The organism is Ruegeria sp. AJ12, assembly GCF_056536245.1.
Map to the genome: position 1 here is coordinate 3,913,337 of NZ_JBQFJJ010000001.1, position 55,364 is coordinate 3,968,700.

The window sequence follows — 55,364 nt, forward strand, 5'->3', positions numbered from 1 at the left end:
GTTCAACGTCGACCGCGCTGCGGTCGCGATTGCGTTCCTGTTGGCCCATCCTGCCGGGATTTTGCCCGTTCTGGGCACCAACAATCTCGACCGTATCAAGCGGATTTCCGACGCCCTGAAAGTCAATCTGGATCGCGAAACCTGGTTCCGTCTCTACGAGGCGGCACTGGGACATGAGGTGCCATGATGAACGCAATCTCAAAGGACTTGGCCAGAACCTTCATTCCCCACAAGGACGACACCCGCACGTTACGGGATGCTTTTGGCCGCTTTGCCACCGGAGTGACAATTGTCACCTGCGACAGCAACGACGGACCGATTTGCATAACCGCCAACAGTTTTTCGTCGCTGTCGCTCGACCCCCCACTGGTGATGTGGGCTGGCGACCGGAACTCGCGCCGGTTCCCCTATTTCCACAAGGCCCGCCACTTCAGCGTTCATGTGCTGTCGGCGGAACAGGCCGAGTTGTGTTTCGGCTGTTCAAGGAACGCGCATGCCCTGCGGGACATCGAACACGAGCGCTGCGTCAACGGCACACCGCTGCTGCCGGACTGTCTGGCGCGGTTCGAGTGCGAACAACATGCGTATCACGATGCGGGCGATCACGTTATTGTGGTAGGTAAGGTACTACGGGTCAGCATGGCGGAGGGAGACGCCCTGACCTTTTACGCCGGGAAACTCGGCCAATTCGCGCACCAATAAGCGTGGGAAAACCGCTGCGGGGAAAACCCGCGGTCGAAATGGGAGGATCCGCATGGGCGGACTGGCATCGGTGCTTGCGCCGATTGCACTCGTGAACGAAACCGTGCTGCGATTGGGCCGCGCGGTTGGCGTCGTTGCAATCGCGTTGATGGTTGTGGCCATCCTGATTCAGGTGTTTTTTCGATACATATTGGACAACGCGCTGCCTTGGCCAGACGAAGCTGCCCGCTTCTGCATGTTGTGGATGACTGGCCTGATGGCACCCACCGCTTTCCGACGCGGCGGTTTTGTGGCCATCGACATGTTGCAGAGGTTCCTGCCACGCGGCGTCGGACAGACGCTGAATATCTTTCTGCTTTTGATTTCGCTGGCGGTTTTGCTGGTGGCTGTCACAATCGGCTGGTCCGAAGTCACCGGCTTTGGCGGCAAATTCGCAACCGCGGCGCTGTACCTGCCGACATCGTTCAGCTTTGATGAATGGTTCCGCATTCCGCGCAGCTGGATGATGGCCTCTTTGCTGGTGGGGATCGTGCTGTTGATTGCGGTCAACGTCGAGCTGATCCTGCGCTCGTTCATAACCATGCTGGGCGGCGGTCACTTGCTGCCGGAAATCCCCGACGCAGCGGTGGGGGCTGAATAAATGCTGATTTGGTTCCTTCCGACATTCCTGATCTTCCTGCTGATCGGCCTGCCTGTGTTCTTCGCGCTGCTTGCGGCACCCGGTATCCTGTTATGGCTGAATGGTCAGACCAACGACATCACGCTGCTGTATCGCAATGTCTATAACGGCATGGACAGCTTCCCGCTGATGGCCATACCGTTCTTCATGCTTGCGGGGGAACTGATGAACCGCGGCGGCATCACGATCCGCCTCGTCGAGTTCAGTCAGGCGCTGATGGGCCACCTGCGCGGTGGCCTTGCACATGTGAACGTGCTGAGTTCCATCCTCTTCGCCGGCCTGTCCGGATCGGCAGTTGCGGACACGTCCGCACTGGGGTCGATGCTGATCCCGGCGATGGAGAAGCAGGGCTACACACGCAAATTCGCCGCCGCAATCACGGCGGCCAGTTCGGTGATTGGACCGATCATTCCACCCTCGGGCATCATGATCATCTATGCTTACGTTATGGGTGAAAGCGTCGCCGCCCTCTTCCTTGCAGGCATTGTTCCGGGGGTCATGGTTGGCGTTGGCCTGATGCTGATGATCAAGCTGATGGCAGATCGGTACGACTTTCCCGTGGCCAGCCGCAAATACACATGGGGCGAACGCAGACAGGCCAGTCTCAAGGCCTTCTTTCCGCTGATGACCCCTGTCATCATTCTGGGCGGTATTCTGGGCGGTATCTTCACACCAACCGAAGCCGCAGCGGTCGCCGTTGGTTACGCGTTCATCATCGGGTTCTTCGTCTTGCGGACGCTGTCCTGGAAAGAAGTCCCAGACGTTCTGAGCAATGCCGGAATGACATCCGCCGTGGTGCTGCTGCTGGTTGGTGCCGCGATGGCGTTCAAGACCGTGGTCAGCCTGAGCCATGCACCCGAACAACTGGCCTCGCTGATCCTCAGCCTGTCGGAAAACCCGCTGATCCTGCTGTTCCTGATCAACCTGCTGCTGTTCATCGTTGGCATGTTTCTGGATGCTGGTCCGGCGATCATCATCCTCGGGCCCATCCTCGGCCCCATTTTCACCAGCCTTGGCGTCGACCCGATCCACTTTGCCATCATCATGAGCGTCAACCTGACAGTCGGCCTTGCCACGCCCCCGATGGGACTGGTGCTGTTTGTGGCTGCGGCGGTCTCACGTGAACGGGTCGAAACCATCGCCAAGGCGATCCTGCCGTTCCTGGCCGTCGAGATCATAGTGATCTTTCTGATCACCTATATTCCCGCACTATCCATGACGATCCCGAGGATAACGGGATTTGCAAACTAACTGAGTATCACAGGGAGGAAACGCATGCTCAGAGACTTCATCAAAACCGCAGCGGTGGCGACATCGCTGGTGGCCGCGTCCGCCATGGCCGCCACAGCCGCCGATTTCACACTGCGCGCGACAGCAAATTCCAACGAAAATGACGAGGACTATGATGGTCTCGTCGTTTTCAAGAACTACGTCGAAGCGGCGTCGAACGGTGCCATCGAAGTCGAGCTTTTCATCGGCACACAGCTCTGCTCGAACGGCGCCGAGTGCCTGCAGGGCGTGGCGGATGGCACCATCGATATCTACATCTCTACCTCGGGTGGGGCCTCCGGCATCTTCCCCTACGTGCAGGTTCTGGATCTGCCCTATCTGATGGCCGATGACCGGATTGCCGAACATGTGCTGTCCGGCGATTTCACCCGTCAGATGCGCGACATGGCGCTGGAGGATTCCGGCGGCGCCATCCGTTTGATGACCATCGGCAACACTGGCGGCTGGCGCAACTTCGCCAACACACAACGCCGGATTGCCGAGCCTGCTGATATGGAAGGTCTGAAAATCCGTACCGTGGTTGCCGACCTGCCGCAGGAGTTGGTCAAGGCTCTGGGTGCATCGCCCACTCCGATCCCGTGGCCGGAACTGTTCACCAGCTTCCAGACCGGCGTTGTTGAAGGCTCCAAGAACGGCATAACCGACATCATGGGTATGAAATTCCCGGATGCGGGCCTGCAATATGTTACGCTGGACGGACATGCCTACATGGGCGCGTTGTGGTGGATGAACAACGCAAAGTTCCAGGAAATGCCCGAGGACCTGCGCCGCGTCGTGGTCGACGGATTCTATGCACTGCAGCAGGCCACCTTTGCCTCGCCCAAGCGCAAATCCATTCAGGCTTATGAGGATTTCGTTGCCGGTGGTGGTGACCTGTATGTCCTGACGCCCGATCAGAAGGCCGCATTCAAGGAAGCTGCGACGCCGGTCTACGACTGGTTCCAGTCGAATGTCGCCCGCGGCGACGAAATCTTTGTCGCGCTGACCGAAGCGGTTGCTGCGGCCGAGGCCGATGTAAACGCCTCACGCGATGCAGACCTGAATTAAAACATTGGGTCGGGTCTCATGGCCCGGCCCTTATCGAAACGGGTACATCCACCCTTTGTAGTCGTTGACCAGAACATGCGCCCTTTCGATCTGCTCCGGCGTCATTTTCTTGACCACTTCCTCAAGGCTGATCGCCGCGTCGGGGTCGCCTCCGATGGCGCTGAGCGTGTACCACATGTAGGCCCGCACCAGATCAGGCGCTGGCATCCCGAGACCCAGTTCGTAGTACCAGCCGACACCCGACTGCGCCCCCGGATGCCCCTTCATCGACGCGCGCAGATACCATTCGAATGCGCGCTCATAATCCTGTTCGACGCCCAGACCCAACCCGTACATCACGCCAATCAATTCCTCGGCCTCGGCATTGCCCGACCGGGCGGCTGGCAGAAGTTCCTGTCGCGCAGCCTCGAATTCTCCGGCTTCCATCAGATCGCGCGCTTGTTCCAATTCGGCAAGAGCGGGGGTCGCAAGAAAGCAAAGGGCAAGAACAAACTGGCGCATGGTGTGGCTGCATTCCTCTGGGCCGGGACCGCGGTGGCACAGGATTTGCCGCGCCCGCTGACAGATGCTGATTTCATCCCCTTTGATATGGAACAGGCCGCCATCGGTCATCAACTGTTTTACGATCCAATCCTGTCGGGCAATCAGAACATCGCTTGTGCCCATTGCCACCATCCGGATTTCGGCACATCGGATGGGCTATCATTAGGCATCGGCGAGGGCGGACAGGGTCTCGGGCCAGACCGCACACCGGGGCGTGGCGCGGACAGGATACGCAAGCGCATTCCGCGCAATTCGCCCGGGCTGTGGAACCTTGGGGCGAAAGACATCCACACCGTGTTCCACGATGGCCGGCTGAGCATCTCGGATGTCTACGGCAACGGGTTCAATTCACCGGCGCAGGAATGGCTGCCGGGTGGGTTGAACTCTTTGCTCGCCGCGCAAGCGCTTTTCCCCCTGACCTCGCAGTTCGAAATGGCAGGCAACGTTGCCGAAAACCAAGTCACAGGGGCCGTGCACGACCGGATCGACAAAGGCTGGCCGATCCTTGCCAAACGCGTGCGCACCGATCCGATTTATGGCCCTGCCGTCGTCGCCGCATTCGATGACATCAAGCAGACCGAGGATATCACGATCACCCAGATCGCCAACGCACTGGCGGCGTTCATGGCCATCGAATGGCGCAGCACCGACAGCCCGTTCGATCAGTATCTCGCAGGAAACGGCGAGGCGCTGTCGTTTGCGGAGAAAGACGGCATGCGGCTGTTTTACGGAAAGGCACAGTGTTCCACTTGCCATTCCGGGCCATTGATGTCGGATCAGAAGTTTCATGCGCTGGCCCTGCCCCCGTTTGGACCGGGACGTACACGGCAATGGGACCCCTACGCCCGCGACGTCGGTCGCATGGGGGAAAGCAACCGGATCGACGACGCCTATCGCTTTCGCACTCCCATGCTGCGCAATGTCGCCCTGACTGCGCCTTACGGTCACAATGGCGCGTTTCCCGATCTCGAAAGCATGATCCGGCATCATCTGAACCCCACATACAGCCTGTCGCAATGGACCCGCGATATGGCCGCGCTGCCCGAAGTTCCATGGCTGCAAAAAGCGGATTTCGTGGTTTGGGATGACCGCTTTGAAATGGAACGTCAGCGCACCAGGATAGACATAACTCCGGTCGCGTTGACCGATGCTGAGATCGACACCCTGGTCGACTTTCTGAACGCACTGACAGGCACGAGTGTGGATACGCCACCATTTGGTGTACCCGAGGGGTTCGTTCCATGATGAAACCCCCGCCCTTTGGCGGGGGTTGATTGAATGCTTACTCGGCCGCTTCCTCATATTCTGACATGGGCGGGCAGGTGCAGATGAGGTTCCGGTCTCCGTAGGCGTTGTCGACGCGGTTGACGGGGGACCAGTATTTGTCGACGCCCATGGAGCCCGGCGGGAAGCAGGCCTGTTCGCGGGTATAAGGGCGGTCCCATTGACCGACCAGATCGCGCACGGTGTGGGGGGCGTTTTTCAGCGGGTTGTTTTCCGCATCGATTGTGCCGTCGATGATGTCCTGCGCCTCCGAGCGGATCGACAGCATGGCGTCGCAGAAGCGGTCGAGCTCGGCCATCGGTTCCGATTCCGTGGGTTCGACCATCAGGGTGCCGGCCACTGGCCAGCTCATCGTGGGCGCGTGGAAGCCTGAATCGACAAGGCGCTTGGCGACATCGTCGACGGTGACATGCGCTGCCTCATCCAGCGGGCGGGTGTCGAGGATGCATTCATGCGCTACACGGCCGGTCTCGGAAGTGTAGAGGATCGGGTAGGCATCCTTCAGGCGCGCGGCGATATAGTTGGCGTTCAGGATCGCCACTTTGGTGGCCTGCGTCAGACCCGCGCCGCCCATCAGCAGCACATAGGCCCATGAGACCGGCAGAATGGACGGAGACCCAAAGGGCGCGGCCGAGACCGGGCCCACAGCGGTGCCGTATTCCGGATGGCCGGGCAGATGTTCCTCCAGATGCGCCTTTACGCCGATCGGACCCATGCCGGGGCCGCCACCACCATGCGGGATGCAGAAGGTCTTGTGCAGGTTCAGGTGGCTGACGTCACCACCAATGTCACCGGGGCGTGACAGGCCGACCATGGCGTTCATGTTGGCCCCGTCGATATAGACCTGACCGCCGTGATCATGGGTGATCTGGCAGACCTCCTGCACGGTGGTCTCGAACACGCCATGGGTGGACGGATAGGTGATCATGCAGCCGGCCAGATGATCCGAGTGCTTCTCGGCCTTGGCGCGGAAATCGACCAGATCAATGTTGCCGTTCTCATCCGCCTGCACCGGCACGACCTGCCAGCCCACCATCTGCGCCGAGGCCGGGTTGGTGCCATGGGCCGAGGTCGGGATCAGGCAGACATTGCGCTGCCCTTCGCCGCGGGCAAAGTGATAATTGCGGATGGTCAGCAGGCCCGCGTACTCGCCCTGCGCGCCTGAGTTGGGCTGCTGCGAGATCGCGTCATAGCCGGTGATCTGGCACAACTTGTCGTTCAGATCGGCAATCATCTCGTGATAACCCTGCGCCTGATCTTCGGGGCAGAACGGGTGCAGATTGCCGAACTCGGGCCAGGTGACCGGGATCATCTCGATCGTGGCGTTCAGCTTCATGGTGCAGGAGCCCAGCGGGATCATCGCCCGGTCCAGCGCCAGATCACGGTCGGCCAGACGGCGCATATAGCGGGTGATCTCGGCCTCGGCCCGGTTCTTGTGGAAAATCGGGTGGGTCAGGTAGGCGCTTTCGCGCAGGGCATAGTCGGGCAGGCGGTATTGCTTGTTCGAGCTGTCATCCTTGCGGTCAATACCGAAGGCCCCCCAGACCGCCTCAATAGTTTCGGCGCGGGTTTGCTCGTCCAGGCTGATGCCTACTCTCGTGTCTCCCACCTTGCGCAGGTTCACACCACGCGCCACCGCGGCTTCCATGACGGTTTTCTGCAGGTGGCCGACCTCGACCGTGATCGTGTCGAAGAACACTTCCGGTTCAACGGTAAAACCTGCTTCCTCCAGACCAACAGCAAGGCGCGAGGTCTTGCGGTGCACCGATTGCGCGATCGCCTTGATCCCATCGGGACCATGATACACGGCATACATCGAGGCAATGACGGCCAGCAGCGCCTGCGCGGTGCAGACGTTCGAGTTGGCTTTCTCGCGGCGGATATGCTGTTCGCGGGTTTGCAGGGCGAGGCGGTAGGCCTTGTTGCCACGGCTGTCTATGCTGACGCCGATGATCCGGCCCGGCATCGCGCGTTTCAGCTTGTCAGTGGTCGCCATGTAAGCGGCATGCGGGCCACCATAGCCCATCGGCACGCCAAAGCGCTGGGTCGAGCCGATGGCGATATCCGCGCCCATCTCGCCCGGGGATTTCAGCAGCGCCAGCGACAGGATGTCGGCAGCGACGATGGCGATGGCTTTATGTTCATGCAGCGCCGCGATCTCGTTGGTGAAGTCGCGCACATGACCATGGGTGCCGGGGTACTGGAAGATCGCGCCAAAAACGGCGCCGGCATCAAGGCTGTCGGGGTCAGCGACCTGCACCTCGATGCCCAGAGGCTCGGCCCGCGTTTTGATCACCGCGATGGTCTGCGGGTGGCAGTTCTTGTCCACGAAGAAGGCTGCGTTGTTGGCCTTGGACCGACCGCCGCGCTTGGCCATCGCCATGGCCTCGGCGGCGGCGGTGGCTTCGTCCAGCAAGGACGCATTGGCCACGTCCAGCCCGGTCAAGTCGCTGACCATGGTCTGGAAGTTCAGCAGCGCCTCAAGTCGGCCCTGGCTGATCTCGGGCTGATACGGCGTGTAGGCCGTGTACCAGGCCGGGTTTTCCAGGATGTTGCGCAGGATCGGCGCCGGCGTGGTGGTGCCGTAATAGCCCTGACCGATCAGCGAGGTCAGAACCTTGTTCTTGCTCGCCACCTCTTTCATGTAGAACAGCGCATCGCGCTCGGTCATCGCCGGACCCCAGTCCAGCGGCTCTTTCTGACGGATCGCAGGCGGGACGGTGGCGTCGATCAACTGGTCCAGCGTCTTGAAGCCGATCACTTTGAGCATGTCACGCATCTCGGTCGGGCTGGGACCGATGTGGCGGCGATTGGCGAAGTCATAGGCTTCGTAGTCAGTGAGTTTGAAAGCCATTGGTAACGCTCCTCAAGGAATGTCTCACCCAGCCGCTCCATCAGGAGCCTCCGGCGGTAGTATTAGTAGTAAGATGAAGAGGCGGAGCCTTGTGCAAGCCCCGCAGCACGGTCAGCCTATGAAGGCCTTGTAACCAGCCTCATCCATCAGATCTTCCAGTTGCGAGGCGTCGCTGATCTTGATCTTGTAAATCCAGGCCTCGCCCTCGGGGTCTTCGTTCAGCGCGCCGGGATTGTCGGCCAACGCCTCATTCACCTCGGTGATCTCGCCGTCAACCGGCGCATAAAGCTCGGACGCCGCCTTGACGGATTCGATCACGCCGATCTCGCCGTCTTTTGCGAATTCGTTACCAACTTCCTGTTGTTCCACAAAAACCACGTCACCCAGTTGCTCGGCCGCGTGCGCCGTGATGCCCAGCGTGGCCGTGTCCCCTTCAACATTCAGCCATTCATGCTCTTCGGAATAATAGGTTGCCATATTGTCTCTCTCCTGGCTTCAACGCTTGTAATTCTGGGTGACAAAGGGCAGCGCCACAATCTCGGCGGGTTGCGGCTTGCCCCGGATGATCAGGTTGACGGTTTCGCCCGGTTCACCATGCCCTGCGGAGACATAGCCCATCGCAACCGGTGCACCGACAGTCGGGCCAAATCCGCCCGAAGTGATCTGACCAATCGAATTGCCTTCGGCGCACTGGATCTCGACACCCTGACGGGCAGGTGCACGACCCTCAGGCCTTATGCCGACCAGCTTGCGGGATGCGCCCTCAGCCAGTTCTTTTTGCACGCGGTCTGCACCCGGGAAGCCGCCTTCTTCCTTGCGGCGTTTTTGAATGGCCCAACCCAAGGACGCCTCAATCGGCGAAGTGCTCTGGTCGATGTCATTGCCATACAGGCAAAGCCCGGCCTCCAGCCGCAGGCTGTCACGGGCCCCCAGTCCCGCCGGTTCGCAATCCTCATGCGCCAGAAACGCCCTTGTGATCTCGACGGCCTTGTCCTCAGGGATCGAGATTTCGTAACCGTCCTCGCCTGTGTACCCCAACCGCGAGATACGGCATTCGACACCGTTGATGTCACCCACCATGGTTTCCATGAACTTCAACTCACGCACTGCGGGGCAGAGCTCACCCACCACATCCTCGGCCTTCGGGCCCTGCACCGCCACCAGCGCACGATCGAAGATTTCGGTCACTTCGACGCCGTCCAGATGGGCTTGCATATGCGGGATGTCCTGATGCCGCAGCGCCGCGTTCACCACAACGAAGTAGTGATCGCCCGCGTTCGACACGATCAGGTCATCCATAATCCCGCCTTCCGCGTTCGTGAAAAACCCGTACCGCGCCTTGCCTTCCTTCAGCGTCGCATAAGCCTGCGGGCACAGCGCCTCGAGCTTTTCTCCGACATTTTCGCCCCGCAGGATCACCTGACCCATATGGCTCACATCAAACACCGCCGCCTTTTCGCGGCACTGCTTATGCTCACCCATGATCCCCAAAGGGTACTGAACCGGCATCTCCCAACCCGCGAAATCGACCATCTTGCCGCCGAGTTCAACGTGCAAGTCGTACAAAGGTGTGCGTTTTGGAGCGTCTGTCATGGCGTGTACCTTTTCGTTCCAAGTCATCAGCACGAATGCTCGTTAGTCTGAATCAAGCCGAGCAATTTGCAACGACCGATTGCGCCACTTTAGATGGGATATGAGCACATGCATCACTGTTTAAGATTTCCTATAGGAAACTTTTTTCCGTTACGCAACACACAAGATTTTGCTTTCAGCCCCCATATACGTCTACCGCATGTTCCAAAACACGAAGGCCGGTAACAAGATCGCCCTCCGCCGTGTCCTCTGCAAAGTCATGACTGATTCCATCGATCGACGGCACAAACAGCATGGCGACCGGCATCAGCCGCGCGACGTTTGTCGCGTCGTGCAAGGCGCCGGACGGCATGTGACGCCACAGGTCCGGGGCAGCTTGCTGGGCGCCCTTTTCAAGCGACGCCTGCAGAGCCTTATCCATTGCAACCGGCTCCAGCCCCAGCAGTGGACCAAAGCTCAACGACATTCCTTTACGGTCCGCGATATCCTGCGCGGTCATGCGAATGATTTCTTCCATTCGCAAAAGACGATCAGGGTAACGATCCCGCCACTGCATTGAAAACCGGACGCGCCCCGGAACAATCGAGGATGCGTTGGGGTGAAGATCAACATGCCCGATTGTCCAAACGGTCTGCGGGGTCACAACGTTCCGAAACCGCGCGGTGATTTCGGAGTTGAAAATAGACAGAGCCTGAAACGCATCGCGGCGCAAATGCATCGGTGTCGTGCCGGCGTGGTTCTGCTGCCCCTCGAAACAGATCACCATGTCACGGATGCCCACAATATCGGTCACAACGCCGATTTTTTTACCTTCCTGATCCAGTGATGGGCCCTGCTCGATATGCATCTCGATAAAACCTGTGAACTGAGCCGGATCGACAAAACCCTGTGCCAAGTCCCGCATGGACGCCCGCGCGTCAGCAAAGGTTGTACCGGAGTGATCCGTCAGACTGTCTGCCTCAGCCAACGACAAACCCCCGGACCAGATCGCGGAACCGGTCGTGACACCGAAACGGCCCTCTTCATCCTGGAAACTGACGACCGATATGGGGTGGTCGCTGGCGCGCGCGACTTCAAGCGCCGCGATAACACCCAAGGCACCGTCCAGCCAGCCGCCTTCGGGCTGGCTGTCCGAATGGGAGCCCATCAACAGCGAGGGCGAGTCCGCCAGGCCGAACAGGTTTCCGACCGGATCGAAATGTGGCTTCAGACCCGCGTCTTGCATGCGTGACGCCAGCCAGCGGCGTGCGGCAATGTCCGCCTCGGAATACGCAGGACGCACAACACCTTTGCCGACACCCGACGCTCCGAACTCGCGCAGCTTGTGCAGATCGGCCAGAAACCGTTTTTCATCAATGGCCATAGTCCGCCCCCTCCAGAAATGCCGCAACAATACGCGGCGCGGATCGTCGCGCAAGCCGAGGGCGTCTATCAGCCAAAAATTTTGGAACCGGCCCGAGAAACCCCTCTGGTCCCGGCCCGGAACCTGTCCTAAGAGTTCGTCCAAGAGGGACCGTCATGTCACACATCACATTGGTTCGTCACGGTCAGGCGAACACCGCTGCGCGCGACGAAGAGAACTATGACAAACTGAGTGCACTTGGCCATCAGCAGGCGCATTGGTTGGGCGCACATCTGCGCGAGACACGCGCGCATCATCCGCGGGTGTATTGCGGCACGCTGGTGCGACATGTTGAAACCGCCGCCAGCATGGGCCTGTCGGACCCCATACAAGATCCGCGCTTGAACGAGATCGAGTATTTCAACATCGCCAAACTGTTCGAGCAACAACACGGTGAGGTCATTCCAACCGACCGCGAAGGGTTTGTTCAACACCTGCCCAAGACATTTGCCGCATGGGCCAACGGGGAAATCAGCGATACGCCCGAGACTTTTTCGGAATTCGAACAACGCGTATCCGATGCGCTGCACGACATCGGAACCGAGGGCGGCCCTGCAATTGTTGTGACATCCGGCGGGCTGATTTCGATGGTTGTACGGCAAGCGATGGGTCTGGACATTTCGTCAATGGCGCGCGTGGCTCTTGCCATCATGAACACGTCGATGCATCGTCTGCACCCGATCGGGACCCAACTCAGCCCGGTCCTGTTCAACGCGGTCCCGCATCTGGAAGCGCCGGACCGACAGTTTGCCCAGACGCATCTTTGACATGCTTTAACGGAGAAGCCTCGATGCAGCTATATTACGCCCCCCGCACCATTTCGGTTGCCGTCGCCATAGCGTTGGAGGAATCCGGACTGGAGTACGAACTGATCCGGCTGGATTTCGCCAGCGGCGAGCAAACGAAACCAGCCTATCACCAGATCAACCCCAAGGGGCGTGTTCCGGCGCTGGCGGTAGAGGGCGGCATCCTGACCGAGACGGGTGCCCTGCTGGAATACATCGCTGCAAAAGCGCCGCAAGCAAATCTGATCCCGACCGACCCGCTGCTGGCCGCCCGGATGCGCGAGGTGATGTACTACCTCGCTTCCACCATGCATGTGAACCACGCGCATAGGAAACGCGGCCATCGCTGGGCCGACGCACAATCCAGCTGGGACGATATGGCGGCCAAGGTGGCCGAGACCATGACGGCGTCCTGCGACTACATTGTGTCCAGTGGGTTGCGGGGCCCGTTAGTGCTGGGCGACCAGTTCAGCCTCGCCGATGCCTATCTGTATGTCGTGTGCAGTTGGCTGGAAGGGGACGGCGTGGACGTTGCTGCCTTTCCAAAGATCGTGGCGTTTCGCGACGCCATGGAAGCCCGCGCTTCGGTTCAGGCCATCAGGGCCGCCGGAATGCTCTGACCAAAGGAACTTCAATGACACATCTCTGGGTCAGGGCCGAACAGCGCCAAAATGAAGAACGGGCGGGCCTGACGCCCAAAGGCGCGGCAGCGCTAATCGCCGCTGGTCTGCGCGTGACGGTCGAGGAAAGCTCGGTTCGGGCGATACCGATTGATGGCTACAAAAACGTCGGATGTGAGATCGCAGCGGAGAATTCCTGGCCCCAGGCCCCACGTGACGCAATCATTTTTGGCCTCAAGGAACTGCCAGAGGACGGCACATCTCTGCCTCATCGCCACATCATGTTCGGCCACGCCTACAAGGGTCAGCATTCCGGCCGGACGCTGCTGGAGCGGTTCAAGGCCGGGGGCGGCACGCTTTATGATCTGGAATATCTCGTGGATGAAGATGGCCGCCGCGTCGCCGCCTTTGGCTATTGGGCCGGTTACGCCGGGGCTGCTGTCACACTAAAGACATGGGCCGCTCAGCAACGGGGTGAAGAATGCCCGCCCGTTGGAGTCTATTCAGACAAGGACGCCCTGAACGCCGAGTTGTTAACCGAGTTGGACGCGACCGGGCACCCGCGCCCCCGCGCCATTGTCATAGGGGCTCTGGGCCGGGTCGGCACGGGTGCAGCAGACCTATGCGAAGCACTGGGTGTGCAGGTCACCAAATGGGATATGGCCGAAACCGCCGGCGGCGGGCCGTTCCCCGAAATCCTGGACCATGATCTGTTTCTGAACTGCATCTTCGCGCGCCCGGGAACACCGGTCTTTGTTCCGCGCGAAGCTTTGAACGCCCCGCGCACCCTGACCGCCATCGGAGATGTAGCGTGCGATCCGGACAGCGATTACAACCCTGTTCCGATCTACGACAGGGCAACCACTTGGGATCACCCGGCTCTGCGCGTTGCGACCGACCCGGTGATGGATGTCATGGCCATAGACAACCTGCCTTCAATGCTGCCCGTCGAAAGCTCCGAGGATTACGCCGGGCAATTGTTGCCCTCGCTTTTGACCCTGACCGAGATCGGCAGCGGCGTCTGGGGCCGCGCGGCCACAACTTTCAAAACGCATATCGAAAGGATCTGAGCGATGACGATTCACTGGTGTGGCACGGGCCTGTCGGCCATTCCCGGTTTGCGCCGCCTGATCGAGGCGGGGCACACCGTCACCGTTTGGAACCGAACTGTCGAAAAGGCCAAGGCTGAGGTGGGAGACCTGACCGATGACATCCACGCCTTTGACATCGATGCCCTTGCGAAAGCTCTCGAACCCGGCGATGTGATTGTCTCGATGCTGCCCGGCGACTGGCACGTGCCGCTGGCGGAGCTGGCGATCGACAAAGCCGCCAGCTTTGTTTCGTCCTCTTACATCGCGCCAGAGATGCGCGCCTTGGACGAAAAGGCTCGGGAAGCCGGTGTGGCGCTGGTGAACGAGGTTGGACTGGATCCCGGGATAGACCACCTGATGGCGCATGCGCTGATTGACGATTACCGCGCATCCGACGCGTTCGATCCCCAGAACCACCTGAGTTTCATTTCCTATTGCGGCGGTATCCCCAAGAACCCCAACCCGTTCCGGTATAAATTCAGCTGGTCGCCGCTCGGCGTCCTGAAAGCGCTGCGTTCACCGTCCCGGTCGATCCGTGACTATGCTCCGCTGGATGTGGCCCGACCCTGGGATGCGATCACCAGCTACATAGCGCCCTTGCCGACGCCGGAGAGTTTTGAAGTCTATCCAAACCGGGACTCGATCCCGTTCATGCAGCAGTACCATTTTGAGAAGCATTGGCCGGTAAAGGAATTCGTGCGCGGCACCTTGCGTTTGAATGGCTGGGCCGACGCATGGTCGGATGTATTCCACGAAATTGAAACCCTGTCCGGACCCGAGGGTGACGTTCGCCTGAAGGAGATGTCGGATCAGTTCTGGATGGAAAACGCCTACGAAGAGGGTGAACCGGACCGCGTCGTGCTGTGTGTTGGGCTGAAGGCCGAGAACGAGGGCCGCGCAGTCTGGCACAAGACTTATGTCATGGATGCCTGGGGCGACGCGCGCGGTACCGCCATGGCACGGTTGGTCTCGATCCCTGTATCACTGGCCGTCGAAGCCGTCCTGAACCGCGCGATCCCGGCTGGTGTGCATGCTGCCCCCAGCGATCCCAAACTGGTCACCAACTGGATGGGCGAGATCGACAGGCTTGCGCAGCATTTGCAGGTGGTTGATCAACTCGCCTGAGCACCCGGCCTTCCTGCGGCTACACTATAAATCGAGCGTCTCGGAAAACGGCAAGGCCACCCCGCAAGACGGGATGGCCTGATTGTTCAATCCTCCAACAGTCGTTGCGCAGGGCGCCGGTTGAACCCATTGCCCTGTGATCAGATGTATCGCGCAATCGTCTCTTCGATGTCGGTCCGGTTTATTCCCAGTTCGGAAAGATCGTGGTCCGACATCCGGTTCAACTCCTGAGCGGCACAGACGATGTCGCGCCTTATGGCCCGCATCTTCATGGCGCGGTCGAACAGCAGCAGCGCACTGGCCGAAGGTTTCGTGGCATAGGTCTGATTTCCGTCCAACATATCCTTCCCCTCACGATTGGGTCGGGGCAGCTTTCCCAGACTGGGTACCCCGGTTTCATTGCGCTTACCGACGATAGGGTTTGTGATCATAGACGCTTTGATAGGCCCGTTGCTTGATCTCATCCCTCGGGATGCCAATGTCCTGCAATTGCTGGTCCGATAGTTTCTCAAGTTTCCGAACGGTCTGAGAGAAAATCTGACGCCGGAAATTCTCGGTCCGGGCTTCGGCATAGGCGGACATCATGCCCGCCAACAGACCGCTATGTGGTCTTGCTGTGTGGATGTGTTCCATGTCTTTCTCCTCCATCACATGAAGTTCTGACATTCAATAAAGGAGCTGATCGTTAACGCGAGCGGAGTACCACGTTAACGTTCCTTAATTGTTCAAAGGGCATCAATTCGGCGACAGAATGGTCCGGCATCCAGGCAAAAGAGCAATGCAGACGCTGCGCCAAGCGTACACACCCCCTGACCTCTCACCGGGCACAGTGTTCACATCAGATCGTTTTCCACGTCTTCGGCGGAAATCCCAAGCGCATCCAGTCCATTCTCAAGATGGTCGGACATATGTGGCGTTCCGATCAGGTAATCGGCGCAAGGGGTGGACGCCTCGGATTTTGCAGTTTCGATGGCTTCGGCAAGATCCTCGGCGAAAAAGCTTTCGCGACCGATCCACATGATCGCGACCAATTCGGCCTGCTCATCTTCGCTCATACGGTCAACAAAGGCCCGCAGCTCGGCTTCGGCCCGGTTCAACTCGCGGCCCATCATGGCGACCTGGGCAACTTTTCTGGCCGAGATTTCCAACATGTCAAAGCTCCTGTGTTCGCGGTTCCTGACCAATCACAACCATCCCAAACCGACGGCGTCTTTGATCTTACGCAAACTGAAGAAGGCTATTGGCGGACACGTGAAACCGGGTTTTCCGGCACGGGGGCGGTCCGAAACGGCCGAAACCTGGCCTTTTTGATCCACAGTTTCAACGCCTGCCAGACGATCAGAGCAAAGGTGCGCCGAGCGCCGAACGGGCGCCGCACCAACGACCACAGGATAACACGATTGGTCAGGGCCCGGCGCGGGCCGGTCAGTGTGGCGATCAGACCGCCGCTGTCGCGGCCATAGTCGATCCAGACGCCGACGCGATCCGGGCGAAAGTCGAACCGAAACGTATACGTGCCCTCGATTTTCTGAAACGGAGACACATGCATCAGCTTGTCCGCGACAATCCGGTCCGAGGGTTCAATCGCAGAAAAATCGGGCTTGTGGCACAGGTAGCTATGGCGCGTGCCATAGGTATTGGTCACCTCGGCAACAACAGCATAGAGCCCGTCTTTGTCGTCGAAACAAAAGAAGAAACTCACCGGATTGAAGACGTGGCCCAAAACGCGCGGCTGCGTCAGTAACAAGATACGTGCGGGTTGGGCAACGCTCATGTCCTCAAAGCGCGCGCGTAGCCAATCCGCGCCGCGGCCATGGCCCGGCTCTCCGCCATGATCAAGAGTTCGCCAGTTTGTAATGTTGGCCCGATCAATGGAGAACAGGGCGGGTGTTGTCAGGTCTGCCTCGGGGTCCAGCAGGATGTAGTCGACAGAATACCGGAACGCGTTCTCAATCGCGCCCTTGCGCCCGTGAAAGGTATGGCCCGCAATATAGTCGACTTTTTGCGTCATCCGGCTTTTTCCGATCTGCCTGTAAACTGCTCAAATAGCATTCTTTTCCGCGAAATGCCTCATACTAAAATACGCATGCCAGACCGGTTTGGATTAAAATGGCTGAATAAAGTGATCCGGCTTGGGCCGCGTCGCGTAATGTGGTTATGTTTACCGAGATCAATACCGTGACCTTGGACGAACCTGCGGCTGAACCAGTCGCCCCTCAGCCTTGGCGCGCAAAGAAACGCATCAAGGGCAAGCCGGTGAACGGAGCGAAAGACAGTCGCGACACCAGAACTGAGTGGGTGGCCCATGTCAGACGCATCCGGGATGCGCAGGATCAGGCGGCATTTGCCGAGCTGTTCCAGCACTTCGCGCCTCGTATCAAGGCGTTCCTGATCAAGTCAGGGTCTGACGCCACAATGGCCGAGGAATGCGCGCAAGAGGTGATGGCGACCTTATGGCATAAGGCCCATCTGTTCGACCCGGCCCGGGCCACGGTGGCAACATGGGTGTTCACGATCGCCCGGAACAAGCGCATCGACGTCCTGCGCAAACAACGCCGCCCCGAACCCGAGGAACTGGGTTGGGGTCCCGAGGCAGAACCGGATCAGGACGATGTGATCGCGCTGCAACAGGAAACCGCGCAGCTGCGCAGCGCCCTCTCGGCGTTGCCAGAAGCGCAAAGACAGCTGATCGAGAAGGCGTATTTCGGAGATCTGAGCCATCGAGAGATTGCATCTCAGACCGGATTGCCGCTGGGCACGATCAAATCACGGATACGGCTGGCGCTGGACCGCTTGCGCCATGCGATGAACTGAGATGAAGACGATGAGCAAAACGATAAAACATCACCTGACAGACGACCTGCTGATGGCCTATGCCGCAGGTACTCTGCCCGAAGCGTTCGATCTGATGGTCGCCACGCATCTGTCGCTGTGCGACGAATGCCGTGCGCGGGCAGAAAGCTTTGATGCGGTTGGCGGGCATGTTCTTGAAGCAAACGCGGGCCCCGTCCGCATGGGTGAAAACTCGCTGGCTGCAACAATGGCATTGATCGCCCAAGGCGCACCGACGCCCAAACCTGCACGTCCGGGTTGCGCCGTACTGCCGTCGCCGCTGCAGGACTATGTCGGCGGCACCGTGGATGACATCCGCTGGAAATCAATCGGTATGGGCGTCAAACAAGCCATCCTGCCCACAACCCGGGAGGCAACCGCCAGATTGCTCTTTATTCCGGCAGGTGCGGCTGTGCCGGACCACGGGCACCATGGCATGGAACTGACGATGGTTCTGCAGGGCGCTTTTACCGATGAGGTGGACCACTTTGCCCGTGGTGACGTCGAGATCGCGGACGAGGATCTGGAACATACGCCGGTGGCAGATATCTCGGAGGATTGCATCTGCCTGGCCGTTACCGACGCGCCGCTGAAGTTCAATAAACTGATGCCGCGCCTGTTCCAGCCGTTCCTGCGGATCTGACGCTAGAACGTGTCGGTATCCCTCGCACCACCTTGCCGGGGTATTCCAAACAAATCCAATTCACCGCTGCGCCCCCGAACTTCGATCGGGGGCAGTGACACAAGATCATGTTCAAGTTCCGGATTGCCTGCCGCATCAATCAGTTCCGCAGACAGGATCAGATCCATATCCAGCGAACGGGTCAGGCTTTCCAGCCGGGCGGCTATATTGACGGTGTCGCCAAACACCGAATACTCCAACCTTTCCTGATCGCCGATCACACCGATAAAGACCTCACCCCAATGCAAACCGATCCCGGTGGCCAGGGTCGGAAAGCCTGCCTGCTTGCGCTCTGAAATCCAACTGCGCATTTCACCCCACAGGCCCAATCCGCATCTCAGACACCGCTCGGCGGCGCGATCACCCTCGAAGACAATCATCACCGCATCCCCGATGAACTTGTCGATGATCCCGTTTTCTTGTCGAACAACTTTTGAAACGCGACCGCGATAAGCCGCGATGAGCTCGGACACCTGTTCAGGCTCCAATTGTTGCGACAAGGTCGTGAAACCCCGCAAATCAATGAAAATCAGCCCGGCCAACTGACGTCGCCCCTTTTTTAGGGCCGCCAGACCGCTTTCACCAAGGTCATCCACCACCTGCACCGGCAGGTATCGGGTCAGGTTCGCGCGGCGCTGCGCCTCGGTAACGGACTGAAACAGCAGAGCATGCACGCGACGGGCCGCGACGATCAACACAACACCCGCCAGTGCAATCATGAACAGGCGGATCAGGTTCGGCGGCGGCGACAGGAACAGCCAGATCGGGTTTGTGCTTTGCCCGCGTGTGGATCCGGCTTCCGAGCCCACCAAGACCAACAGTCCCAGAACAAGCAATGCGACTTGCAATGCCATGATTTTGGGATTGCCCCGCAAAACGCCAAAGGCCAGCACAACCGGAACCAACCACACGGCTGGCAACACGAATATTGCGTCCCCGGAGAGGCCGACGTTCCGCATGCCGACCCAGACATTTACGACCAAAAACAGCGAGTCTGCAGCGGAAACCGGCCACGCCATCCACCCGGAAAAGCGTTGTCTCCGTGCGGCTGTCCATGTGGCAAGGCCCAGCGCAAAATAGGCGAGCATGGTGCCAAGGGCAAAAATCCACTGCCGCTCCAACACGGCATGACCCGTGTTGTGCACTGGTTGCACCGTCACCAAAAAGAAAGCGCCCAACCCAAAGGCCACCAGCATTCGCAGCAGCCCGACAATGCGTTCAGCATCCTGTTCGGCCTTGCCAACCAGTTGTGCTATCTCCGGCAGCGGACTGTTTCTTGCCATATTGCGACCCACACGCCTCATCAATCTGCTGCGCTGATCAGGGCGTCCGGATCAGCGTTCATGTCGCGCCAGCGAAACAACGTCTGATGGTTCCTCCGGGGACAGTTCCTCGAAATCGAAATTGTCCAGTCGCTGCGCCCGGCGACCCGCCTTTTCCGCACTGATCTTGATTTCCGAGATATCCTTCGCCGCCTGCCCGAAATGCCTGTCCAGGTTCCCCACCCGCTCGCCCAGACGATCCACATCCTTGTGAAGCATGCCCAGTTCCTTGCGGATCGCGCCCGCCTGTTCGCGCATCCGTGCATCCTTGAGGATCGCCCGCATGGTGTTCAGGGTCGCCATGCAGGTGGTGGGCGACACGATCCAGACGCGTTTTGAGAAACTCTCCTGCACCAGTTCCGGGAACTTTGCGTGCAACTCGGCATAGACCGCCTCGGACGGCAGGAACATCAATGCGCCATCGGCGGTTTCCCCGTCCAGAATGTACTTCTCGGCGATGTCGGTGATGTGTTTGCGCACGGTGCTACGGAACATCTGGACCGCCGCTTTCAGCTCCATGTCATTGGTCGATCCAATCAGCGCCTCATAGGCCTCCAACGGGAACTTGCTGTCGATCACAATCGGGCCCGGCGGGTTGGGCAGATGGATCAGGCAATCCGCACGCCGCCCGTTCGACAGCGTGGCCTGCAACTGGAAGCTGTCGGTTGGCAGAGCCTTGGACACGATGTCGGTCAGTTGAATTTCACCAAATGCGCCGCGCGTCTGTTTGTTGGACAGGATATCTTGCAGTGACAACACATCGCCCGACAATTTGGTGATGTTGTCCTGCGCCTTGTCGATAGCGGCCAGCCGCTCCTGCAACTGGGTCAGAGACGTGGCGGTCTGTTTCGATGATCCGTGCAGGGATTCCTTCATCCGCTCCTGCATGTCGGCCAGCGCACGGGCGGACTTCATCGCATTGTCGGCCAGCCGGTCATTCATTTGCTGCTGCACTGAGGACAGCCGCGCTTCGACCGTCTGAATCACATGAACCTGTGCATTGGCCTGCGTGTCCGAGACATGCTGCAATCCGCCCCGCAACTGTTCCTGCCCCTGCCCCAGTTGCTGCACATGTTGACCCAGATGGGTCAGTTGCTGCGCCATTGGTTCCGCCATTCGGGCAGATCGCGTGGCCGCGCGCAAAGCAAGAAACAAAAGAATCAGGATCAAGAGAACCGCCCCGCCGCCGACCAGAGCCGCCATCACGATGGGATCATTCAGAGCGTATTGGGTTCCTGCAATCTCGATCATCTCAACCTGCGTGTTCTTGTTTTGTTTTACCCTAAATACATGCGCAGAAGATCCGGATCAACTGCGGCCGAACAACCTTTCTATGTCGGTCAGCTTCAGTTCCACATATGTCGGCCGCCCATGGTTGCACTGTCCGGAATGCGGCGTGGCTTCCATCTCGCGCAGCAAAGCGTTCATCTCTTCCGCGCGCATCCGTCGACCGGAGCGGACGGAGCCGTGGCACGCCACCCGGCTGAGAATGGCTTCGACCCGTGCCTGAACCGTCTGACTTTCGCCCTGATCCGCCAGTTCATCCAGAATATCCCGGATCATCGCAGGTGCATCGACCTCACCCAGAATGGCCGGTGTCTCGCGCACTGCAACCGCCCCGCCGCCAAAGGGTTCGACGGTCAGTCCGAGGCTGGACAGCTCCCCTGCGATCTCCATCAGGCGTGTGCAATCGCCTTCGGACAGCTCGACAATCTCGGGGATCAGCAGCGCTTGGGCGGCGACACCTTTCTCGGTCATCTGCGCCTTGAGCTTTTCATACACAAGGCGCTCGTGCGCTGCATGCTGATCCACGATGACCAGACCATCCGCAGTCTGAGCGATGATGTAATTCTCATGCACCTGCCCGCGCGCGGCCCCCAATGGTAGGTCCTGCGCCTCGGAAGCGTCGACTGCAGCGGGGATTTCTGCGGGTTCGACAATGCTGCCGCTGTAGTCTTTTGCCATTTCCGCGAAACCCGGCGATTGCGCGTGATGGGCCGCCTGCCGCGCGGCAAGTGAGGGTCGGTCCATCTGGTAGACCCGTGCGACTGTTGGGTGGGCCGGTTCCGGACGCATCGCGCCCAACGTCGCGTTTGCCACGGTCGAAGACGCGCGATGCCCCGCCTCTGCCAATGCATGACGCAGGCTGGCGACGATCAGTCCGCGCGCAACGCCCGGATCGCGAAACCGGACCTCGGACTTTGCGGGATGGACGTTCACATCCACCATCGTCGGATCGCAATCGATAAAAAGCGCTGCCGCCGGATGGCGATCACGACTGAGGAAGTCGAAATAGGCGGCGCGCAGAGCGCCGGTCAGCATCTTGTCCCGCACCGGGCGCCCGTTGACGAACAGATGCTGCGCCACGGCGGCACCCCGGGAATAAGTCGGCAGGGCCGCATAGCCATAGAGCCGTATCCCGTCGCGCGATGCATCGATCCGCAGCGCGTTTTCGGCAAACTCGCGGCCCAGAACGCGGGCCAACCGGGCGTGTAGCGCGTCGAACAGATCTCCGTTTTCCCGGTCCGCCCGAAACGTGACGCGCCCTTCGCCGCCGCCCGAGACATCCCGCAGAGAAAAAGTGACTGCCGGCTCGGCCATGGCCAGCCGCTTAACCGTGTCCGAGATCGCCTGCGCCTCGGCGCGGTCGGTGCGCATGAATTTCAGGCGCGCGGGCGTCGCAAAGAAAAGATCGCGCAGTTTGACCACGGTTCCTGCGCGCAGGGCGGCTGGTTTCACCCGGTCCATCTTGCCCCCCGACACGTGGATCGACGCGGCCTCGGCCCCGGCTATGCGGCTGGTGATCGTCAGGCGCCCGACGGCCCCCAACGAAGGCAGAGCTTCACCGCGAAATCCAAACGTGTGAATATTCAGCAGATCCGACCCGTCGATTTTTGACGTTGCATGTCGGGACAGGGCCAACGGCAAATCTTCGGCGGCAATGCCACAGCCATCATCCGTGACCCGGATAAGCGTCTTGCCCCCATCCGCGATTTCGATGGCGATGCGTGTGGCCCCCGCGTCAATTGCGTTCTCGACCAACTCTTTGACGGCCGAGGCCGGGCGCTCCACAACTTCACCTGCCGCGATACGATTGATCGCTGCGTCGTCAAGTTGCCGGATCGGGGGGCGGTTTTCGCCGATATTGGGGTTTGCTTGCGCCATACCGCTAGACCTAGCATACCCTGACGCGATTCTGCCACCGGTTTGAGTGCAATTGATCCGAGGTGAGGGGGCGTCCGAACAATCGTGAGGGGTCACCTAATACGGTTCGACCCTATGATCACGACTGTCCGGACGTGCCGAAGTGAGTGGTGATGTTTCAGCATTCAATGAACGTCTCGTAACATGGGCAATCATGAAACTCTGCTTAAGATTGGCGCATGTGCCATCTGGGCAGAGTTTGGCCGAAACGCCGCGAGGTAAGGCGGCGGGATCATGCCGGATCACGCAGAAGTGCGCGCACCGACGCGAACCCGGCAAGGTCCAAAAACGGCGGCAAACGCCAGAATCAGGCCCGACATCGTTGCAATCATTCCTGCTGCGCTGACCGCATCCGTGCCACCCAGCCACAACGGGCCATAGCCAGCCAGCACATATCCCGACACGGCGGAGACAACGGCAAAGACAACGCTCCAGGCAATTTGCGTCTCCAGTCGGTTCGTCATCATTCTGGCCGCAGCGGGCGGGCAGATGAACATGGCGATTACAATGATCGAGCCCACCGCATCAAAAGCGGCCACGGCAGCGATTGCGGCGGTGATCACCAGCGTAAAGCCCAGCAGGCCTGTGCGGATACCGACGGTGCGGGCGAAGCCTTCGTCAAAGGTTGATATCTTGAGCGGGCGCCAGAACAGCCAGGTAAACAGTGTCACTCCAACCAAAGTCACGGCAATGCGTGGCAATTCCGGAGGCAGGCCGCTCAGCGCCTGACGGTCCAAGAGAGAGGCCCAGCCGGATGCATCCAGCCAGATCAGGCTTTCCAGATTGCCATAAAGCGCATGTTCAACATCCAGATGCACGGTCGAGGTATCTGTCTGCTCAAGTAATAGCACGCCCGCCGCGAACATGGTTGTGAAGACGACCCCCATCGCCGCGCCGGGTTCGATCTGTCCAAGACGCCGGACGGCTTCGATCAGGACCACCGCAACAATGGCAGCGCCTGCGGCGCCCAGCATCATCGGCCAGGTCGAGATCGCGCCGGTGACCAAGAACGCGACCACGATGCCGGGCAGCACCACATGGCTGATGGCATCCCCGATAAGGGCCTGTTTGCGCAGGACCAGAAAGTTGCCCGGCAGGGCGCAGGCGATAGCCGCAAAGGTCCCGATCAGCAATGGCGTCAGGGACAGGGGAACAAACTCTGCGCCGTTCATGGCAAGACCTCTTGCGGACCACCGATGCGGCGGTCGATCTCAGCAATCTGATCGCGGGTCAGAACGGTCTCAATATCCCGCAACCCGTCATACAGCGCTGCCGTTGCTTCATGTGACTGATCTGCCCGCACAATCTCCCACCGCTTTTCGTCCCTAAGGGCCTTGGCCGCGCGGGCTTTACCGGTTTCGGTCGCAACGCCGTCAGCACGCAATACACCGGCGCGGCGCAGCAGACGCAGTGTCAGGGGTTCATAGATTTTCTGCCCCTGCGCCAAAGCGAGCAAGCCCTGCCGAATATGCACGCGGCGCTGAAACCTCAGGTGACGCAGCACTGCGGCGAGGACTCCGCGACCTGGTGCGAGAAGCAGGGACACGGCAAAAAAACCAAAGCTCACGAGCACGATGATTGGCCCGGTTGGCAGGTTCGGCGCCGAGGCTGAGACAGCCGCGCCCAGATACCCCGCCAAACCGCCCACAATCCCTGCCAAGAGGACAACCCGGTCTGATCGATCCGACCAGAACCGGGCGGTGACAGGCGGTATGATCAGCAGGGCGACGATCAGGATCAGCCCCACGATCTTGAGACCCACAACCGTCACCGCCATAACCAATCCCATCATGGCCAGGTCGATCCGGTGCACAGGCAGCCCTTGTGCTGCCGCGTATTCAGGGTCGAACGCAACGAGGGTCATGGGCCGGCGGATGATCATCACCAGAATCAGCGTCGCCGCGCCACCAATCGCAATGATAAGCGCATCCGCCCACAGCATTCCGGCGGTCGACCCCAGCAGGAACCCTTCCAGACCGGCCTGACGTCCGACACCCATCGTCTGAATCACCGTCAGCAGGACGATACCCAGCCCAAAAAAGACCGACAAAACCGCGCCAATCGCAGCGTCTTCGTCAAGGCGCGTATGGCGCGTCAGCCAGTTCATGCACAGCAATCCAACCCAGGCTGAAATGGCAGATCCAGCCAGCAGCCCGATCAGATTGCGCCCATCGCCACCCAGCGCGACCAGAACCATGAAGGCAAGACACACGCCCGGCAGGGTTGCATGGCTGATCGCATCGCTGACGAGTGCACGTTTCCGAAGGAACAGAAATGTACCGGTCACACCGGCCGATACGCCCAGCAAAGTCGCACCGATTGCCACCAGCGTGGCGTTATAGCCAAGCTGCAGGCTCAGAGCGTCCCAAAGCATGTTTACCCCAGTGCGCGCGAGATCTGATCGATCTGCGCCGTTGCCAGACGCCCGCCATAGGCCGATTGCAGGGTTTCTGCGGTGAAGGCCTGCGCCACCGGCCCCTCGGCCACTTTGCGTGTATTGATCAGGAAAACATGGTCGAAATAGTCCGTCACCGTCGCCAGGTCATGATGCACAACAACAACGGTCTTGCCGGCTTCTTTGAGCGCTTTCAGAACCGCGATGATCGCTTTTTCCGTGGCAGCGTCGACACCGGCAAAAGGTTCGTCCAGCAGATACAGATCGGCATCCTGCGCCAAGGCGCGTGCCAGAAAGACCCGCTGTTGCTGCCCACCCGACAACTGCCCAATCTGACGATCCGCAAAATCCCGCATCCCGACCCGGTTCAGGCAATCCATCGCGCGGGACATGTGGCGGGCGCGAATGCGGCCCAAAAGGCCAAGTTGACGGGACAAGCCCATCAGCACCACATCGATCACACGGGTCGGAAAATCCCAATCCACGCTGGCGCGCTGCGGAACATAGGCGATGCGTGCGCGCTGGCTTTCCAGAGGCGCGCCAAACACCGTCACCTGGCCCGACAGCGGCGAGACAATGCCCAACGCAGCTTTCAGAAGGGTTGATTTACCGGCACCGTTCGGCCCGATGATCGCGGTCATTGCACCGGGCTGTACCGTCATATCCACTGAAAAAACCGCTGGTTTTTGCCCGTAGGATACGGTCAGTCCACGCACGGCCAGCGGGCTGTCATCGACAGCCCGGTCTTCCACGGATACGCCCTGAACGGCCGCGAGTTCCAGCATCACCTCAGAACCCCGCCGACAGTTTGCCGTTCAGACCGCGCTCTGGCACGTCCGCACCCAGAGCGCCGGCAATCACAGTGATGTTGTGATCCAGCATTCCGATATAGGTGCCCTCGTACGTGCCGGGCTCACCCATGGCATCCGAGAACACTTCGCCCCCGACGCCGACGTCATGCCCTTTGGCTTTCGCGCCCTCGATCAGCGCGCGCATGGACCGGTCCGAGACCGAGCTTTCGACGAATACAGCCGTCAGTTGATTGTCCACCAGAGTGTCCACCAATTCGCCAATCCGGTTCAGACCGGCCTCGGATTGGGTCGAGATCCCCTGAATCCCCAACACCTCATAGCCATATTCCGCGCCAAAATAGCCAAATGCATCATGCGCGGTCACCAGGACCCGGTTGTTTTCGGGAACGGCGGCCAGAACCTGTTTGCTGTAGGCGCTCAACTGGTCGATTTCCTCCAGGAACGCCTCGGTGTTTGCAGCAAAGAGGTCTGCGGACTCGGGGCGTGCTTCGGTCAGGGACTCCTGAACCTGCATCACAACATCACGCCACAAAACGGGGCTCATCCACACATGTGGGTCGTATTTGTCGGCATAATCATCATGGGCACGCAACTTGGATCTATCGATTCCCTCTGCAACCGCCACCACGGTTTGCTTGCGGCCGAGATCATGAAAAAACTCTTCCATCTGTGCTTCGAGATAGAGACCGTGCCACAGCACCAGATCGGCACGGGTCATCGCCACGATGTCGCTGCGGGTCTGGCGATAAGCGTGCGGGTCGATACCCGGCCCCATCAGGCCTTTGACCTCGACCTGATCGCCCCCAACCTGACGCGCCGCATCCGCGATCATCCCGGTTGTGGCGACCACTTTCAATGGCGCATCCGCCCAACCGGCCACGGGCAGGGCGGTGGCGATGGCTAATGCTGCAAGAAAGCTGCGACGAATCATTTCCGACCTCGTATCGATTTCCACTTGAGAATGAATATGCGAACCATTCGCAACTATGTCAACGCTATTGCGAATTATTCGCAAGAAACCTTATGATATTTGTCCAAATGGTCAAAAAATACCGACTACGTCCCCTTGTGCGCCTTCCATTTAGCCGCATCCCGTGCGATTTTGGCACAAACCTCCCAAAGGACGTGACTATGGATACGCAGAGCTCAGACAGCGCCGTGCGCACCGCGCATCTGCCGCAAGTGACCGAACCGAGAAATCCGGGCATGGATCTGGATCTGGACTGGGTGCGCGCCGTGCAGGCCAATACCTCGGCCATTGAACGCCGTGCGGCAACACTGCCCGGTCGGCGCTCGGTGAAAAAAGAGTATCAGGCGGCTTGGCTGCTGAAGGCGATCACCATGATCGACCTGACAACCCTATCCGGCGACGACACCGTAGGCCGTGTGCGCCGTCTCTGCGCCAAGGCGCGTCAGCCCGTTGCACCATCGACGCTGAACGCGCTGGACATGCCGCCCATCACGACCGGCGCTGTCTGTGTGTACCACGACATGATCGAAACGGCCGTTGAGGCTCTGCAAGGGACCGGCATTCCGGTGGCTGCTGTGTCGACCGGTTTCCCGGCGGGCCTGTCGCCGTTTCATCTGCGTGTTGCTGAAATTGAAGAAAGCGTGAAAGCCGGGGCCGAGGAGATCGACATCGTGATCTCTCGCCGACATGTGCTGTCCGGTGACTGGCAGGCTTTGTACGATGAGATGAAGGCCTTCCGCGTGGCCTGCGGCGATGCCCATGTCAAAGCGATCCTCGCCACCGGAGAGCTGGGCAGCCTGCGCAATGTCGCCCGCGCCTCGCTGGTCTGCATGATGGCAGGGGCGGATTTCATCAAGACTTCGACCGGCAAGGAAAGCGTCAACGCCACCCTGCCCGTGTCACTGGTGATGATCCGGGCGATCCGCGATTATTACGATCGCACCGGATACCGCGTTGGCTACAAGCCCGCAGGTGGGATTTCCAAAGCCAAAGACGCGCTGGTCTACCTGTCGCTGATCAAGGACGAACTGGGCGACCGCTGGCTGGAGCCGGACCTGTTCCGCTTTGGCGCGTCGTCACTGTTGGGCGATATTGAACGGCAGTTGGAACACTTTGTCACGGGCGCGTATTCTGCTGGCTACCGTCACTCCATGGGCTGAGGAAAGAACAATGACAGTCAAAGAAATCTTCGAAACCATGGATTACGGCCCTGCCCCCGAAAGCGCGGCCGAGGCATTGGCCTGGTTGGTCGATCAGGGCGACAAGTTCGGTCACTACATCGACGGGGCCTTCACCAAACCCGGCAAAGGCTTCGACAGCCGCAACCCGGCGACCGGAGAGGTTCTGGCCAAGCTGACCCAGGCGAAACAGGCTGACGTGGATACCGCTGTTGCTGCCGCACGTACAGCGCAGCCCAAGTGGGAGAAGCTGGGCGGTGCGGGTCGTGCACGCTACCTCTACGCGATTGCGCGCCTGCTGCAAAAACATGCGCGCCTGTTTGCGGTGCTGGAAAGCCTCGACAACGGCAAACCGATCCGGGAATCGCGCGACATCGACATCCCACTGGCGCAGCGGCATTTCTATTACCACGCGGGCATGGCGCAGTTGATGGAGAGTGAGCTGCCCGATGCGCAAGCGCTGGGTGTGTGCGGCCAGATCATTCCGTGGAACTTCCCGCTGCTGATGCTGGCCTGGAAGATCGCCCCGGCGCTTGCGATGGGGAACACGGTGGTTCTGAAACCGGCCGAATATACCTCGCTGACCGCACTGCTGTTCGCTGACATCTGCTCGCAGGCCGGGCTGCCGAAAGGTGTGGTCAACATCGTGACGGGCGATGGTGCCGTTGGCGAGATGATCGTGAACGCGGATGTGGACAAGATCGCCTTCACCGGATCGACTGTTGTAGGGCGGCGCATTCGTGAGGCGACCGCAGGTTCGGGCAAGGAACTGACATTGGAACTGGGCGGTAAGTCGGCCTATGTCGTCTTTGATGACGCCGATCTCGACAGTGCCATTGAGGGCCTGGTCGATGCGATCTGGTTCAATCAGGGTCAGGTCTGCTGTGCCGGCTCGCGATTGCTGGTCCAGGAGGGGATTGCTGACCGCTTTCATACCAAACTGCGCGCCCGGATGGATTCGCTGCGCATCGGGGACCCGCTGGACAAATGCATCGACGTGGGTGCGGTTGTAGACCCGGTGCAGTTGCAAACGATCAAGGGTATGGTCGAAAGCAACACGGTTGGCCACGTGCATCAGACCGCTTGCGAGTTGCCGGAGAACGGCTGCTACTACCCGCCAACGCTGATTTCAGGGCTCGAGACCTCGGACCCGCTGATGCAGGAAGAGATCTTCGGCCCGGTGCTGGTGTCGTCCACCTTTCGCACTCCGGAAGAGGCGGTCGAGCTGGCCAACAACACCCGCTACGGTTTGGCCGCAACGGTCTGGACCGAGAATGTGAATCTTGCGCTGGACATCGCGCCCAAGCTGGTGGCCGGTGTCGTTTGGGTGAACGCGACCAACCTGTTCGACGCCGCTGCCGGGTTCGGCGGTGTGCGCGAAAGCGGCTTTGGTCGCGAAGGCGGTTGGGAAGGTCTGGCGGCATACACCAAGGCAAAGGGCAAAGGTAAACCGCTGGCGAAGATTGAGGCGATCATGGGCGAAGGTGTTCCCGTCGATCCCATCGACCGCACCGCCAAGATGTATGTCGGCGGCAAGCAGGCGCGACCCGATGGCGGTTATTCGAAACCGGTCTGGGGCAAGTCGGGCCTGTTGGGTCACGTGGGTCTGGCGAACCGCAAGGACGTCCGCAACGCGGTCGAGGCCGCAGCAGGCGCGAAAGGCTGGTCCAAGACCACCGGTCATCTGCGGGCACAGATCCTGTACTATATCGGCGAGAACCTCTCGGCCCGCGCGGGTGAACTCGCTGCCCGTATCGATGCCATGACCGGCAAAAAAGACGGCGCGAAAGAGGTCGAAACCTCGATCCAGCGCCTGTTCACGGCAGCCGCCTGGGCCGACAAATATGATGGCCAGGTGCATGGCGTTCCGATCCGGGGTGTCGCGATCGCGATGAAAGAACCGGTCGGTGTCATCGGCGCGCTTTGCGCGGATGAGGCGCCTCTGTTGGGCCTTGTCTCTGCCATGGCGCCCGCGATTGCGATGGGCAACCGGACAGTTCTGGTGGCAAGCGAGCCCTATCCGCTGGCGGCGACGGATTTCTATCAGATCCTCGAGACCTCGGACGTGCCCGCAGGTGTGGTCAACATCCTAACCGGCAGCCATGCAGAGCTGGCGAAGCCGCTGGCCTCGCACCTGAACGTGGATGCGGTCTGGTCCTTCTCTTCGACTGATTTGTCGAAAGAGATCGAAGCCGTCTCGGCCGGGAACCTGAAACGGACCTGGGTCAATAACGCGACGGCATTTGACTGGAGCATGGACCATTCGCGCTGCTTCCTTCAGGCTGCGACCGAAGTGAAAAACATCTGGGTGCCCTACGGAGAGTAGGGTTCCCGCATCAGGGAGGCCCGAATGGATTTTTCAGGTAAAACCGTCATCGTCATCGGTGGCACCAGCGGTATCAACCGAGGCATTGCCGAGGCTTTTGCGGCCTCGGGTGCCAAACTGGCGGTCGCAAGCCGATCTCAGGACAAGGTGGACGACACGGTCGCCGCGCTGAAAGCTGCAGGTGCGGCGGAAGCAATTGGTGCTGCGTTTGACGTGCGCGACCCTGATGCCGTCGCTTCGGGCCTGAAACAGTTCCACGAGGCATTTGGCGATTTCGACGTACTGGTCTCGGGCGCAGCGGGCAATTTCCCGGCGCTGGCTGCCGAGATGTCGGTCAACGCGTTCAAGACAGTGATCGATATCGATCTGATGGGCACGATCCATGTGATGAAAGGCGTGTACCCTTTCCTCAAACGACCCGGCGCGAGCATCATCAATATCTCGGCCCCGCAAGCCTATCTGCCCTATGAGGGCCAGTCCCATGTCTGCGCTGCCAAGGCAGGTGTCGATCAGATCACCCGCACTCTGTCGATGGAATGGGGCGTCGAGGGTATCCGTGTGAACTCGGTCGTGCCGGGCTTTATCGAAGGCACCGAGGGCGCCAAACGCCTGACACCATCGGAAAGCGCGCATGAAGAAATCCGCAAGGACGTTCCCCTGGGTCGATGGGGCCAGCCGCAGGACGTGGCCAATGCCTGTCTGTTCCTGAGCTCAGACATGGCCAGCTATATCAGCGGTACCGTTCTTGCGGTGGACGGGGCGCTGTACCAGCGGGGATCGGGTAAATTCGGCCAGATGATGGGCGACATGCTGCGCAACATGAAAAAGGGTTGAGCAGCGCTCAACCCTCATCCTTTAATTGGTGGTTTCCAGACCCACCGGTTTGCCGACAACTGTGAAATGCAGACCCTCCGGATCGAGCAGCTCGGACGCCACGCGGTTTACGTCTTCCAGCGTCACGGCGTTCACCTTGTCGTTTCGTGTTGCGATGTAATCGATGGGCAGGCCTTCCATCTGCATACCTACCATGATGCCGGCGATCTGACCGTTGCCATCAAACCGCAGCGGATAGGCTCCTGTCAGGTAGGTCTTGGCATCATCCAGTTCCTTCTGGGTCACACCTTCTGCCTCGGCACGTGCCCATTCATCGCGAATGACCTCGACCGCTTCGGCGATGCGATCATTGGAGGAAGACACCGATCCCAGATAGACCGATGCCAGATCCTTGGGCACGAGATACGTGCCAACACCATAGGTCAGCCCGCGCTTTTCGCGCACTTCCTGCATCAGGCGGCTTTCGAACCCACCCCCACCAATAATGTGGTTCAGGATATAGGCGGCAAAGAAGTCCGGGTCATCGCGGTCGATCCCCTTCTGACCAAAAAGGGCAACGGATTGCGGTGTGTCAAAGTCGACAACGCTGATCCCGCCTGAGATCGTGACCTCCGCCCGTTCCGGGATCGGCTTTCCGGTTTCGGGAAGGTCCGCGAGCAATTTGTCCAGCAGCGCGCCGAGCTCTTCTGCGGTGATGTCGCCCACGGCGCCCACATACAAACGATCCTTGGCAAAGACACTGTCATAAGCTGCAACCACGTCATCGCGCGTCAGCGCCGAAACGCTTTCTATGGTACCCTTACCCTCGGATCCGTAAGGGTGTTCTCCGTAGGCCATTTTGGCAAAGCTGAGCCCGGCAATGTCGTTCGGGTCGGTCTGATCCGACTTGAGACCTGACAGCACCTGCGCCCGCACCCGATCCACCGCGTCCTGATCGAAGCGGGGTTCATGGATGGTCGTCCGCAAAAGATCGATGACCGCATCACGGTTTTCAGTCAGGAATTTTGCGGAAATCGAAACCGTATCATCGCTTGCATTGTAGCCAAATGAGGCAGCCAGCGATTCCAATTCTCGCGCGTAAGTGCGGGCATCCATATCCCCTGCACCCTCTTCGATCAGGCCGCTCATCAGGTTGACCGCACCGCGCTTGTCCGGGTCATCCAGCGAGGTTCCACCGCGAAAGCGAAGCTCCAGCGCTGTAAAGGGGATCGCGTGATCCTCAACCAGCCATGCGGTGATCCCGCCAGGCGACGTCACTTCCTTTATCTCGATCTCGGCCCATGCGGGCAGCGCGATAACGATGGCAATCAGTGTCGTGAAAAAAGCTCTCATTGCGTCACCTCATCATCGCGCATCAGCCAACCGGTGACCGATGTTTCAGGCTGCAGGATTTCACGCGCGGCGGCGATGATTTCATCTCCGGTCACCGCCTGCAGGATGTCGGGCCAGGCCTGGACATCCTCTACCGTCAGGCCACTGGACAGCGCCCGGCCATACCGGTTGCCGATCCCATCGACATTGTCGCGCGCATAGATCTGCGCGGCGCGCAACTGCATCTTGATACGCTCGAGGTCCTCTTCCTTGACGCCCTCGGCGATGAAATCGGCCACGGCCTGATCCATGGCGTCTTCGGCCTCTTGCAGGGACACGCCGGCCGCAGGAACAACGAGCAGATCGAAGGTCGTGTCATCAAGCGATACGCCCCGATAGAAAGCGCCTGCATAGACAACCAATTGTTCTTCCAACTGCAGCTTCTCGTTCAGATACGATGTCGTGCTGCCACCCAGCAATTCGGCCAACAGGAACAGCGCGGCGGCCTTTTCCTGTTCGCCGGGGTCCCGCTCGGGTGCAATATAGCTGCGTTGCACATATGGCTGCGCCACGCGCGCGTCCTTGTAGGTCAGGCGGCGCTCTGCGATTTGTGGCGGCTCTTGCGACCTGACCCGTTCAGGCAGGTCCGGATTGGCTGGAATCACGCCGTAGTACTGGTCTGCCAAGGCGCGTACATCCTCGGGCTTCACATCACCTGTAACCACGAGGATCGCGTTGTTCGGCGCATAGTGGGTCTGGTAGAACGCCAGCGCATCCTCCATATCCAGCGTCTCCATCTCGTGCCGCCAGCCTATAACGGGAACACCATAGCTGTGGCTGAGATATTGCGCCGCGCTCATCTGTTCACCAAACAAGGCGCGGGGATTGTTTTCGGTGCGCTGATTGCGCTCTTCGAGGATCACGTCACGTTCGGTGACAATGTCATTTTCGGTCAGGCGGATGTTGCGCATCCGGTCCGCTTCCATCCGCATCATCAACTCAAGACGGTCTGCGGCAACGCGCTGGAAATAGGCGGTGTAGTCATAGGAGGTAAACGCATTGTCATTGCCACCGTTGGCCGCGACTGTGGCCGAGAACTCGCCGGGTGCCAAAGTCTCGGTTCCCTTGAACAGCAGGTGTTCCAGGAAATGCGCAATGCCCGAAGACCCAACGGGTTCATCCGCAGAACCGGCGCGATACCAGACCATGTGCTGGACAACCGGGGCGCGGTGATCTTCGACCACCACGACGTCCATGCCGTTATCCAGCGTAAATGTGGTGACAGCCTCGTGCCCGTCCTTGGCCAGAACAGGGGTGGCGGCGATCAGGGCAGCCGACAATGCCAGGGCCCGAACCATAGGGCGTCCTCCGTTTCGTTTCATGTTTCAAACTACGGTAGAGCCCGCCGGGTTCAAGGCCGATGACGGAAAGTTAAGAATTATTCATTAGCCGGAGGCGCCGAAGGTGTCTCTATTCCTACGCGACGGGCCGCTTCGTTTTGCAAATCTGCGTCGATCGCCTCGCGGCGATAGACGTCTGAATAGCGATCAACCGGGAACAGGCGCAGTCTGGTCCAGCGCGCCTGCCGCCTGCGGAACTCGGCATCCTCTTCTGCCAGGACCTGACGTGTGTTGGCCGGAACCCCATAGCGGCTCGAAGCCGTGACCAGCGCCGAATCTGACGACGGAATGCCCGTGTTCGGGTTCAGGGCAGCCGCGTTACCCCCCAACGCAACGACCGCGTCGGCCTTGGGTGTTGGATCGGTCAGGTTGGTTCCACCCGGCGAGGGCGCTGGCAGAAACGCGTAGTCCTGCGGCTGGGTCAGCGGTTTGACAGGCAATACCGAGAATTCATCCGGACCTGGGCCCGGAGGCTCAAGATTACGCAGACCGATATCCGAGCACCCCGCCACGGCGGCAGCTATCGTAAGTGCAAATATGGCACGCGGAATGCGCATTGGTGTCTCCAGCCTGTTTCAGGCGCTTTTAAAGCATATCATCCGGCACGTCACGAGGCCTTTTTTTGTTTTCAAACAACACTAGACCCAGTGCTCCGGCAAAAATGAACACATCCGCCAGATTGAACACAAATGGATTGTTGATCCCGCAGCAGGACATGTTCAGAAAGTCCAGAACAAATCCATAGAGGACACGGTCCACCACGTTCCCCAAGGCGCCGCCGATCAGAAACCCACCGCAAATCAGCATGAGATTGGATGGCGCGCTGCGTCGCAACCAGATCAGAACCGCGACGCAAATGGCCAGTGAAATGCCGATCAAAACCCAGCGGGCCGCGTCGCTGTCACCCTGAAACAGGCCGAAATTGATACCCCGGTTTTCACCGTATTTGAACACGACCAACGGCGGCAGAACATCGATACCACCCGGCTGTTCCGCAACACGCATGACATGGACAACAAGATATTTGCTGATCTGGTCGATCAGAAATGCGGCCAGCCCGGCCCAGAGCAGCAGACGGTACCGCATCAGTGACGGAAATGGCGCATGCCGGTGAAGACCATGGCCAGGCCGGCTTCATCGGCCGCCACGACCACCTCATCGTCGCGCATGGAACCGCCCGGCTGAATCACGCAGGTAGCCCCTGCCTCAGCGGCTTCCATCAACCCGTCCGGGAAAGGAAAGAACGCATCCGAGGCCACGGCAGAGCCGATGGTCAGCGGTTGCGGCAGGCCCAGAGCGTCGGCCATGCGTTCCGCCTTCTTTGCGGCGATCAGGGCCGAGTCCACCCGGCTCATCTGTCCTGCGCCGACACCGACGGTCGCGGCGTCTTTGACATAGACGATGGCGTTGGACTTGACGTGTTTGGCCACCTTCCACGCGAACAGCAGATCGCGCATCTGTTCGTCGGTCGGTGCCCTTTTGGTGACGACTTTCAAATCATCCATCCCGACAAACCCGTTATCCTTGTCCTGCACCAGCAAACCACCGGCCACCTGGCGCACGGTTTTGCCACTTGCGGTCACGTCCGGCAGGCCGTCGGTGGTCAGAAGGCGCAGGTTTTTTTTGGCCGCAAAGATCGCCTTGGCCTCGTCCGAAGCACCGGGGGCAATCACAACTTCGGTAAAGATGCCGGTGATCTCTTGCGCAGTCTCTGCGTCCAGAGGCTGGTTCAGGGCCACGATTCCACCGAACGCCGAGGTGCGGTCGCAATCAAAGGCAGCCTTGTAGGCCCCCAACAAAGTCGAGGCTTTGGCCACCCCGCAGGGGTTCGCATGTTTGATGATCGCGCAGGCCGCGCCATCTGCCGGATCGAACTCGGCAACCAATTCAAAGGCGGCATCTGTGTCGTTGATGTTGTTGTAGCTCAGTTCCTTGCCCTGATGCTGCACCGCAGTCGCAACGCCGGGACGGCCGGTCCCGTCGGTGTAGAAAGCGGCTTGCTGATGGCTGTTCTCGCCATAGCGCAGGGTCTGTTTCAACTCACCGGCAAAGGCACGGCGCTTGGGGACGTCGAGTTGCAACGCCTTAGCCATCCAATTGGAAACGGCGGTGTCATAAGCCGCCGTGCGGGCATAGGCCTTTTGCGCGAGCCACTGACGGAAGCCCAGTGAAGTTTTGCCATAGTTCTCTTCCAACTGATCCAGCAGGGACGAATAGTCCTCGACATCCACAACCACGTTGACAAAAGCATGGTTCTTGGAGGCCGCCCGGATCATCGCCGGGCCACCGATGTCGATGTTTTCAATGCACTCGTCGTAACCCGCGCCCTTGGCCACCGTCGCTTCGAACGGGTAGAGGTTCACAACCAGCAGGTCGATAGCGCCGATGCCGTGTTCCTGCATCGCGGCGACATGCGTATCATTGTCCCGCAGCGCCAGCAGGCCCCCGTGCACCATCGGGTGCAGAGTCTTGACCCGGCCATCCATCATCTCGGGAAAGCCGGTGACCTCGCTGACATCCTTGACCGCGAGCCCGGCGTCGCGCAACGCCTTGGCGGTACCGCCGGTCGATAACAGATCGACCCCGCGCTCGGCCAGCGCCTGTCCCAACTCGATCAATCCGGTCTTGTCGGAAACGGACAGCAGCGCGCGGCGCACGGGGTGAAAATCGGTCATGGGTCCTAAGATCCTTTTGGCGTCAGTCGAATTCGGGCTCGTCCCGGTGCAGATCGCGCACGGCATAGGCTGTATCCTGCGCCTTGCTCAACGTCCACCGGATGCGCGTCGCATACTCCATTGCGCGTCCGGATAGAACGATCTGTTTTGTCGCGCGGGGCTTTAGACGGCCTTTTTCCAAATAAACACTTGGTTCAACGGATAATTTTCCCACGCCGTCATGACGGAAAACCCAGATTTCGCCGCTTTTGAGCGCCATGGACACCGCAGCGCCCCCCAAATCCTGGGCTGCATCCACATCCGGATGCAGGTGAAACCGGATGTCAAAACCAATGCCTTTCAGACCGGACGAATCCATCGCCCGGTCAAATTGCCGCTTTGCCTTGTCGGTGGCGGTCAGCAGAATGTCCTCGCCCGTCAATTCGCGCCCATCAAACCGCAACTCAAACGTGCGGGCATGGGTGAGGCCGAACACCTTTGTGTATCCGTCATGGCCGGCCATGAACCGGACACCCTCGAACGTGTTCTCGGATTCAACCGGTACATCCTGCGGTGCATCGACAAGGGCTTCGTTCTCGGTGCCTGCAACAGGCCTCGTCAGTCGGGCGCTTGAGAACCCATCCAGGCACAGGGTCGAATGCGACGGTGTGGCACGCCCTGCCCGGCGCCATTCAAGACCGAAACTGGCCCCCGACCCGCAATTCACGATCAGCGGCCGGCGACCCGAGGTCAGTTCGAACGCCAGTGTCGAGGCATGAGCGTTGTAAGACGCTGGCCCCTGCGCGGGCGGGCTGGCATCCACGATCACGCTGGTTCTTGCCGCATACAGCCGGGCATAGCCCATCGACAGACCCGGCGTATGTTGCGGCCGCACACCGCTCTGTGCGAGGGCCTGATCCAACCGGCCCTCGACACCGCGTCCTCCACCATGAAACCGGGCCAGCCCCCCATCTGAGTGACGCAGGTTTCGCAGGGTCGGAGCCATGCGCTTGATCGCGCCCGCCTGTGCACCCGGCGTCCCCCGGCCCAGTTCGCTCAGCGCAGAGGAGGTCCATGTGAGCAGCATGAACACGTCCAAGAGCTCTTCGGGATTGCGTGTGGGTATTCCGCCCTGTGCGTCCACCTGCCGATCACATTCCCGCGCCAAGACACGCAGGGCCGGATCGGCCATTTGCTCCAGACCCTCCAACGCCAGACCGGCTTGCACCAGTCCCGCCAAAGCTTCGAACCGTGGCAATCCCGGCGTGGCCGCCTGCCACCGCTTGGACAGGAACCAGGTCTGTTGCGACAAAGACCGGAAAAACAGCTGGCTTTGCTTCTCATCCACGCCACGCAAAAGGAATACGGCGTGATTGATCCAGCGCATCACCCGCCGCCCGGTCACATCCGGAGCCCATCCGGGACCCCGACCGCGGCCATGTGCTTCGATCCATCCCCAAACCCAGCGTTGCGCTTTTTCCCGTGCCCGCATGTCACCGACAGCGGCAAGATCGTCCAACCAGGCAAAACCGTGCCGCTCGTCATCAAATCCTGCGGTCGGCGCGACGACGTCCCAAAGCCCGGTGTCCTGCGCCTCGACCAGATACCCGGCAAACAGCAGATTGCCCGCAACCAGCTGCCGCCCGCGCGCAAACGACCCGACTGTGCGCGGCTCCGGCTGTCCGACGAACCCCGTCACAGCCTTGCGGCGTTGACTCAACCGCGCATAGAAACGGTTCTGAAACCGCATCCACCTTGTGGCCATGGTGTCCGATTTTGACATGACGCGTGTTTCTCTGCCCCTTGCGCTCTGCTGGCGCTTGAACCAACGATAGACCGGGGCGATCGTCAAGTCATCGAAAAGCGTGATCTCAGGCGGATTTGTTCAGGCAGGCGATGTAGAACCCATCCATGCCGCCCCGTTCCGGCCAAAAATCCGGGCGCAGGCGCAGCCCGCCTTCGGTCGTGATCCAGCTTTTTTCGACACCCGGAACCTCCAGCGCCGCGCGGTCCACGCGCATGTCGGGATGCTGTTTCAGCGCCTCTTCGATCTGAACCTCACCCTCGTCGGGCAGCAGGGAACAGGTGCAATAGGCCAGCCGCCCCCCCGGTTTCAGCAACGTCCAGGCATGGGCCAGCATAGCGGCCTGCAACTCGATCAGGCCGCCGAAATCCGAGCCGTCCTTGGCAAAGGGCAGGTCGGGGTGGCGCCGGATCGTGCCCGTGGCGGAACAGGGGGCGTCCAGCAGGATGGCATCGTACCGGCCCTGATGGTCCAACGCATCTTCGACGACCACCTGTGCGTGCAGTTTTGTGCGCGCAAGGTTTTCACGCACCCGTTCGATCCGAGTGTCTGAAACATCCAGTGCAGTGACCTGCGCCCCGGCAGCGGCCAGTTGCAACGTCTTGCCCCCGGGCGCAGCGCACAGGTCCAGTACCGCCTCATCCGCCTGCGGTGCCAGAATGCGAACCGGCAACGCTGCCGCCGCATCCTGAACCCACCAATCCCCGGACTTGTATCCCGGCAAAGCGGAAACCTGCCCCGCGTTCTGCAGCCGAACCGACCCGGTCGGCAGACGCTCTCCGGACGGTCCCGTGCATCCCGGCTTCAACGTCACGTCCAGCGGCGCGCCGGCGAAATGTGCCTGCTCCATGGCTGCCACGGGGTCGCCCCCCCAAGCGGCCACGAGAGGTTCGCGCAGCCACTCCGGCAGGCGCGGCACCCGCATCTTGGGCCAGGCCTCGGGCCCCTCGGCTGCCACCTTGCGCAGCACGGCGTTGACCAGCCCCTTGAGACGTCCGTGTTTGCGCGAGCGTCCGACGATCTCGACCATCGCGTTGACAACGCCGTGCGCAGCCTCGCCGGTGCACAGCTCGACAGCGCCCAGTCGCAGAGCGTTTTGCACCTTCAATGCCGGGGTACGGTTCATATGGTTGTTCAACAGACGGTCGGCCCGTTCCAGCCCGCGCAACGTCTCCAGCGCAAGGCGCTGCGCCCGCGCGCGATCCTCGGGGTCCAATCGGTCCAACGCCCCTGCGGCCAGACATTCCGACAGCAGACGCCCTTCACCCAGAACCTGATCCAGCAGGTAGATTGCGCTGCGCCGTGCTGCTGTTGCGTTATTGGACACTGGTGCCACCTTGATATGATCCCCGCCCGCATTGCCATCAACGGACGGGGGCGTATATCAAGGCGGTGCACGGAAAGGAACCCGATGTCATGAGTGACGACCGCAAAGATCTGCCGCCTGCCGCACAGCGCGCGCTCGCCGAAGCGGAGGAGCGTCGCCGCAAGGCCGAGGCAAAGGCGAAAAAGATGCCAAAGGAACTGGGTGGTCGCGATGGACCGGACCCGGCCCGCTATGGCGATTGGGAGAAAAAAGGTATCGCCATCGATTTCTGATCGCTCATCCCCGCAGGGCATCCAGAAAATCCTCGAGCAGTGCGCGCTGTTTCTTGGACGTTGCGCGCTCGTCTGGCCAGGTCAGCCAGTATCCGTCCTTCGTGGGTAACTCCGGCAAGTCCAACCTGCGCAATTGCCCTGCCTGTAAGTCACCCGAGGCCAAGGGGACGGATCCCAGTACAACGCCCATGCCTTGCCGCGCCGCCGAGATTGCATGTTCCATCGAATCAAAGCTGACTTTTGCGAGTGGAAGGTCGTCCTGACCTGATACCTGAGCCCAGTCGCGCCACCCGGGGCGTTCCCCGCGCAGGTCAATCAGCGGGGCACCCCAGTCAATCCCCGGTGCCGCCATAGGCACCAGCACTTCGTGCGCGACCAGCGCCGCATCGCGACCGGGCCACGCGCCGCGGCCATAGCGGATTTGCAGCCAGGTCCGTTCCTCATCAAGCGACGAACGGCGCGCAACCGAATCCGTCACCATGCGCACCTTTGGACGCCGGGTCTGAAACCGGGTGATCGCGGGCAGCACCAGGGCATGGATATGTGACGACAATCCCGCGACGCGCAACTCACGCGGGGATTTGCCAAACAGGTCTTCGGTGTTGCGCTCCAAGGCCTGCAGACTGTCCTGCACCAACGGCAGATAGCTTTCCCCTTCGACCGTCAGCGATACACCCCGTGCCTCGCGTACAAACAACGACCGGCCCAGCCAAGCCTCCAGATTGCCGATCCGCTGGCTGACGGCTGCCTGCGTCAATCCGAACTCGCGCGCCGCAGCCGAGAATCCGCCCAACCGGCCAGCAGCTTCGAATACACGCAGCCAATCCAGCGGTGGCAATCCGATCTTTTTCTTAGCCATTAGTTTTTCCAAGCCTCAGCAGAAAGAAGGATTAATTGTGGTAATGGCACAAGGGGCTTATCTGCTCAACCATAGCCCGCGCCGAACAGGAGAGAGCCATGCTGCGCACCGCTACCCATGACGCCTCGGTCGTGACCGTAGAATTCGAGACCGGAACCCGGTCCCGCTTTCACGCTATCTGGATACGCGACAACGCGCTTGACCCTGACACCCGCGCACCGGGCAACGGTCAGCGCCTGATCACAATCGGTGATATCCCCCGCAACATCTCGGTCAGCGAGGCTGCGGTGCAAAACGGGGATCTACAGGTCACGTTTCAGCCGGAGGACAAGACCGTCACCTTTCCGGCTGATTGGCTGGCCGAACATAGCTATGACCGTGTTCATGATCGCCCGGCAGGATGGACTGCCCATGGCATAACAACCTGGGAACGCGGGCTTGAGGCGCCCAGCGCGGATTGGATCGCAGTCCACACCAACTCCGCCACCAGGCGCGGCTGGCTGGCCGCAGTGGCCGAATTCGGATTTGTCAAGCTGACCGGCGGGCCGACCGAGCCCGAGTCGCTTCTCAAGGTCGCCGATCTGTTCGGCTATGTGCGGGAAACGAATTACGGCCCCTATTTCGAGGTCCGGACTGAGGTGAACCCGACCAATCTTGCCTATACCGGGCTTGGTCTTCAGGCCCATACCGACAACCCCTACCGTGACCCCGTGCCTACGCTGCAAATCCTATACTGCCTTGAGAACAGCGCCGAAGGCGGCGACTCGATCGTCGTCGACGGCTTTCGCGCGGCTGAGAAACTGCGCGAACGGAACCCCGAAGGCTTTGCCCTGCTGGCAGGCTACCCGGCGCGGTTCGAATACAAAGGCGCGGACGGGGTCTGCCTGCGGTCGCGCCGTCCGATGATCGAACTGTCTCCGGATGGACAACTGATGGGCATACGGTTCAACAACCGCTCGTCGGCGCCGTTTGTCGATGTACCGTTTGATCAGATGGAGGCCTTCTACGCCGCCTATCGCCAACTGGGCGAAATCATCGACGATCCTGCGATGGGCGTGTCGTTCAAGCTCGAGCCGGGTGAAAGCTTTATTGTCGACAACACCCGCGTCCTGCACGCGCGGCTGGGCTATTCCGGCACGGGAACTCGCTGGTTGCAGGGATGTTACGCCGACAAGGACGGGCTGCTGTCGACCCTTGCCGCAATGGATTTGGCGCAGCCGGAGGCGGCGGAATGAAACCGGATTTCTCGACGCTGACCCGAGACAACATCGTGGCCTTCATCGGTGACATTTTCGAACGCCGTGGCGGCGAAGAATATCTGGGCGAGCCGGTCACAATGGCCGAGCACATGCTGCAAGGCGCGACCATCGCCGAACAGAACGGGATGCCCGAAGAGATCATCGTCGGCGCCCTGCTGCACGATATCGGGCATTTCACGTCTGAGTTCGGCACCTATCACCCGGACGACACCGAAGACCGCCATCACGAGGATGCCGGTGCAGATGTGCTGGAGCAGTTCTTTCCGAGCGTGATCACCGATTGCTGTCGCTATCATGTCTCAGCCAAGCGGTATCTATGTGCAACCAAGCCCGAATACTTCAACCGACTGTCAGCCGCTTCGGTCCATACGTTGGAATTGCAGGGCGGCCCGATGAACGCGAAAGAGGTTACTGCGTTCGAGGCGAATCCAAACCTGAAACAGATCATTCAGGTCCGGTATCTGGACGAAGCCGGAAAACGCGCCGACATGCAAACACCGGATTTCGCCCATTTCGCACCGATGGTGCAGCGCATGGTCGACCACCATCTGGGCACGGCCTGAGCCGTTATCCGCACGTCTCCACCAATCGGCGTGGCTGCCCACCGTGTGGATTTCAGATTTCCTTAACGTCTGTCGCAATCTTCTGCTTTACTTGGGAACGGAACCGTTCACGCTGGCATTTGGAGGACCTCCAAGATGGATTTGAACAGACGCAGGGCCGTTCAGTTGGGAACCGCGGCCACATTCGGTGCAATGCTGCCGGGCCGGGCACTTACAGCCACAGATCAGAATCGCGCATTCGAAGCCGCATATCAGGACACGCTGTCCCGTCTCCGGGCCGCTTTCTCAGATCTGGGATTCAGCGAGATTCAGCCCCTGTCGATCGTGACCCAACGACAGGACTACAATGGCGGGCTGCGTCACGACTTTGACCAGTCCGCCTTGCCGACCGAAGCGTTCGTGATTCAACCGCTGGCTCGGGTGGCGGATGTTGAGGAAAAGAAACGCCCTGACATCCTGCCGCTGTTTCACGAAGTTGGCTGCCACCCGATGCAGGGCGCGGATGGTCAGGTGGCGACCCAGCTTATGATTCAAATGTTGACCGAAACACTGGGACTGGATCCGTCGCGCATCGCCTTTGTGAGCGTGCCGCAATCGTCCGATATGGGCACCGTGCTGGATGATTTGGGATTGCCGTATCAAGAGAAAGTTCTGCTGCGCAACGAAGCCGAAGCGCTCGCTGCGCGGGACGCATCGGGGTACTTCTTCCCCGATCCGTTTGGCAACGCGTACCTTGTCACAATGGGCGTTTACTACCGCATCGGCGATGTGCACGAGGCCGCGCCAACCGCCTACCCGCCATCCGACAACTGGACCGAGATCGGCGAAATCATCATCGGCGGCGATGCGGCCCCAATGGGCGTGTCCATAGGGGCGGAACGGCTGACACTGGTTCTGACCGGCCTCTATCCCACTTGGGATCAGCGGCTTGGCGCGTTGGCCGAGCGTGCGAACACGGACAGCAACGGAGCGTTACCACCGGGTCTGTCAGCATTCCAGTGAACTGCCGGCGATTTTCTAGAGGCCCAGCACGTCGACCATGTCGTACTGACCCGGTGCCTTGCCCTGCCCCCACAGCGCAGCTTTCAACGCGCCGCGGGCAAAAATGGCACGGTCTGACGCGAGGTGCCGCAGAACGATCCGTTCTCCGGGGGCCGCAAACAACACGTCATGTTCCCCCACGATGTCGCCGCCGCGTATGGCGTGAAAGCCGATGTCGCCTCGCTTGCGCGCTCCGGTGATGCCGTCGCGGCCTCGGTCGGATACATCCGCCAGATTGACACCGCGCCCCTCGGCGGCAGCCTCGCCCAGCATCAGAGCGGTGCCCGAGGGTGCATCGACCTTATGGTGGTGGTGGCCTTCGATGATCTCGATATCGAAATCCTCATCCAAAGCTGCCGCAACCTTTTTGGTCAGTTGCACCAACAGGTTGACACCCAGGCTCATGTTTCCGGCCCTCACGATTACAGCGTGGCGCGCGGCCGGTTCCAGCGCGGCAATCTGCTCATCCGTCATGCCGGTGGTGCCAATCACATGCACGCAGCGCGCCTGCGCCGCCAGGGCCGCAAATTCCAACGTCGCTTCGGGCGCGGTGAAATCGATCACCGCCTGCGCCTGCGCGAACGCCTCAAGCGGATCATCGGTCACGGTCACGCCCAATGCCTGACCGCCCAAGGCTTCGCCCACATCCTGACCGACCCAATCGTGCCCCGAGCGCTCGACCACGCCGACCAGACGCGCCTGATCGCTGTCGGTCACGGTCTTGATCAGCATCTGCCCCATACGGCCCGATGCCCCTGTGATCACGATCCCCGGAATATGGGTCATGGCGCTGGTCCTTTTCCTAAAGTCGGCTCAAAGCCTCCTACCCCGTTCGCGCCCGCTTGGCAAAGCCCCGCTTTGCGCTTAGATCGGAGGCATGGCAAAGAACAAATTTCACGATGGCCCCGGTCCGTCCCAGCGACAGCTGCGGGTTGGCGAACTGATCCGCCGCACCCTGTCCGAGGTGCTGGCGCGCGGGGACGTCCACGACCCCGACCTGAACCGCATGTCGATCACCGTCGGCGAAGTGCGAACCTCGCCTGATCTGAAGATCGCCACGGCCTATGTTCTGCCACTGGGCGGCAAGGGGCAGGATGAGGTGATCGATCTGCTGGCGCGCAACAAAAGCGAGCTGCGGCGTATGGTGGGCAAGAAGGTCGGGCTGAAATTCTCACCCGATCTGCGGTTCCGTTTGGATGACACGTTCGACCGCTTGGACGACACCCGCCGCATGTTCGAACAGGACGCGGTGCGCCGCGATCTGGACGAGTGATCCGCGCGTTTTTGGTTTTAGGCGCGGTCTTCTGGGCCGCGCAAGCTGCGGCGGTCACCTGTGAGAGGCTGACCCACGCGGACAAGCGCTATACCATCTGCGAGGTCGATGCCGCGTCAGAAGACCTGCGGCTGTTTCTGAATGACGAAAATGGCGAAGTTCTGGGGCACTTTGCCTCGGTGAACGAAGCACTGGCCCCCGGTGGCAAGCGTCTGGCCTTTGCGATGAACGCGGGCATGTATCATGACGACCGCTCGCCTGTTGGCCACTATGTGGAGAACGGCCAGGAACAGATGCGCGTCATCCCGAACGCAGGGCCCGGCAATTTCGGCCTGTTGCCGAACGGCATATTCTGTGTCCGCGAAGGCCGCGCCGACGTGTTTGAGACATTGGACTATGTCGATCAGGCCCCGGATTGCCGTTTCGCCACCCAATCCGGCCCGATGCTGGTCATCGACGGAGAATTGCATCCCCGTTTCCTGCCAGAGTCTACCTCGCTCTATGTTCGCAATGGGGTCGGAACCAGCGCGGATGGAACGCGCGCGGTATTTGCCATATCAGACGACTACGTGACCTTCCACGAATTCGGCAGCCTGTTCCGCGACGCCCTGAGCACTCCGAATGCTCTTTTCTTCGACGGCAATATTTCTCGCATGTATGATCGCGCGAACAACCGATCCGATGTCGGGTTCTCGCTGGGGCCAATCGTCGGCGTGGTCGAAGATACGCCCGGAAATTGACAGCGACAGAGTGATCCGCTAGGTCGCGCGCCTCGGCAAGATTCTAGGTGCAAGATGGGACGCAAACGCAAGGGTCGCGACATTTCCGGCTGGCTGGTGATCGACAAGCCCGCAGGCATGACATCGACCGCTGTGGTCAACAAGGTGCGTTGGGCGATGGGCGCGAAAAAAGCGGGCCATGCCGGCACGCTGGACCCGGAAGCGACGGGCGTTCTGGCCGTGGCGCTGGGTGAGGCGACCAAAACCGTTCCCTATATTACCGATGCGCTGAAGGCCTATACCTTCACCGTGCGTCTCGGGCAGGCCACCAACACCGACGATGCCGAAGGTGAGGTAATCGCGACAAGTGATACTCGCCCTTCGGACGACGCGATCAAGCAGGCTCTGACCTCGTTTCTGGGTGAGATCATGCAGGTCCCTCCCAAATTCTCGGCCGTCAAGATCGATGGCCAGCGCGCGTACAAACTTGCCCGTGATGGCAAGGATGTGGAACTGGCCGCCCGCCCCTTGTGGGTCGAGGAGTTGGTTCTGGTCGACCGTCCCGACGCGGACCACGTGGTGCTGGAAATGACCTGCGGTAAAGGCGGCTATGTCCGCTCCATCGCCCGCGACTTGGGCGAAGCCCTTGGATGCCACGGCCACGTTAAGGAACTGCGCCGCATCTGGTCGGGCCCGTTTGAGGCCGAGGACGGGTTGTCCATCGAACAGATCGACGAGTTGGCCAAGACCACCGCGCTGGACGAGTATCTGCACCCGCTGGAAACCGGCCTCGCGGACCTGCCCGAACTGAAATGCACCCCCGAAGGCGCCACCCGTCTGCGCAACGGCAATCCGGGCATGGTGCTGGCCTCAGACGTTGAATACGGAGACGAAGCCTGGGCCTCGCTGGATGGCAAGGCCGTGGCGGTGGGCGTCTACAAATCCGGCGAGTTGCATCCCAACCGGGTGTTCGTTTCCTGATCCGCATGCTAGGCGGGGATCATGATTACCCGGTCCCACACCAAGGGCGACGCGCCCTCCACCGCCGTCTACTCCGATTGTGAGCACTACCGCTACAGCCTGACCCGAATCTGGGATCCGGCTGGCCGCAAGGCTCTGTTTGTAATGCTGAACCCGTCGACTGCGACCGAGGTGCAGAATGATCCTACCGTTGAACGCTGCGAACGCCGGGCACGGGCGCTTGGATTCGGGGCGTTTCAGGTGACCAACATCTTTGCATGGCGCGATACCGATCCGCGCAAGATGCGGGCGGCCACCGATCCCGTGGGGCCTGAGAATGACAGGGCCATCTTGAGCGGCGTCGACTGGGCCGATCAAGTCATAGCGGCCTGGGGCACCCATGGTGCGCATCTGGACCGTGGCCCTGCCGTCGAACACCTGTTGCGTGGCACCGGTCATCCCCTGTTTCATCTTGGGCTGACCAAAGAGGGCCATCCCAAACATCCCCTCTACATCGCATACACGCAGCAGCCGGAACCGTGGTGACAAAGGGTTAACCACGCCCTCAGCTTCGCTTTGACCAAGTGGCTGATCACATGGGATATTTCACGCTCGAGGCATGATGCTATCGGAGGTGACCCATGTTTCTGGCCGGATTGCTTGGACTGGCCGCTGTCGGTGGCGCGGCCTACGCGATGAGCGATTTGTTTGTCTCTGAGGATGAGGAACAAGACGACACACCAGAAAATGATCCAAAGGTGGACGCGTCAGACGGCGAGTTTCTGGAAATCGGCGAAAATGTCGACGAAGTCGAGGTTGTTCAGGCCACCGAATCCGCCACGGGCACAGTGCTGTCAGAGTTCGAAGGTGACCTTGTCATTGCCGGGGGCGACGGTTCGGATACTCTGACGGGACAGGACGGCAACGATCAGATCAACGGCTACGCCGGAAATGACTGCATTCAAGGCGGTTTAGGGAATGACGTCCTGCATGGGGGTGATGGGGCCGACGTGATGTCAGGCGGACCGGGTGACGACGTTCTGCACGGTGAGGCGGGCCAGGATCTCCTGTCCGGAGAAGCCGGCGATGACGCCCTGTATGGCCACTTTGGGGCCGATACCCTGGATGGCGGCGAGGGCCAGGATGACCTATATGGCGGTCAGGGCGATGACACGCTGATCGGCGGCGCTGGCGATGATGCACTGCATGGCGGATTTGGCGCGGATACCCTGTCCGGAGGCGAGGGCGAAGACGTTATGTTCGGCGGTGACGGCGACGATGTCCTGATCGGCACCGAAGACGGCCCGCCCGAGCGTGACTTTCTGAACGGTGGTACCGGAGATGATACTTTACTGGCAGGAAGCGGCGATGTGGTGACTGGCGGCGACGGCGCAGATGACATCCTGTTGAACACCGACGAGGGCGCCGAGGAAGTCACGGTCATGGGCTTTCAGCCCGGTGAGGATAAGTTGCTGATCACGTGGGAAGACCAGACAGACCCGGAAATCGAAATTGAACCCGATGATCAGAATGCGGGCCTGACGAAGGTCCTGATCAACGGTCTGGAGGTCGCGCATCTTTACGGTGCGCACGGCATCACGATCGAGGACATCCGGCTGATCACCGAGGCTGAACTGGCCCAGTTCGAGCAGTTGGGCTGACCCCGCAGAATCCCTTTGCCATTCACTCCAAAAGCGCCTATACGCGCCCATCCGTACCGGAATCGGTGCGGTTTTCTCCATGGGCCTGTGCTGGACGACATCCCGGCCTGCGCCATTCACTCTAACCTTTAAAGGAGACCCCGATGTCGATTACCGCCGCTGAAAAAACACGCGTCATGAAAGAATTCGCAACCAAGGACGGCGACACCGGTTCGCCTGAAGTCCAGGTTGCAATCCTGACCTCGCGCATCAACACCCTGACCGAGCACTTCAAGACCCACAAGAAAGACAACCACGGTCGTCGCGGTCTGCTGAAGATGGTTGCCCAGCGCCGCAAGCTGCTGGACTACCTGAAGGGCAAGGAAGAAGCGCGTTACCAGGACCTGATCAAAAAGTTGGGCATCCGCCGCTAAGAACGATTTATACAAATTGTACAGGTCCTGAGACCCCAGTCCTATGAATTGTACGCCCGCCAAATTGGCGGGCGTTCTTTTGCCGGCCCTTCCGCCAAACCGTCCTATGGAGGACGCAAGAACAAGAAAGCATCTTCTGCATTTGTGGCGCCAGGCGACTTCGACAACTGCTTTGGCGGGACAAAGCGTACCCTTACGGAAAATTCCTGAAGGTCTGCTTTTCTTGGCAGAAGGGGCGACTTGAATTGCCGCCCCGATGCTTTTTCAAATTCAACAGCTTCAGAGATCGGAGACAGCTGTGCTGCGGATGTCTTGCCACTGGTTTTCGGCTTTTGAGATCGTGCCCGCGCGGTCTTTGTTGAATTCATCAAAGATTGTGCGATTCAGGAACACGTAGAGCTTGTCGTCGATGACGGCGTGGAACTCGGGGTCACCGTCGAACTTTTTACCTACGGAAACACCGAAGGTGCAGTAACCACCGTTCTGGGGCAGGTACGCCGCAGGATTTGCCTCAAAGGCTTTCATGTTGGTTTCTGAGGTGAAGTAGTAAGCCACGTCATCATGGACGGCGGTGAATGCAGCGGAGCCCTCAACCGGGTTCGCAGTTGCGATGAACTCAACCGGATCCACCCCATGCAGGCCCAAAGGCGCACCGGCAGCGGTAATTCCACGCGATACGTTGTATTCGTCAGCTGCCATGGCTGCTGTGCCGCTGAGAGCGAGACCGGTCAAAAGAGCGGAGGCGATTGCGAGTTTCTTGATCATTTGGAGTTTCCTTTTTTCGACTGCGAGGCCCGACTGCCGGGCACTCATCTCGTGCCAAAAAAGATTATCCTCAGAGAACTATCAATCAACTATTGGGCCATTTCTTTGAACAGATAGTGCTGAATTTCGAACGATCAGATCATTGTGTGACAGGGCGAACTACTCGCTCATAGAAACAGCACCGTGGGCTGGGACGAGTAGCCATGTCTTGAAACGCGAAAGGGGCCGCATCAAGTCTGCGACCCCTGTCAACGTCACTGTGTTTCAAGCGCTCAACGCTGCGTCCTCTGGTTGATGTAGTCCAACAACCATGAGGACCGTCCCGCCAAGCAGTGCGTAGTACCAGAAATCAAGGCCTGTGAAGCCGAGCACGAATGGTGCGACGACAAAGGTCACACCGACAAGAAAGTCGACCGTGAGGTGCAAACTGTACGGCAGCACTCGAATGATACCGAGGTGATGATCCGTCAGGACCGTTAGCCCGAAGGCGGCGACCCCGGTGGCAACCGAGAGCCAAAGCGCCAGTGGGTTTTCTGCGCCCAGCCCGAAGATAAATGGCATGGCAATGAGGCCAATCGCGACAGGATAGTCGAGATAGGCGTGGATGGTTTTGGTGACAAAGCGTAGAGACATGGTAGTTTTCCTATTTTTTTAAACTGCGGCGCAGCATTGATGAGGCCAAATTAGGCCTTCGACAGGGGTCAAACCATGTCCACAAGTTTGGAATTATGCGCAGATCGTTCAGAGTTACGAACGAACGATATTTTGCGATTTTCGGAACTTTGCCGGCGTCATTCCGGTCTCTTTTTTGAAAACCCGAGTGAACGACGAGTCAGAGGCATATCCTGCATTTTCAGCGGCTTCTGCGAGAGAGGCACCAGGCTCTTGCAGAACTTTCTTGGCAAGTTCCATGCGCCATCTCGTGACGTAGTCCATAGGCGTCATGCTCATCGTTTTCTGAAACTGCACCGCAAAGCTGGTGCGTGACATCCCTGCGGCCTGTGCAAGTGTTTCCACAGTCCAACTGTCAGTCGGAGATTTGTGAAACGCGTCAAGTGCACGGCTCAGGTTCTTGTCCGAAAACGCACCCAAACCCCATTCGGTGGCCTCGTCACCATCAATGAAGCTACGGATGGCCTGCGCCAATATCGCTTCTGACATTTTCAGTGCGATCAGGTCTCCACCCAGTTTTGTCCCACCGGCCTCTTCGCCAATCATACGAAGTGTGGCCTCCATCCAGCGACCGGCGCTTTCACCGTAGTTTTTCAGATGGATATACGGTGGCAGGCGATCCAGCAGAATGTGCTTTGAGCTTGGGTTGAATGAAAAATGCCCGCAAACAAGCTGCGTTTCGCTCTGCGGCTCGTCACCACCAAAAACCAGTACGCCTGACCCATCGTAGCCCGATTTTTCCAAAACGGCGTCAAGCGGCAGGACGGTCTTCTCGGGCTCGTGACCACAATAGAGCGAATGCGACGCCCCATGCGGAATGATAACTAGATCACCCTGCGCCAGATCTACAACCGTGTCGGTGCCCTCGACGCGCACAAGGCAGCTACCGCGATGCGCAAAGTGAAATCGGGCCACGTTCTCGTAACTCGGTACAGCGACACCCCAGGGTTTGGTGAACGATGTACGGAAGTAGAGCGTCCCGCGCATGGACAGGCTGGTCAGTATGTGGCTTAGAAGATCAAGCATTCCTTCTGTCTAAGCCGTTAGTTGCGAATGTACAGGGCTGTGAACGACCTGCACAGTTTTTAGAACGCACAGCTATACCGTAGTACGGTGGGTTCCTGGTATTGTGGTGGGACACGCGATCAGCATAGAAATTGAAGCCGATGATCCAGATAAAGCGAATCTATGAGTCTCCATCAGCGGATGATGGCCACCGCGTGCTCGTTGATCGAATTTGGCCGCGCGGAGTCTCCAAAGAAGCCGCCAAACTTGATGCTTGGATGAAGGATGTCACCCCAAGCTCTGAGTTGCGTGTATGGTTCGGCCATGATCCAAAGCGGTGGCTGGAATTTAAACTACAATATCTCAGTGAACTGAAAGGGGCTGTACAAGCCGCCTGTGTCAGTGAGTTGAAGGAGAGGGGTTTGACGGGCGCTGTCACTCTTCTCTACGCTGCGAAAGATGATCGTCACAACCACGCGCTCATCCTCCTGGAAGTTCTTCGGCGCGAACAAAACTGATCAAGGTCAACAAAAGCCGACATAAGCTGCGACACAATAACATGGTCATTTGGCTCACAGCAGACCTGCGGCGGCGCGGAAGGCCAGTTTTGGACTCAAACAACGGCTCCGCGAACAAACCTGCCGCTCATCTCTTGATCGTTAATGTCTGAGTGCAAGCCAAAACACGACCCTTAGTGTGAGCCGGATTTCGACTGCCAGATCAGAGTTGCGCGCCTGACTGCCATGTGTCCTGCGGCGTGGCGAAACCCAGTTCTCCACAACATCTTCAGAAACCCAGATCGTCGCATCACCTCGACGCCGGAGCCCTTCATTGTATCCCACGCAGTTGGTGACACGATACTTCGCCCCGAAAAACTTGTCGCGGCAGGCATGATTGAACTTGTATGGCATCCACGACAATTCACGAAAAGGAACGCAGCAGAGCTAAGCTGAGAATCCGATCCGTGCAACATCGTCTTTCAAAACGAGCGCTAAGCGTCGGTCACGCCACCCGATGACCGGTATTTTTTGCGGAGTCTCTTAAGATCAAACTTCCCGGGAACCGGCTGACCTTGGGCGCAAGCTCGGGGTTTTCCATTCGTTCAATCAGAAGGGTGACAGATTCCTGAATCATGCGGCGAATGGGTTGGCGGATCGTGGTTAACATGTGACCTGGCCAAGCGGCGGATGGGATGTCGTCAAAACCGATCAGCGAAAAGTCCTGTGGAACCTGCAGGCCAAGCTCGAACCGGGCGGCATGCAAGACGCCGAGGGCCATCACGTCACTGGCACAGAAAACCGCGTCCGGGCGCTCTTGCCGTGCCAAAAGGCGCAACCCCGCCTCGCGCCCGCCGACAAAGGTGTAGTCCCCGCTTTCGAGTTGGAACGGCGTCAAACCGTCTTTCGCCAGACGATCTGTAAATCCGGCTTGCCGCTCCTTCGAGGTTTCGTCGCCGACATCACCGCCGACGAAGGCGATCCTGTCGTGGCCTGCCTCACGCAAAATTTCAGCGGCCAGGCACCCGCCCTCGTAGTTGTCAATCTCAACTGAACTCACGCTCAGGTCTTTTGCGCTGCGGTTGTAGAGCATGACCGGAATGCCCTGCGCATCGCATGCTCTGGCCATTTGATCACTGAGGATCGCAGACAGGATGATCACGCCGTCAATCTTGTATTGCATGAGCGCATTCAACGCACTGTCCACTTCTGCCTGGCTATCAACAGTGAACAGCAACATATGCCAGCCACGGGCCTGCAAAAAGCGACTGAAATGCGCGATCGTGTTGGCAAAGAACGGGTCCTGAAGCCGGGTTACGATCACCCCGACCATACCCGACCTTTGGGGAAAGTCCTTTCGTGCAGTAGACATGCTTCTTGCAATTGCATTCGGTTGGTACCCCAAATCCCGAGCCGCATTCAGAATTTTTTTCCTTGTCTTTTCAGCGATTGATGCGCCCGGTGAGAAGGCGCGTGATACTGCAGATTGCGAGACACCCGCGATCTTTGCGACGTCGTAGGATGTAACTGATCTTTTTGACATTTTGCGCTGGCACCCCGTTGGTCGCTGCCCGTGATCACCTGTGGTTTTACATCACCGTGTTGCATTTGAAAACCGGCGAGCTGTCAGGTTTGCCGTCGGTATCGCGGCAGAATTCATCGATTTGGTCGTTGACTGGCTGGAATTGTGCATGATATTGAATGCGCATTCAAAACCAGATCGAAAGACTCATGCGATGCTGACCGAAGACGAAAAGGACGAGCTGTTCGACGCCATCTGCGAAGGAGATCGCGAAGCCGTAGTCGAATTGGTGACCAAGGCCCGTGACTCAGGTGAAGACCTGGGTGCGCTGCTGAATGACGCGATGATCCCGGCAATGGCCGAGGTCGGCGAACAGTTCTCCGCCGGTGAGGTATTTGTTCCCGAGATGCTGGTTGCGGCGCGCGCGATGCAGGGGGGTATTGACATTATCGAGCCAATACTGGCCGAAAGCGACCACGAACCAGTGGCACGAGTCTGCATCGGCAGCGTCAAGGGCGACCTGCATGACATTGGCAAGAACCTTGTTGTCATGATGCTGAAAGGCGCTGGATTTGAAGTGGAAGACCTTGGCGTTGACGTGCCGGATGAAGACTTTGCCAAGGCAGTGGAACGCGGCAACCAGGTTGTTTGCCTCAGTGCGCTTCTGACCACGACGAAACCGCAGATGATAAGCGTTGTTAACCACCTGCGCGAAGTTTCCAACAACGCCAAGGTTGTTATTGGCGGTGCGGTCATTACCCAGGACTATGCCGACAAGATCGGCGCGGATGCGTTTGGCGAAGACGCACCTGGTGCCGTCAAGGCGGTGAAGCGTGCGCTTGGCATGCCAGCCTGAGTGGACACTTCCCATGAGTTTTGACTGCGTCGCAACAGCTGCGGAAACCCGGCTCTTGTTGCCGGTGGCTGACCTTTTGGAAGTCGCGCTACCGCGTTTGCAGCGGCAGGCGCACTACAGCCATGTGCTGACCAAGGGTGGCAAGCGAACCGGTGCGCTGCTGCATTGGATGGATCAGGCGGCCGACTGCATCGCTGCGCTTGCGCGCCCCGAGGCTCTGTTCATGCCGGTCAGCACTCGACTGGTGCCAGACGGCGTGCGCGTGGCAGATCGAGTTACGCTAGATGACGCAGGCATTACGCGGGACGTGGCACAGGGAGCGCACGTCACCGCCTACTTGTTGACGCTGAATTATGCACAGCCGCAGGCTTTCGAATGGCTTGGCGGTGATTATGGCGCACATCATGTGCAGTCCGACCTTGGCAATGAGGTTCTGTTTGCGTTGGGGCGCGAGGCACATCGTTCCATGAAAGACCGTGCGCCTGCGGGCCGATTGCGCCGCGTCCCTGTGCTGGCCAGCGCGCAATGCGGTCAGCGCCGGGCTTGGGATCCAGCCCGCGTTCAGGCGCTTCTTACGGTGTTCGACGAATTCAATCCCGGTGTGCAGGTCACTGACACAGGATGTTTCACGCCGTTGAATTCGCTGTTGGGCCTTGCGCTGCACGCCCCTGCCCGTTGATGGCCCGGGTATTTGGTCAGGTCTTTTCGCCCTTTTCTCGAAACATTTGACCGTAGCGCCGCTGGTTGAACGGGTGGTCGGGGTGGCTGCCATAAACCGACTGATAGGTGTCGTGCTTTAAGCCCAGCCCCTGAAAAAGGACCGCCAGCACCAATACCGAAAATACGATCACTGCAAAAGCAACAGCGATACCGGGCAGCCAGAATTGTGATAGCCCGGTGGCAACCGCGCCCCCGGCGCAGAACAGCGCGAAATAGCCGGCGGTCTTGTGATACGCCTCGA

Annotated in this window: 59 protein-coding genes and 2 pseudogenes (2 of these 61 running past the window's edge); 28 read left to right on the plus strand and 33 right to left on the minus strand. The window is 59.7% G+C overall.

Features of this window, described 5'->3' with window-relative positions; all coding sequences use genetic code 11:
* The 5 genes in view from ACR3E0_RS19595 to ACR3E0_RS19615 are tightly spaced (at most 52 nt apart) and all read left to right on the plus strand, a layout consistent with a single transcriptional unit that may run on beyond the window.
* Positions 1-187 carry the 3' portion of an aldo/keto reductase gene (locus ACR3E0_RS19595; RefSeq protein WP_480480724.1) on the plus strand. 704 nt of this gene lie to the left of the window's left edge, so 187 of the gene's 891 nt are visible here — the last part of the coding sequence; its start codon lies beyond the left edge, outside the window; it ends in the stop codon at positions 185-187.
* Complete coding sequence (locus tag ACR3E0_RS19600) at positions 187-702, plus strand: flavin reductase family protein (RefSeq protein WP_480480726.1); 516 nt, start codon at positions 187-189, stop codon at positions 700-702. Before ACR3E0_RS19595 ends, ACR3E0_RS19600 begins: the two co-directional genes overlap by 1 nt.
* 52 nt (positions 703-754) lie before the next feature.
* A complete protein-coding gene (locus tag ACR3E0_RS19605) occupies positions 755-1,342 on the plus strand; it encodes a TRAP transporter small permease (protein ID WP_480480727.1) in 588 nt (195 codons plus the stop codon).
* Complete coding sequence (locus tag ACR3E0_RS19610; RefSeq protein ID WP_170430858.1) at positions 1,343-2,632, plus strand: TRAP transporter large permease; 1,290 nt, start codon at positions 1,343-1,345, stop codon at positions 2,630-2,632. It begins immediately after the preceding gene.
* A gap of 24 nt (positions 2,633-2,656) precedes the next feature.
* Positions 2,657-3,718 carry a TRAP transporter substrate-binding protein gene (locus ACR3E0_RS19615; RefSeq protein WP_480480729.1) on the plus strand — a complete coding sequence of 354 codons (1,062 nt, stop codon included), beginning with the start codon at positions 2,657-2,659 and terminating at the stop codon, positions 3,716-3,718.
* 30 nt (positions 3,719-3,748) lie between these two features.
* On the opposite strand, the gene ACR3E0_RS19620 is transcribed toward ACR3E0_RS19615, so the two are convergent.
* Positions 3,749-4,219, minus strand: coding sequence for a tetratricopeptide repeat protein (locus ACR3E0_RS19620; RefSeq protein ID WP_480480731.1), 471 nt, complete (start codon positions 4,217-4,219; stop codon positions 3,749-3,751).
* A gap of 3 nt (positions 4,220-4,222) precedes the next feature.
* On the opposite strand from ACR3E0_RS19620, the gene ACR3E0_RS19625 reads away from it, so the two are divergent.
* Positions 4,223-5,506, plus strand: coding sequence for a cytochrome-c peroxidase (locus tag ACR3E0_RS19625; protein WP_480480734.1), 1,284 nt, complete (start codon positions 4,223-4,225; stop codon positions 5,504-5,506).
* A 37-nt stretch (positions 5,507-5,543) separates the two neighbouring features.
* On the opposite strand, the gene gcvP is transcribed toward ACR3E0_RS19625, so the two are convergent.
* From gcvP to ACR3E0_RS19645, 4 genes are all read right to left on the minus strand, one after another.
* Complete coding sequence (gene gcvP / locus ACR3E0_RS19630) at positions 5,544-8,399, minus strand: aminomethyl-transferring glycine dehydrogenase (protein ID WP_480480736.1); 2,856 nt, start codon at positions 8,397-8,399, stop codon at positions 5,544-5,546.
* 111 nt (positions 8,400-8,510) lie between these two features.
* Positions 8,511-8,876 carry a glycine cleavage system protein GcvH gene (gcvH, locus tag ACR3E0_RS19635; protein ID WP_480480737.1) on the minus strand — a complete coding sequence of 122 codons (366 nt, stop codon included), beginning with the start codon at positions 8,874-8,876 and terminating at the stop codon, positions 8,511-8,513.
* An 18-nt stretch (positions 8,877-8,894) separates the two neighbouring features.
* Positions 8,895-9,992 carry a glycine cleavage system aminomethyltransferase GcvT gene (gcvT, locus tag ACR3E0_RS19640; RefSeq protein ID WP_480480739.1) on the minus strand — a complete coding sequence of 366 codons (1,098 nt, stop codon included), beginning with the start codon at positions 9,990-9,992 and terminating at the stop codon, positions 8,895-8,897.
* A 175-nt stretch (positions 9,993-10,167) separates the two neighbouring features.
* On the minus strand, positions 10,168-11,355 hold the full coding sequence (locus tag ACR3E0_RS19645) for a Zn-dependent hydrolase (RefSeq protein WP_480480741.1): 1,188 nt from the start codon (positions 11,353-11,355) through the stop codon (positions 10,168-10,170).
* Between the two features lie 155 nt (positions 11,356-11,510).
* On the opposite strand from ACR3E0_RS19645, the gene ACR3E0_RS19650 reads away from it, so the two are divergent.
* Genes ACR3E0_RS19650 through ACR3E0_RS19665 form a run of 4 tightly spaced genes read left to right on the plus strand, consistent with a single transcriptional unit; the run spans position 11,511 to position 15,015 of the window.
* Positions 11,511-12,161 (plus strand): histidine phosphatase family protein, encoded by a 651-nt coding sequence (locus ACR3E0_RS19650; RefSeq protein WP_480480743.1) that lies wholly within the window; start codon positions 11,511-11,513, stop codon positions 12,159-12,161.
* A 23-nt stretch (positions 12,162-12,184) separates the two neighbouring features.
* The gene (locus tag ACR3E0_RS19655) at positions 12,185-12,799 is read left to right on the plus strand and encodes a glutathione S-transferase family protein (protein WP_480480745.1); all 615 of its coding nucleotides are present in this window, start codon (positions 12,185-12,187) and stop codon (positions 12,797-12,799) included.
* Between the two features lie 14 nt (positions 12,800-12,813).
* On the plus strand, positions 12,814-13,869 hold the full coding sequence (locus ACR3E0_RS19660; RefSeq protein ID WP_480480747.1) for a saccharopine dehydrogenase: 1,056 nt from the start codon (positions 12,814-12,816) through the stop codon (positions 13,867-13,869).
* A gap of 3 nt (positions 13,870-13,872) precedes the next feature.
* The gene (locus ACR3E0_RS19665) at positions 13,873-15,015 is read left to right on the plus strand and encodes a saccharopine dehydrogenase family protein (RefSeq protein WP_480480749.1); all 1,143 of its coding nucleotides are present in this window, start codon (positions 13,873-13,875) and stop codon (positions 15,013-15,015) included.
* Between the two features lie 140 nt (positions 15,016-15,155).
* Here ACR3E0_RS19665 and ACR3E0_RS19670 read toward each other — a convergent pair whose 3' ends face one another.
* From ACR3E0_RS19670 to ACR3E0_RS19685, 4 genes are all read right to left on the minus strand, one after another.
* On the minus strand, positions 15,156-15,356 hold the full coding sequence (locus tag ACR3E0_RS19670; RefSeq protein WP_480480751.1) for a YjiS-like domain-containing protein: 201 nt from the start codon (positions 15,354-15,356) through the stop codon (positions 15,156-15,158).
* A 64-nt stretch (positions 15,357-15,420) separates the two neighbouring features.
* Positions 15,421-15,648, minus strand: a complete 228-nt coding sequence (locus tag ACR3E0_RS19675; RefSeq protein ID WP_480480753.1) for a DUF1127 domain-containing protein — start codon at positions 15,646-15,648, stop codon at positions 15,421-15,423.
* Between the two features lie 200 nt (positions 15,649-15,848).
* Positions 15,849-16,166, minus strand: coding sequence for a DUF3775 domain-containing protein (locus tag ACR3E0_RS19680; protein WP_480480755.1), 318 nt, complete (start codon positions 16,164-16,166; stop codon positions 15,849-15,851).
* Between the two features lie 86 nt (positions 16,167-16,252).
* On the minus strand, positions 16,253-17,026 hold the full coding sequence (locus ACR3E0_RS19685; RefSeq protein WP_480480757.1) for a DUF1365 domain-containing protein: 774 nt from the start codon (positions 17,024-17,026) through the stop codon (positions 16,253-16,255).
* A gap of 146 nt (positions 17,027-17,172) precedes the next feature.
* Between ACR3E0_RS19685 and ACR3E0_RS19690 the strand changes: the two genes are divergently transcribed.
* Together ACR3E0_RS19690 and ACR3E0_RS19695 are read left to right on the plus strand one after the other, a co-directional pair.
* Entirely contained in the window at positions 17,173-17,829 is a 657-nt protein-coding gene (locus ACR3E0_RS19690) for a sigma-70 family RNA polymerase sigma factor (RefSeq protein ID WP_480480759.1), read from the plus strand.
* A 10-nt stretch (positions 17,830-17,839) separates the two neighbouring features.
* Entirely contained in the window at positions 17,840-18,490 is a 651-nt protein-coding gene (locus tag ACR3E0_RS19695) for a ChrR family anti-sigma-E factor (protein WP_480480761.1), read from the plus strand.
* A gap of 2 nt (positions 18,491-18,492) precedes the next feature.
* Here the strand turns inward: ACR3E0_RS19695 and ACR3E0_RS19700 are convergent, their stop codons facing one another.
* The 7 genes from ACR3E0_RS19700 to ACR3E0_RS19730 all read right to left on the minus strand — a co-directional run bounded on the left by ACR3E0_RS19700 (position 18,493) and on the right by ACR3E0_RS19730 (position 27,193).
* Entirely contained in the window at positions 18,493-19,812 is a 1,320-nt protein-coding gene (locus ACR3E0_RS19700; RefSeq protein WP_480480763.1) for an adenylate/guanylate cyclase domain-containing protein, read from the minus strand.
* A 51-nt stretch (positions 19,813-19,863) separates the two neighbouring features.
* On the minus strand, positions 19,864-21,102 hold the full coding sequence (locus ACR3E0_RS19705) for a DNA recombination protein RmuC (RefSeq protein WP_480480765.1): 1,239 nt from the start codon (positions 21,100-21,102) through the stop codon (positions 19,864-19,866).
* 57 nt (positions 21,103-21,159) lie between these two features.
* Entirely contained in the window at positions 21,160-23,016 is a 1,857-nt protein-coding gene (gene mutL, locus ACR3E0_RS19710) for a DNA mismatch repair endonuclease MutL (protein WP_480480767.1), read from the minus strand.
* 281 nt (positions 23,017-23,297) lie between these two features.
* Positions 23,298-24,227, minus strand: a complete 930-nt coding sequence (locus ACR3E0_RS19715; protein WP_480480769.1) for a metal ABC transporter permease — start codon at positions 24,225-24,227, stop codon at positions 23,298-23,300.
* On the minus strand, positions 24,224-25,429 hold the full coding sequence (locus tag ACR3E0_RS19720; RefSeq protein ID WP_480480771.1) for a metal ABC transporter permease: 1,206 nt from the start codon (positions 25,427-25,429) through the stop codon (positions 24,224-24,226). Before ACR3E0_RS19720 ends, ACR3E0_RS19715 begins: the two co-directional genes overlap by 4 nt.
* 2 nt (positions 25,430-25,431) lie before the next feature.
* Positions 25,432-26,235, minus strand: a complete 804-nt coding sequence (locus ACR3E0_RS19725; RefSeq protein ID WP_480480773.1) for a metal ABC transporter ATP-binding protein — start codon at positions 26,233-26,235, stop codon at positions 25,432-25,434.
* Positions 26,236-26,239: 4 nt separating this feature from the next.
* Positions 26,240-27,193 (minus strand): metal ABC transporter solute-binding protein, Zn/Mn family, encoded by a 954-nt coding sequence (locus ACR3E0_RS19730; protein WP_480480775.1) that lies wholly within the window; start codon positions 27,191-27,193, stop codon positions 26,240-26,242.
* Positions 27,194-27,393: 200 nt separating this feature from the next.
* On the opposite strand from ACR3E0_RS19730, the gene deoC reads away from it, so the two are divergent.
* Genes deoC through ACR3E0_RS19745 form a run of 3 tightly spaced genes read left to right on the plus strand, consistent with a single transcriptional unit; the run spans position 27,394 to position 31,570 of the window.
* Positions 27,394-28,392, plus strand: coding sequence for a deoxyribose-phosphate aldolase (gene deoC / locus ACR3E0_RS19735; protein WP_480480777.1), 999 nt, complete (start codon positions 27,394-27,396; stop codon positions 28,390-28,392).
* Positions 28,393-28,402: 10 nt separating this feature from the next.
* Positions 28,403-30,736, plus strand: coding sequence for an aldehyde dehydrogenase family protein (locus ACR3E0_RS19740; protein WP_480480779.1), 2,334 nt, complete (start codon positions 28,403-28,405; stop codon positions 30,734-30,736).
* Positions 30,737-30,760: 24 nt separating this feature from the next.
* Entirely contained in the window at positions 30,761-31,570 is an 810-nt protein-coding gene (locus tag ACR3E0_RS19745) for an SDR family oxidoreductase (protein WP_480480781.1), read from the plus strand.
* Positions 31,571-31,591: 21 nt separating this feature from the next.
* Here ACR3E0_RS19745 and ACR3E0_RS19750 read toward each other — a convergent pair whose 3' ends face one another.
* The 8 genes and pseudogenes from ACR3E0_RS19750 to ACR3E0_RS19785 all read right to left on the minus strand — a co-directional run.
* Entirely contained in the window at positions 31,592-32,902 is a 1,311-nt protein-coding gene (locus ACR3E0_RS19750; protein WP_480480783.1) for a M16 family metallopeptidase, read from the minus strand.
* Positions 32,899-34,239 carry a M16 family metallopeptidase gene (locus ACR3E0_RS19755; protein ID WP_480480785.1) on the minus strand — a complete coding sequence of 447 codons (1,341 nt, stop codon included), beginning with the start codon at positions 34,237-34,239 and terminating at the stop codon, positions 32,899-32,901. The genes ACR3E0_RS19750 and ACR3E0_RS19755 overlap by 4 nt, the downstream gene beginning before the upstream one ends.
* Positions 34,240-34,319: 80 nt before the next feature.
* Positions 34,320-34,838, minus strand: coding sequence for a DUF3035 domain-containing protein (locus ACR3E0_RS19760; RefSeq protein ID WP_480480786.1), 519 nt, complete (start codon positions 34,836-34,838; stop codon positions 34,320-34,322).
* Positions 34,839-34,866: 28 nt separating this feature from the next.
* A complete protein-coding gene (gene lspA, locus ACR3E0_RS19765) occupies positions 34,867-35,367 on the minus strand; it encodes a signal peptidase II (protein WP_480480788.1) in 501 nt (166 codons plus the stop codon).
* Positions 35,367-36,956, minus strand: coding sequence for a bifunctional phosphoribosylaminoimidazolecarboxamide formyltransferase/IMP cyclohydrolase (gene purH, locus ACR3E0_RS19770; RefSeq protein ID WP_480480790.1), 1,590 nt, complete (start codon positions 36,954-36,956; stop codon positions 35,367-35,369). The genes lspA and purH overlap by 1 nt, the downstream gene beginning before the upstream one ends.
* Positions 36,957-36,978: 22 nt before the next feature.
* A complete protein-coding gene (locus ACR3E0_RS19775; RefSeq protein WP_480480792.1) occupies positions 36,979-38,718 on the minus strand; it encodes a heparinase II/III family protein in 1,740 nt (579 codons plus the stop codon).
* 88 nt (positions 38,719-38,806) lie between these two features.
* Entirely contained in the window at positions 38,807-39,412 is a 606-nt protein-coding gene (locus ACR3E0_RS19780) for an RsmB/NOP family class I SAM-dependent RNA methyltransferase (protein WP_480481098.1), read from the minus strand.
* 339 nt (positions 39,413-39,751) lie between these two features.
* Positions 39,752-40,075, minus strand: a pseudogene (locus tag ACR3E0_RS19785) (transcription antitermination factor NusB); the annotation flags it as partial.
* Between the two features lie 80 nt (positions 40,076-40,155).
* Between ACR3E0_RS19785 and ACR3E0_RS19790 the strand changes: the two are divergent.
* Positions 40,156-40,338: a DUF1674 domain-containing protein gene (locus ACR3E0_RS19790; RefSeq protein ID WP_480480794.1), complete on the plus strand. Its 183-nt coding sequence runs from the start codon at positions 40,156-40,158 to the stop codon at positions 40,336-40,338.
* Between the two features lie 4 nt (positions 40,339-40,342).
* Here the strand turns inward: ACR3E0_RS19790 and ACR3E0_RS19795 are convergent, their stop codons facing one another.
* Positions 40,343-41,197: a LysR family transcriptional regulator gene (locus ACR3E0_RS19795; RefSeq protein ID WP_480480796.1), complete on the minus strand. Its 855-nt coding sequence runs from the start codon at positions 41,195-41,197 to the stop codon at positions 40,343-40,345.
* Between the two features lie 98 nt (positions 41,198-41,295).
* On the opposite strand from ACR3E0_RS19795, the gene tmpA reads away from it, so the two are divergent.
* The 3 genes from tmpA (at position 41,296) to ACR3E0_RS19810 (ending at position 44,021) form a co-directional block, all read left to right on the plus strand.
* Positions 41,296-42,432, plus strand: a complete 1,137-nt coding sequence (tmpA, locus tag ACR3E0_RS19800; RefSeq protein ID WP_480480798.1) for a 2-trimethylaminoethylphosphonate dioxygenase — start codon at positions 41,296-41,298, stop codon at positions 42,430-42,432.
* Complete coding sequence (gene tmpB / locus ACR3E0_RS19805; RefSeq protein WP_480480800.1) at positions 42,429-43,019, plus strand: (R)-1-hydroxy-2-trimethylaminoethylphosphonate oxygenase; 591 nt, start codon at positions 42,429-42,431, stop codon at positions 43,017-43,019. The genes tmpA and tmpB overlap by 4 nt, the downstream gene beginning before the upstream one ends.
* 135 nt (positions 43,020-43,154) lie before the next feature.
* Positions 43,155-44,021 (plus strand): hypothetical protein, encoded by an 867-nt coding sequence (locus tag ACR3E0_RS19810; protein ID WP_480480802.1) that lies wholly within the window; start codon positions 43,155-43,157, stop codon positions 44,019-44,021.
* A gap of 15 nt (positions 44,022-44,036) precedes the next feature.
* Here the strand turns inward: ACR3E0_RS19810 and dapB are convergent, their stop codons facing one another.
* Entirely contained in the window at positions 44,037-44,846 is an 810-nt protein-coding gene (dapB, locus tag ACR3E0_RS19815; protein ID WP_480480804.1) for a 4-hydroxy-tetrahydrodipicolinate reductase, read from the minus strand.
* Positions 44,847-44,937: 91 nt separating this feature from the next.
* Here dapB and rbfA point away from each other — a divergent pair, with 91 nt between their 5' ends.
* The 6 genes from rbfA to rpsO all read left to right on the plus strand — a co-directional run bounded on the left by rbfA (position 44,938) and on the right by rpsO (position 49,086).
* Positions 44,938-45,333, plus strand: coding sequence for a 30S ribosome-binding factor RbfA (rbfA, locus tag ACR3E0_RS19820; RefSeq protein ID WP_480480806.1), 396 nt, complete (start codon positions 44,938-44,940; stop codon positions 45,331-45,333).
* Positions 45,330-46,073 (plus strand): phosphodiester glycosidase family protein, encoded by a 744-nt coding sequence (locus ACR3E0_RS19825; protein WP_480480808.1) that lies wholly within the window; start codon positions 45,330-45,332, stop codon positions 46,071-46,073. The genes rbfA and ACR3E0_RS19825 overlap by 4 nt, the downstream gene beginning before the upstream one ends.
* Positions 46,074-46,127: 54 nt before the next feature.
* Positions 46,128-47,033: a tRNA pseudouridine(55) synthase TruB gene (truB, locus tag ACR3E0_RS19830; RefSeq protein WP_480480810.1), complete on the plus strand. Its 906-nt coding sequence runs from the start codon at positions 46,128-46,130 to the stop codon at positions 47,031-47,033.
* 21 nt (positions 47,034-47,054) lie between these two features.
* A complete protein-coding gene (locus tag ACR3E0_RS19835) occupies positions 47,055-47,558 on the plus strand; it encodes a DUF1643 domain-containing protein (protein WP_480480812.1) in 504 nt (167 codons plus the stop codon).
* A 95-nt stretch (positions 47,559-47,653) separates the two neighbouring features.
* A complete protein-coding gene (locus tag ACR3E0_RS19840; RefSeq protein WP_480480814.1) occupies positions 47,654-48,673 on the plus strand; it encodes a calcium-binding protein in 1,020 nt (339 codons plus the stop codon).
* A 143-nt stretch (positions 48,674-48,816) separates the two neighbouring features.
* Positions 48,817-49,086: a 30S ribosomal protein S15 gene (gene rpsO, locus ACR3E0_RS19845; RefSeq protein ID WP_170428415.1), complete on the plus strand. Its 270-nt coding sequence runs from the start codon at positions 48,817-48,819 to the stop codon at positions 49,084-49,086.
* 279 nt (positions 49,087-49,365) lie between these two features.
* Here the strand turns inward: rpsO and ACR3E0_RS19850 are convergent, their stop codons facing one another.
* From ACR3E0_RS19850 to ACR3E0_RS19860, 3 genes are all read right to left on the minus strand, one after another.
* Positions 49,366-49,851 (minus strand): YHS domain-containing (seleno)protein, encoded by a 486-nt coding sequence (locus ACR3E0_RS19850; RefSeq protein WP_480480816.1) that lies wholly within the window; start codon positions 49,849-49,851, stop codon positions 49,366-49,368.
* A 264-nt stretch (positions 49,852-50,115) separates the two neighbouring features.
* Positions 50,116-50,484 (minus strand): SPW repeat domain-containing protein, encoded by a 369-nt coding sequence (locus ACR3E0_RS19855; protein WP_480480818.1) that lies wholly within the window; start codon positions 50,482-50,484, stop codon positions 50,116-50,118.
* 114 nt (positions 50,485-50,598) lie between these two features.
* On the minus strand, positions 50,599-51,549 hold the full coding sequence (locus ACR3E0_RS19860) for an AraC family transcriptional regulator (RefSeq protein ID WP_480480820.1): 951 nt from the start codon (positions 51,547-51,549) through the stop codon (positions 50,599-50,601).
* 140 nt (positions 51,550-51,689) lie between these two features.
* On the opposite strand from ACR3E0_RS19860, the gene ACR3E0_RS19865 reads away from it, so the two are divergent.
* Positions 51,690-52,046: a DUF488 domain-containing protein gene (locus ACR3E0_RS19865; RefSeq protein ID WP_480480822.1), complete on the plus strand. Its 357-nt coding sequence runs from the start codon at positions 51,690-51,692 to the stop codon at positions 52,044-52,046.
* A 141-nt stretch (positions 52,047-52,187) separates the two neighbouring features.
* Here ACR3E0_RS19865 and ACR3E0_RS19870 read toward each other — a convergent pair whose 3' ends face one another.
* From ACR3E0_RS19870 to ACR3E0_RS19880, 3 genes and pseudogenes are all read right to left on the minus strand, one after another.
* Positions 52,188-52,439: a transposase gene (locus tag ACR3E0_RS19870; RefSeq protein WP_480480824.1), complete on the minus strand. Its 252-nt coding sequence runs from the start codon at positions 52,437-52,439 to the stop codon at positions 52,188-52,190.
* Between the two features lie 91 nt (positions 52,440-52,530).
* Positions 52,531-53,397 (minus strand): substrate-binding domain-containing protein, encoded by an 867-nt coding sequence (locus ACR3E0_RS19875; protein ID WP_480481100.1) that lies wholly within the window; start codon positions 53,395-53,397, stop codon positions 52,531-52,533.
* Positions 53,398-53,424: 27 nt separating this feature from the next.
* Positions 53,425-53,568 (minus strand): annotated as a pseudogene (locus ACR3E0_RS19880) (LacI family DNA-binding transcriptional regulator); the annotation flags it as partial.
* A gap of 193 nt (positions 53,569-53,761) precedes the next feature.
* Here ACR3E0_RS19880 and ACR3E0_RS19885 point away from each other — a divergent pair.
* On the plus strand, positions 53,762-54,403 hold the full coding sequence (locus tag ACR3E0_RS19885; RefSeq protein WP_480480826.1) for a corrinoid protein: 642 nt from the start codon (positions 53,762-53,764) through the stop codon (positions 54,401-54,403).
* Between the two features lie 13 nt (positions 54,404-54,416).
* Positions 54,417-55,082: a hypothetical protein gene (locus ACR3E0_RS19890; protein ID WP_480480828.1), complete on the plus strand. Its 666-nt coding sequence runs from the start codon at positions 54,417-54,419 to the stop codon at positions 55,080-55,082.
* 16 nt (positions 55,083-55,098) lie between these two features.
* Here ACR3E0_RS19890 and ACR3E0_RS19895 read toward each other — a convergent pair whose 3' ends face one another.
* Positions 55,099-55,364: the 3' portion of a cytochrome b561 domain-containing protein gene (locus tag ACR3E0_RS19895; protein ID WP_480480830.1), read on the minus strand. Its footprint extends 469 nt past the window's final position; only the last 266 of its 735 coding nucleotides appear in the window; its start codon lies beyond the right edge, outside the window; the stop codon is at positions 55,099-55,101.

Coding starts and splice junctions, on each gene's coding strand:
- ACR3E0_RS19600 (WP_480480726.1), top strand. CDS start 187: ATGAACGCAATCTCAAAGGACTTGGCCAGAACCTTCATTCCCCACAAG.
- ACR3E0_RS19605 (WP_480480727.1), top strand. CDS start 755: ATGGGCGGACTGGCATCGGTGCTTGCGCCGATTGCACTCGTGAACGAA.
- ACR3E0_RS19610 (WP_170430858.1), top strand. CDS start 1,343: ATGCTGATTTGGTTCCTTCCGACATTCCTGATCTTCCTGCTGATCGGC.
- ACR3E0_RS19615 (WP_480480729.1), top strand. CDS start 2,657: ATGCTCAGAGACTTCATCAAAACCGCAGCGGTGGCGACATCGCTGGTG.
- ACR3E0_RS19620 (WP_480480731.1), bottom strand. CDS start 4,219: ATGCGCCAGTTTGTTCTTGCCCTTTGCTTTCTTGCGACCCCCGCTCTT.
- gcvP (WP_480480736.1), bottom strand. CDS start 8,399: ATGGCTTTCAAACTCACTGACTACGAAGCCTATGACTTCGCCAATCGC.
- gcvH (WP_480480737.1), bottom strand. CDS start 8,876: ATGGCAACCTATTATTCCGAAGAGCATGAATGGCTGAATGTTGAAGGG.
- gcvT (WP_480480739.1), bottom strand. CDS start 9,992: ATGACAGACGCTCCAAAACGCACACCTTTGTACGACTTGCACGTTGAA.
- ACR3E0_RS19645 (WP_480480741.1), bottom strand. CDS start 11,355: ATGGCCATTGATGAAAAACGGTTTCTGGCCGATCTGCACAAGCTGCGC.
- ACR3E0_RS19650 (WP_480480743.1), top strand. CDS start 11,511: ATGTCACACATCACATTGGTTCGTCACGGTCAGGCGAACACCGCTGCG.
- ACR3E0_RS19655 (WP_480480745.1), top strand. CDS start 12,185: ATGCAGCTATATTACGCCCCCCGCACCATTTCGGTTGCCGTCGCCATA.
- ACR3E0_RS19660 (WP_480480747.1), top strand. CDS start 12,814: ATGACACATCTCTGGGTCAGGGCCGAACAGCGCCAAAATGAAGAACGG.
- ACR3E0_RS19665 (WP_480480749.1), top strand. CDS start 13,873: ATGACGATTCACTGGTGTGGCACGGGCCTGTCGGCCATTCCCGGTTTG.
- ACR3E0_RS19670 (WP_480480751.1), bottom strand. CDS start 15,356: ATGTTGGACGGAAATCAGACCTATGCCACGAAACCTTCGGCCAGTGCG.
- ACR3E0_RS19675 (WP_480480753.1), bottom strand. CDS start 15,648: ATGGAACACATCCACACAGCAAGACCACATAGCGGTCTGTTGGCGGGC.
- ACR3E0_RS19680 (WP_480480755.1), bottom strand. CDS start 16,166: ATGTTGGAAATCTCGGCCAGAAAAGTTGCCCAGGTCGCCATGATGGGC.
- ACR3E0_RS19685 (WP_480480757.1), bottom strand. CDS start 17,026: ATGACGCAAAAAGTCGACTATATTGCGGGCCATACCTTTCACGGGCGC.
- ACR3E0_RS19690 (WP_480480759.1), top strand. CDS start 17,173: ATGTTTACCGAGATCAATACCGTGACCTTGGACGAACCTGCGGCTGAA.
- ACR3E0_RS19695 (WP_480480761.1), top strand. CDS start 17,840: ATGAGCAAAACGATAAAACATCACCTGACAGACGACCTGCTGATGGCC.
- ACR3E0_RS19700 (WP_480480763.1), bottom strand. CDS start 19,812: ATGGCAAGAAACAGTCCGCTGCCGGAGATAGCACAACTGGTTGGCAAG.
- ACR3E0_RS19705 (WP_480480765.1), bottom strand. CDS start 21,102: ATGATCGAGATTGCAGGAACCCAATACGCTCTGAATGATCCCATCGTG.
- mutL (WP_480480767.1), bottom strand. CDS start 23,016: ATGGCGCAAGCAAACCCCAATATCGGCGAAAACCGCCCCCCGATCCGG.
- ACR3E0_RS19715 (WP_480480769.1), bottom strand. CDS start 24,227: ATGAACGGCGCAGAGTTTGTTCCCCTGTCCCTGACGCCATTGCTGATC.
- ACR3E0_RS19720 (WP_480480771.1), bottom strand. CDS start 25,429: ATGCTTTGGGACGCTCTGAGCCTGCAGCTTGGCTATAACGCCACGCTG.
- ACR3E0_RS19725 (WP_480480773.1), bottom strand. CDS start 26,235: ATGCTGGAACTCGCGGCCGTTCAGGGCGTATCCGTGGAAGACCGGGCT.
- ACR3E0_RS19730 (WP_480480775.1), bottom strand. CDS start 27,193: ATGATTCGTCGCAGCTTTCTTGCAGCATTAGCCATCGCCACCGCCCTG.
- deoC (WP_480480777.1), top strand. CDS start 27,394: ATGGATACGCAGAGCTCAGACAGCGCCGTGCGCACCGCGCATCTGCCG.
- ACR3E0_RS19740 (WP_480480779.1), top strand. CDS start 28,403: ATGACAGTCAAAGAAATCTTCGAAACCATGGATTACGGCCCTGCCCCC.
- ACR3E0_RS19745 (WP_480480781.1), top strand. CDS start 30,761: ATGGATTTTTCAGGTAAAACCGTCATCGTCATCGGTGGCACCAGCGGT.
- ACR3E0_RS19750 (WP_480480783.1), bottom strand. CDS start 32,902: ATGAGAGCTTTTTTCACGACACTGATTGCCATCGTTATCGCGCTGCCC.
- ACR3E0_RS19755 (WP_480480785.1), bottom strand. CDS start 34,239: ATGGTTCGGGCCCTGGCATTGTCGGCTGCCCTGATCGCCGCCACCCCT.
- ACR3E0_RS19760 (WP_480480786.1), bottom strand. CDS start 34,838: ATGCGCATTCCGCGTGCCATATTTGCACTTACGATAGCTGCCGCCGTG.
- lspA (WP_480480788.1), bottom strand. CDS start 35,367: ATGCGGTACCGTCTGCTGCTCTGGGCCGGGCTGGCCGCATTTCTGATC.
- purH (WP_480480790.1), bottom strand. CDS start 36,956: ATGACCGATTTTCACCCCGTGCGCCGCGCGCTGCTGTCCGTTTCCGAC.
- ACR3E0_RS19775 (WP_480480792.1), bottom strand. CDS start 38,718: ATGTCAAAATCGGACACCATGGCCACAAGGTGGATGCGGTTTCAGAAC.
- ACR3E0_RS19790 (WP_480480794.1), top strand. CDS start 40,156: ATGAGTGACGACCGCAAAGATCTGCCGCCTGCCGCACAGCGCGCGCTC.
- ACR3E0_RS19795 (WP_480480796.1), bottom strand. CDS start 41,197: ATGGCTAAGAAAAAGATCGGATTGCCACCGCTGGATTGGCTGCGTGTA.
- tmpA (WP_480480798.1), top strand. CDS start 41,296: ATGCTGCGCACCGCTACCCATGACGCCTCGGTCGTGACCGTAGAATTC.
- tmpB (WP_480480800.1), top strand. CDS start 42,429: ATGAAACCGGATTTCTCGACGCTGACCCGAGACAACATCGTGGCCTTC.
- ACR3E0_RS19810 (WP_480480802.1), top strand. CDS start 43,155: ATGGATTTGAACAGACGCAGGGCCGTTCAGTTGGGAACCGCGGCCACA.
- dapB (WP_480480804.1), bottom strand. CDS start 44,846: ATGACCCATATTCCGGGGATCGTGATCACAGGGGCATCGGGCCGTATG.
- rbfA (WP_480480806.1), top strand. CDS start 44,938: ATGGCAAAGAACAAATTTCACGATGGCCCCGGTCCGTCCCAGCGACAG.
- truB (WP_480480810.1), top strand. CDS start 46,128: ATGGGACGCAAACGCAAGGGTCGCGACATTTCCGGCTGGCTGGTGATC.
- ACR3E0_RS19835 (WP_480480812.1), top strand. CDS start 47,055: ATGATTACCCGGTCCCACACCAAGGGCGACGCGCCCTCCACCGCCGTC.
- ACR3E0_RS19840 (WP_480480814.1), top strand. CDS start 47,654: ATGTTTCTGGCCGGATTGCTTGGACTGGCCGCTGTCGGTGGCGCGGCC.
- rpsO (WP_170428415.1), top strand. CDS start 48,817: ATGTCGATTACCGCCGCTGAAAAAACACGCGTCATGAAAGAATTCGCA.
- ACR3E0_RS19850 (WP_480480816.1), bottom strand. CDS start 49,851: ATGATCAAGAAACTCGCAATCGCCTCCGCTCTTTTGACCGGTCTCGCT.
- ACR3E0_RS19855 (WP_480480818.1), bottom strand. CDS start 50,484: ATGTCTCTACGCTTTGTCACCAAAACCATCCACGCCTATCTCGACTAT.
- ACR3E0_RS19860 (WP_480480820.1), bottom strand. CDS start 51,549: ATGCTTGATCTTCTAAGCCACATACTGACCAGCCTGTCCATGCGCGGG.
- ACR3E0_RS19865 (WP_480480822.1), top strand. CDS start 51,690: ATGATCCAGATAAAGCGAATCTATGAGTCTCCATCAGCGGATGATGGC.
- ACR3E0_RS19870 (WP_480480824.1), bottom strand. CDS start 52,439: ATGCCATACAAGTTCAATCATGCCTGCCGCGACAAGTTTTTCGGGGCG.
- ACR3E0_RS19875 (WP_480481100.1), bottom strand. CDS start 53,397: ATGTCTACTGCACGAAAGGACTTTCCCCAAAGGTCGGGTATGGTCGGG.
- ACR3E0_RS19885 (WP_480480826.1), top strand. CDS start 53,762: ATGCTGACCGAAGACGAAAAGGACGAGCTGTTCGACGCCATCTGCGAA.
- ACR3E0_RS19890 (WP_480480828.1), top strand. CDS start 54,417: ATGAGTTTTGACTGCGTCGCAACAGCTGCGGAAACCCGGCTCTTGTTG.